The organism is Sphingobium sp. IP1 (genome assembly GCF_002708645.1).
Taxonomy (GTDB): Bacteria; Pseudomonadota; Alphaproteobacteria; order Sphingomonadales; family Sphingomonadaceae; genus Sphingobium; species Sphingobium yanoikuyae.
On sequence record NZ_NOIW01000035.1, the window covers coordinates 1 to 48,991 of the forward strand.

At 65.2% G+C, this 48,991-nt stretch carries 52 protein-coding genes, 1 tRNA gene and 1 pseudogene; 28 read left to right on the plus strand and 26 right to left on the minus strand.

Annotation, left to right across the window (positions count from 1 at the left end):
- The 7 genes and pseudogenes from CG471_RS13845 to CG471_RS13875 form a co-directional block, all read left to right on the plus strand.
- A pseudogene (locus CG471_RS13845) lies at positions 1-193 on the plus strand (DNA repair protein RecO); the annotation flags it as partial.
- Between the two features lie 120 nt (positions 194-313).
- The gene (gene leuB / locus CG471_RS13850) at positions 314-1,357 is read left to right on the plus strand and encodes a 3-isopropylmalate dehydrogenase (protein WP_099232209.1); all 1,044 of its coding nucleotides are present in this window, start codon (positions 314-316) and stop codon (positions 1,355-1,357) included.
- 85 nt (positions 1,358-1,442) lie between these two features.
- Positions 1,443-1,859 carry a hypothetical protein gene (locus CG471_RS13855; RefSeq protein ID WP_099232210.1) on the plus strand — a complete coding sequence of 139 codons (417 nt, stop codon included), beginning with the start codon at positions 1,443-1,445 and terminating at the stop codon, positions 1,857-1,859.
- Between the two features lie 184 nt (positions 1,860-2,043).
- The gene (locus CG471_RS13860; protein ID WP_037519622.1) at positions 2,044-3,042 is read left to right on the plus strand and encodes a threonine dehydratase; all 999 of its coding nucleotides are present in this window, start codon (positions 2,044-2,046) and stop codon (positions 3,040-3,042) included.
- Positions 3,039-4,247 (plus strand): PLP-dependent aspartate aminotransferase family protein, encoded by a 1,209-nt coding sequence (locus tag CG471_RS13865; protein ID WP_099232211.1) that lies wholly within the window; start codon positions 3,039-3,041, stop codon positions 4,245-4,247. Before CG471_RS13860 ends, CG471_RS13865 begins: the two co-directional genes overlap by 4 nt.
- Positions 4,248-4,279: 32 nt before the next feature.
- A complete protein-coding gene (gene apaG / locus CG471_RS13870) occupies positions 4,280-4,678 on the plus strand; it encodes a Co2+/Mg2+ efflux protein ApaG (protein ID WP_004207375.1) in 399 nt (132 codons plus the stop codon).
- Positions 4,675-5,466: a LysR family transcriptional regulator gene (locus tag CG471_RS13875; protein WP_099232212.1), complete on the plus strand. Its 792-nt coding sequence runs from the start codon at positions 4,675-4,677 to the stop codon at positions 5,464-5,466. The genes apaG and CG471_RS13875 overlap by 4 nt, the downstream gene beginning before the upstream one ends.
- 168 nt (positions 5,467-5,634) lie before the next feature.
- On the opposite strand, the gene CG471_RS13880 is transcribed toward CG471_RS13875, so the two are convergent.
- Both CG471_RS13880 and parE read right to left on the minus strand, forming a co-directional pair.
- A complete protein-coding gene (locus CG471_RS13880) occupies positions 5,635-6,909 on the minus strand; it encodes a serine hydrolase (RefSeq protein WP_099232213.1) in 1,275 nt (424 codons plus the stop codon).
- A complete protein-coding gene (parE, locus tag CG471_RS13885; RefSeq protein WP_099232214.1) occupies positions 6,906-8,885 on the minus strand; it encodes a DNA topoisomerase IV subunit B in 1,980 nt (659 codons plus the stop codon). Before parE ends, CG471_RS13880 begins: the two co-directional genes overlap by 4 nt.
- A 153-nt stretch (positions 8,886-9,038) precedes the next feature.
- On the opposite strand from parE, the gene CG471_RS13890 reads away from it, so the two are divergent.
- On the plus strand, positions 9,039-9,881 hold the full coding sequence (locus tag CG471_RS13890) for an outer membrane protein (RefSeq protein ID WP_099232215.1): 843 nt from the start codon (positions 9,039-9,041) through the stop codon (positions 9,879-9,881).
- Between the two features lie 115 nt (positions 9,882-9,996).
- A complete protein-coding gene (locus CG471_RS13895) occupies positions 9,997-11,175 on the plus strand; it encodes a M48 family metalloprotease (RefSeq protein WP_099232216.1) in 1,179 nt (392 codons plus the stop codon).
- 51 nt (positions 11,176-11,226) lie between these two features.
- Here CG471_RS13895 and CG471_RS13900 read toward each other — a convergent pair whose 3' ends face one another.
- Positions 11,227-11,916 carry a GcrA family cell cycle regulator gene (locus CG471_RS13900; RefSeq protein ID WP_099232217.1) on the minus strand — a complete coding sequence of 230 codons (690 nt, stop codon included), beginning with the start codon at positions 11,914-11,916 and terminating at the stop codon, positions 11,227-11,229.
- A 113-nt stretch (positions 11,917-12,029) separates the two neighbouring features.
- Between CG471_RS13900 and CG471_RS13905 the strand changes: the two genes are divergently transcribed.
- A complete protein-coding gene (locus CG471_RS13905) occupies positions 12,030-12,878 on the plus strand; it encodes an ABC transporter permease (RefSeq protein ID WP_010337736.1) in 849 nt (282 codons plus the stop codon).
- Between the two features lie 124 nt (positions 12,879-13,002).
- Here CG471_RS13905 and CG471_RS13910 read toward each other — a convergent pair whose 3' ends face one another.
- Positions 13,003-14,322: a UDP-glucose/GDP-mannose dehydrogenase family protein gene (locus CG471_RS13910; RefSeq protein ID WP_099232218.1), complete on the minus strand. Its 1,320-nt coding sequence runs from the start codon at positions 14,320-14,322 to the stop codon at positions 13,003-13,005.
- A gap of 157 nt (positions 14,323-14,479) precedes the next feature.
- Here CG471_RS13910 and wecB point away from each other — a divergent pair, with 157 nt between their 5' ends.
- From wecB to CG471_RS13930, 4 genes are all read left to right on the plus strand, one after another.
- Positions 14,480-15,616: a non-hydrolyzing UDP-N-acetylglucosamine 2-epimerase gene (gene wecB, locus CG471_RS13915; protein WP_099232219.1), complete on the plus strand. Its 1,137-nt coding sequence runs from the start codon at positions 14,480-14,482 to the stop codon at positions 15,614-15,616.
- Between the two features lie 71 nt (positions 15,617-15,687).
- A complete protein-coding gene (gene wecC, locus CG471_RS13920) occupies positions 15,688-16,983 on the plus strand; it encodes a UDP-N-acetyl-D-mannosamine dehydrogenase (protein WP_099232220.1) in 1,296 nt (431 codons plus the stop codon).
- A 117-nt stretch (positions 16,984-17,100) separates the two neighbouring features.
- Positions 17,101-17,829 carry a polysaccharide biosynthesis/export family protein gene (locus CG471_RS13925; protein ID WP_099232221.1) on the plus strand — a complete coding sequence of 243 codons (729 nt, stop codon included), beginning with the start codon at positions 17,101-17,103 and terminating at the stop codon, positions 17,827-17,829.
- Positions 17,829-19,973 carry a polysaccharide biosynthesis tyrosine autokinase gene (locus CG471_RS13930; RefSeq protein ID WP_037506583.1) on the plus strand — a complete coding sequence of 715 codons (2,145 nt, stop codon included), beginning with the start codon at positions 17,829-17,831 and terminating at the stop codon, positions 19,971-19,973. The genes CG471_RS13925 and CG471_RS13930 overlap by 1 nt, the downstream gene beginning before the upstream one ends.
- Positions 19,974-19,984: 11 nt before the next feature.
- Here CG471_RS13930 and CG471_RS13935 read toward each other — a convergent pair whose 3' ends face one another.
- From CG471_RS13935 to purS, 3 genes are all read right to left on the minus strand, one after another.
- The gene (locus CG471_RS13935; protein ID WP_099232222.1) at positions 19,985-20,515 is read right to left on the minus strand and encodes a hypothetical protein; all 531 of its coding nucleotides are present in this window, start codon (positions 20,513-20,515) and stop codon (positions 19,985-19,987) included.
- A 149-nt stretch (positions 20,516-20,664) separates the two neighbouring features.
- Positions 20,665-21,339 (minus strand): phosphoribosylformylglycinamidine synthase subunit PurQ, encoded by a 675-nt coding sequence (purQ, locus tag CG471_RS13940; protein WP_004207359.1) that lies wholly within the window; start codon positions 21,337-21,339, stop codon positions 20,665-20,667.
- Between the two features lie 3 nt (positions 21,340-21,342).
- Positions 21,343-21,576 (minus strand): phosphoribosylformylglycinamidine synthase subunit PurS, encoded by a 234-nt coding sequence (gene purS / locus CG471_RS13945; protein ID WP_004207358.1) that lies wholly within the window; start codon positions 21,574-21,576, stop codon positions 21,343-21,345.
- 153 nt (positions 21,577-21,729) lie between these two features.
- On the opposite strand from purS, the gene CG471_RS30680 reads away from it, so the two are divergent.
- Positions 21,730-21,882 (plus strand): hypothetical protein, encoded by a 153-nt coding sequence (locus tag CG471_RS30680; RefSeq protein ID WP_004207357.1) that lies wholly within the window; start codon positions 21,730-21,732, stop codon positions 21,880-21,882.
- Between the two features lie 3 nt (positions 21,883-21,885).
- Here CG471_RS30680 and CG471_RS13950 read toward each other — a convergent pair whose 3' ends face one another.
- Positions 21,886-22,650 (minus strand): helix-turn-helix domain-containing protein, encoded by a 765-nt coding sequence (locus CG471_RS13950; protein WP_099232223.1) that lies wholly within the window; start codon positions 22,648-22,650, stop codon positions 21,886-21,888.
- Positions 22,651-22,742: 92 nt separating this feature from the next.
- On the opposite strand from CG471_RS13950, the gene CG471_RS13955 reads away from it, so the two are divergent.
- Positions 22,743-23,972 (plus strand): MFS transporter, encoded by a 1,230-nt coding sequence (locus CG471_RS13955; protein WP_218964258.1) that lies wholly within the window; start codon positions 22,743-22,745, stop codon positions 23,970-23,972.
- A gap of 71 nt (positions 23,973-24,043) precedes the next feature.
- Positions 24,044-24,796, plus strand: coding sequence for a sulfite exporter TauE/SafE family protein (locus CG471_RS13960; protein WP_099232225.1), 753 nt, complete (start codon positions 24,044-24,046; stop codon positions 24,794-24,796).
- Between the two features lie 42 nt (positions 24,797-24,838).
- On the opposite strand, the gene purC is transcribed toward CG471_RS13960, so the two are convergent.
- From purC to CG471_RS30685, 7 genes are all read right to left on the minus strand, one after another.
- Positions 24,839-25,621, minus strand: coding sequence for a phosphoribosylaminoimidazolesuccinocarboxamide synthase (gene purC / locus CG471_RS13965; RefSeq protein WP_004207352.1), 783 nt, complete (start codon positions 25,619-25,621; stop codon positions 24,839-24,841).
- Between the two features lie 238 nt (positions 25,622-25,859).
- The gene (locus tag CG471_RS13970; RefSeq protein ID WP_099232236.1) at positions 25,860-27,134 is read right to left on the minus strand and encodes an aminotransferase class V-fold PLP-dependent enzyme; all 1,275 of its coding nucleotides are present in this window, start codon (positions 27,132-27,134) and stop codon (positions 25,860-25,862) included.
- 92 nt (positions 27,135-27,226) lie between these two features.
- Positions 27,227-27,361 carry a hypothetical protein gene (locus tag CG471_RS31340; protein ID WP_004207350.1) on the minus strand — a complete coding sequence of 45 codons (135 nt, stop codon included), beginning with the start codon at positions 27,359-27,361 and terminating at the stop codon, positions 27,227-27,229.
- A 35-nt stretch (positions 27,362-27,396) separates the two neighbouring features.
- Positions 27,397-28,803, minus strand: coding sequence for an alpha,alpha-trehalose-phosphate synthase (UDP-forming) (gene otsA / locus CG471_RS13975; protein WP_004207349.1), 1,407 nt, complete (start codon positions 28,801-28,803; stop codon positions 27,397-27,399).
- Positions 28,800-30,569, minus strand: a complete 1,770-nt coding sequence (locus tag CG471_RS13980; protein ID WP_257211540.1) for a glycoside hydrolase family 15 protein — start codon at positions 30,567-30,569, stop codon at positions 28,800-28,802. The genes otsA and CG471_RS13980 overlap by 4 nt, the downstream gene beginning before the upstream one ends.
- Before the next feature lie 98 nt (positions 30,570-30,667).
- Positions 30,668-31,432: a trehalose-phosphatase gene (gene otsB, locus CG471_RS13985; protein ID WP_099232226.1), complete on the minus strand. Its 765-nt coding sequence runs from the start codon at positions 31,430-31,432 to the stop codon at positions 30,668-30,670.
- A 61-nt stretch (positions 31,433-31,493) separates the two neighbouring features.
- The gene (locus CG471_RS30685; RefSeq protein WP_004207346.1) at positions 31,494-31,664 is read right to left on the minus strand and encodes a hypothetical protein; all 171 of its coding nucleotides are present in this window, start codon (positions 31,662-31,664) and stop codon (positions 31,494-31,496) included.
- Between the two features lie 131 nt (positions 31,665-31,795).
- Here CG471_RS30685 and CG471_RS13990 point away from each other — a divergent pair, with 131 nt between their 5' ends.
- From CG471_RS13990 to CG471_RS14010, 5 genes are all read left to right on the plus strand, one after another.
- Positions 31,796-32,716, plus strand: a complete 921-nt coding sequence (locus CG471_RS13990) for a LysR substrate-binding domain-containing protein (protein WP_180275707.1) — start codon at positions 31,796-31,798, stop codon at positions 32,714-32,716.
- A 47-nt stretch (positions 32,717-32,763) separates the two neighbouring features.
- The gene (locus tag CG471_RS13995; RefSeq protein WP_097383428.1) at positions 32,764-33,006 is read left to right on the plus strand and encodes a type II toxin-antitoxin system CcdA family antitoxin; all 243 of its coding nucleotides are present in this window, start codon (positions 32,764-32,766) and stop codon (positions 33,004-33,006) included.
- Positions 33,006-33,302, plus strand: coding sequence for a CcdB family protein (locus CG471_RS14000; RefSeq protein ID WP_048939137.1), 297 nt, complete (start codon positions 33,006-33,008; stop codon positions 33,300-33,302). Before CG471_RS13995 ends, CG471_RS14000 begins: the two co-directional genes overlap by 1 nt.
- Before the next feature lie 45 nt (positions 33,303-33,347).
- On the plus strand, positions 33,348-35,675 hold the full coding sequence (parC, locus tag CG471_RS14005; protein WP_099232227.1) for a DNA topoisomerase IV subunit A: 2,328 nt from the start codon (positions 33,348-33,350) through the stop codon (positions 35,673-35,675).
- 68 nt (positions 35,676-35,743) lie between these two features.
- Positions 35,744-37,498, plus strand: coding sequence for a bifunctional diguanylate cyclase/phosphodiesterase (locus tag CG471_RS14010; RefSeq protein WP_099232228.1), 1,755 nt, complete (start codon positions 35,744-35,746; stop codon positions 37,496-37,498).
- Here the strand turns inward: CG471_RS14010 and CG471_RS14015 are convergent.
- Genes CG471_RS14015 through CG471_RS14030 form a run of 4 tightly spaced genes read right to left on the minus strand, consistent with a single transcriptional unit; the run spans position 37,462 to position 40,398 of the window.
- Positions 37,462-38,673, minus strand: a complete 1,212-nt coding sequence (locus tag CG471_RS14015) for a CCA tRNA nucleotidyltransferase (RefSeq protein ID WP_099232229.1) — start codon at positions 38,671-38,673, stop codon at positions 37,462-37,464. The two genes, CG471_RS14010 and CG471_RS14015, sit on opposite strands and share 37 nt — an antisense overlap.
- The gene (locus CG471_RS14020; protein WP_004207340.1) at positions 38,654-39,265 is read right to left on the minus strand and encodes a CoA pyrophosphatase; all 612 of its coding nucleotides are present in this window, start codon (positions 39,263-39,265) and stop codon (positions 38,654-38,656) included. The genes CG471_RS14015 and CG471_RS14020 overlap by 20 nt, the downstream gene beginning before the upstream one ends.
- Positions 39,262-39,828 (minus strand): DUF1285 domain-containing protein, encoded by a 567-nt coding sequence (locus tag CG471_RS14025; RefSeq protein ID WP_099232230.1) that lies wholly within the window; start codon positions 39,826-39,828, stop codon positions 39,262-39,264. The genes CG471_RS14020 and CG471_RS14025 overlap by 4 nt, the downstream gene beginning before the upstream one ends.
- Before the next feature lie 51 nt (positions 39,829-39,879).
- Complete coding sequence (locus CG471_RS14030; RefSeq protein ID WP_099232238.1) at positions 39,880-40,398, minus strand: GNAT family N-acetyltransferase; 519 nt, start codon at positions 40,396-40,398, stop codon at positions 39,880-39,882.
- Positions 40,399-40,523: 125 nt separating this feature from the next.
- Here CG471_RS14030 and CG471_RS14035 point away from each other — a divergent pair, with 125 nt between their 5' ends.
- On the plus strand, positions 40,524-40,907 hold the full coding sequence (locus tag CG471_RS14035) for a dihydroneopterin aldolase (RefSeq protein ID WP_004207337.1): 384 nt from the start codon (positions 40,524-40,526) through the stop codon (positions 40,905-40,907).
- A gap of 60 nt (positions 40,908-40,967) precedes the next feature.
- On the opposite strand, the gene CG471_RS14040 is transcribed toward CG471_RS14035, so the two are convergent.
- Positions 40,968-41,915 carry an isopenicillin N synthase family oxygenase gene (locus CG471_RS14040; RefSeq protein ID WP_004207336.1) on the minus strand — a complete coding sequence of 316 codons (948 nt, stop codon included), beginning with the start codon at positions 41,913-41,915 and terminating at the stop codon, positions 40,968-40,970.
- A 99-nt stretch (positions 41,916-42,014) separates the two neighbouring features.
- On the opposite strand from CG471_RS14040, the gene CG471_RS14045 reads away from it, so the two are divergent.
- Positions 42,015-42,422 carry an EVE domain-containing protein gene (locus CG471_RS14045; RefSeq protein WP_004207335.1) on the plus strand — a complete coding sequence of 136 codons (408 nt, stop codon included), beginning with the start codon at positions 42,015-42,017 and terminating at the stop codon, positions 42,420-42,422.
- Positions 42,423-42,571: 149 nt separating this feature from the next.
- The gene (locus CG471_RS14050; RefSeq protein WP_099232231.1) at positions 42,572-42,853 is read left to right on the plus strand and encodes a hypothetical protein; all 282 of its coding nucleotides are present in this window, start codon (positions 42,572-42,574) and stop codon (positions 42,851-42,853) included.
- A 77-nt stretch (positions 42,854-42,930) separates the two neighbouring features.
- Here the strand turns inward: CG471_RS14050 and CG471_RS14055 are convergent, their stop codons facing one another.
- Positions 42,931-43,233, minus strand: a complete 303-nt coding sequence (locus CG471_RS14055) for a glycine zipper 2TM domain-containing protein (RefSeq protein WP_004207333.1) — start codon at positions 43,231-43,233, stop codon at positions 42,931-42,933.
- A 121-nt stretch (positions 43,234-43,354) separates the two neighbouring features.
- Between CG471_RS14055 and CG471_RS14060 the strand changes: the two genes are divergently transcribed.
- Positions 43,355-43,792 (plus strand): cupin domain-containing protein, encoded by a 438-nt coding sequence (locus CG471_RS14060; protein WP_004207332.1) that lies wholly within the window; start codon positions 43,355-43,357, stop codon positions 43,790-43,792.
- Positions 43,793-43,965: 173 nt separating this feature from the next.
- On the opposite strand, the gene CG471_RS30205 is transcribed toward CG471_RS14060, so the two are convergent.
- The 5 genes from CG471_RS30205 to CG471_RS14080 all read right to left on the minus strand — a co-directional run bounded on the left by CG471_RS30205 (position 43,966) and on the right by CG471_RS14080 (position 47,782).
- Positions 43,966-44,154, minus strand: coding sequence for a hypothetical protein (locus CG471_RS30205; RefSeq protein WP_143560207.1), 189 nt, complete (start codon positions 44,152-44,154; stop codon positions 43,966-43,968).
- A gap of 153 nt (positions 44,155-44,307) precedes the next feature.
- Positions 44,308-44,379: transfer RNA gene (locus CG471_RS14065), tRNA-Thr, on the minus strand.
- 28 nt (positions 44,380-44,407) lie between these two features.
- Entirely contained in the window at positions 44,408-45,265 is an 858-nt protein-coding gene (locus tag CG471_RS14070; RefSeq protein ID WP_099232232.1) for a hypothetical protein, read from the minus strand.
- Positions 45,262-46,575 carry a replication-associated recombination protein A gene (locus CG471_RS14075; protein WP_099232233.1) on the minus strand — a complete coding sequence of 438 codons (1,314 nt, stop codon included), beginning with the start codon at positions 46,573-46,575 and terminating at the stop codon, positions 45,262-45,264. Before CG471_RS14075 ends, CG471_RS14070 begins: the two co-directional genes overlap by 4 nt.
- 28 nt (positions 46,576-46,603) lie before the next feature.
- Entirely contained in the window at positions 46,604-47,782 is a 1,179-nt protein-coding gene (locus CG471_RS14080) for a glycosyltransferase family 1 protein (RefSeq protein ID WP_099232234.1), read from the minus strand.
- 123 nt (positions 47,783-47,905) lie between these two features.
- Between CG471_RS14080 and CG471_RS14085 the strand changes: the two genes are divergently transcribed.
- Both CG471_RS14085 and CG471_RS14090 read left to right on the plus strand, forming a co-directional pair.
- Positions 47,906-48,124, plus strand: coding sequence for a DUF2945 domain-containing protein (locus tag CG471_RS14085; protein ID WP_080726947.1), 219 nt, complete (start codon positions 47,906-47,908; stop codon positions 48,122-48,124).
- A gap of 72 nt (positions 48,125-48,196) precedes the next feature.
- Positions 48,197-48,850 carry an MOSC domain-containing protein gene (locus CG471_RS14090; RefSeq protein WP_099232235.1) on the plus strand — a complete coding sequence of 218 codons (654 nt, stop codon included), beginning with the start codon at positions 48,197-48,199 and terminating at the stop codon, positions 48,848-48,850.
- The last annotated feature ends 141 nt before the right edge of the window (positions 48,851-48,991 follow it).

Below are 48,991 nucleotides of genomic sequence, written 5' to 3' on the forward strand. Positions count from 1 at the left end.
GGGCTATGAGGCGCGCCTGCTGCCGCTGCCGCCTTTCCTTTTGCAGGGTGGGGCCGGAGACTGGCCGCAGATCATGGATGGATTGCGCCTGACCGGCTTCTTCCTGGAGCGGTCGGTGCTGACCGAAAGGCGGGCCGATGTGCTGGCCGCGCGCGAAAGACTGGTGGATCGGCTGAAAAGAGCGGTTGCGTAACGCGCGCAGTTTTTGCAAGGGCGGGCGCGCCGTTTCCGCATTCTCCGTTCGCCCGTCGGGCAACGGCGGCCATTTTCTTTCGCGGAACCGTGCCGGCAAAGATTTAGAAAGAGGTTTCCCATGTTGATCGCCCTGTTCCCTGGAGATGGTATCGGCCCCGAGATCGTCGCGCAGGCGAAGCGCGTGCTTGATGCGCTGGCGATCGACGGCCTCACCTATGAAGAGGGTCTGGTCGGCGGTTCAGCCTACAAGGCGGTCGGCCATCCGCTGCCGCCCGAGACGCTGGACATCGCCAAGCGCGCCGATGCCATCCTGTTCGGCGCGGTCGGCGATCCCGATTGCGACTCGCTGGAACGCCATCTGCGCCCGGAACAGGCGATCCTGGGCCTGCGCAAGGAACTGGGCCTGTTCTCGAACCTGCGCCCGGCCAAGGTCTTCCCCGAACTGGCGCATGAAAGCGCGCTGAAGCCCGAAGTGGCCGGCTCGATCGACCTGCTGATCGTACGCGAAACCAATGGCGACGTCTATTTCGGCGAGAAGGGCATGCGCAGCACCGCCGATGGCCTGCGCGAAGGCTATGACATCATGTCCTATAACGAAGCCGAAGTGCGCCGCATCGCCCATGCCGGCTTCCAGGCGGCGCGTGCCCGTCGCGGCAAGCTCTGCTCGGTCGACAAGGCCAATGTGCTGGAAACCAGCCAGTTGTGGCGCGACGTGGTGATCGAGGTGTCGGCCGAATATCCCGACGTCGCCCTGACCCACATGTATGTCGACAATGCCGCGATGCAGCTGGTCCGCAACCCCGGCCAGTTCGACGTGATCGTCACCGGCAACATGTTCGGCGATATCCTGTCGGATCAGGCGAGCATGTGCGTGGGCTCGATCGGCATGCTGGCATCGGCGACGCTCAACGGTAGCGGCCAGGGCCTCTATGAACCGATCCATGGGTCCGCGCCCGACATTGCCGGTCAGGGCAAGGCCAATCCGCTGGCGACCATCCTGTCGGCGGCGATGATGCTGCGTTACTCGCTGAACCTGCCCGAGCCGGCCGACCGGATCGAGGCGGCGGTTGCCAAGGCACTGGCCGACGGCGCCCGCTCGCCGGATCTGGGCGGCACGATGAACACGGTGGAGATGGGCGACGCGGTCCTCGCGGCGCTTTGATCCGACTTCGGTTCGTCGCATTTGCGTGACGCGAACGTAAAGTTTCTTCGTTTCCGGTCGATATGAGCGGTGAATGGGGACGCAAATGCCGACTGAACTGATTGAAGACCATCATGTCCTGCGGGGCATGATGCGGGATTTTGCCAGCATGATGGACGATGACGTCCGCGACATGGCACTTCTGACCCGCTGGCGCATCCGCTTCGCCCAGCTGTTCCGCGACCATATGGGGCGTGAGGACATGCTGGCGCGGGGCTTGCGCCAGGGGCCGCTGGCGATCGAGGCCGAGCCGGTCGTGCATCAGCATGGCCGCACCATGGTGGCGCTGTTCCTGCGCTACAGCGACCATATCAAGCAATGGACCCCGGCCCAGATCATGGCTGACTGGGATGGCTATCGCCGGGGCACCTTGGGGCTGCAGGACATGCTCTACGACCATATGGAGTGGGAAGAGGCGCATCTGCATCCGCTGATCGAGGGCAGGGTGCGAAGGGCCGCCTAGACCTTGATCGCTTCAGGCTGAATCTGCCTGAAGCGTGAATCAAGGTCTAGCATCCAAGAATAGAGCCCGATTCACGCTATCGGTGGAAGCGCGAGGCGCTTCCGCCTCAAACGATCAGGCTCTAGGGGGCCAATTCGCGCATATCGGTCCTGTCGGCTCTTCCACGCGCCAGCTAGGCAGCGGCATGGACGACTTTTCCCTGCCCAGCCTTCGTGCCGCCGCCGCCATGGTTCATGACCAGGTGCCGCCGACCCCGCAATATGCCTGGCCGCTGCTGGCCGGGCGGATCGGCGTTGAAACCTGGGTCAAGCATGAGAACCACACGCCGACCGGCGCTTTCAAGGTGCGCGGCGCCATCACCTATATCGACTGGCTGCGGCGCACCCATCCCGAGGTGACGGGCATCATCACCGCGACCCGCGGCAATCATGGCCAGGCGCAGGTGCGCGCGGCCCGCGCCGCCGGTCTGCAGGCGACGATCGTCGTTCCCCATGGCAATGCGCTGGAGAAGAATGCGGCGATGCGGGCATTCGGCGCGACCTTGATCGAACATGGCCATGATTTCGACAGCGCCAAGGCGGAGGCGGTGCGCCTGGCCGCCGAGCAGGGGCTGTTCATGGTCCCGGCCTATCATGCGCAACTGGTGCGCGGCGTCGCCAGCTATGGGCTGGAACTGTTCGATGCTGTGCCGGACCTCGACACCGTCTATGTTCCCGTCGGTTGCGGATCGGGCCTGTGCGCCACGATTGCGGCAAGGGATGCGCTGGGCCTCAAGACCAAGGTTGTCGGCGTCGTGTCCGCCCATGTCGATGCCGCCAAGCGCTCGTTCGAGGCAGGGCAATTGCTGACCAGTCCGACCGCCTATACCTTTGCCGATGGCGTTGCCGTTTGCACCCCGGTCCAGGCCGCACTCGACTATTTCGGGCCGCGCGCCGACCGTTTCGTCGGCGTCACCGATGAGGAGGTGGCGGACGCCATCCGTATCTACTGGCAGGACACCCATAATCTGGCCGAGGGCGCCGGTGCGGTGGCGCTGGCCGCGCTGATCCAGGAAAAGGAGCAGATGCGCGGCAAGAAGGTTGCGGTTATCCTCTCGGGCGGTAATGGCGACATGAGCCAGATGGCACAGATATTGGGCGGCGAAACGCCGCGCGTCACGACGGATATGCGGAAGGCGATATGAAGCGGAAGAGCGGGCAGAACCCTGAGATCACCAAGAACTGGAAGCCGGCGACGCTGGCCATCCGGGGCGGCACCGCGCGCACCGAATATGGCGAGACGTCTGAGGCGCTGTTCCTGTCCAGCGGCTATTGCTACGATCGGGCCGAAGACGCTGCCGCGCGCTTCGCCGGCGAACAGCAGGGTATGACCTATAGCCGGCTGCAGAACCCGACGGTCGAGATGCTGGAGCAGCGCATCGCCCTGCTGGAAGGCGCCGAAGCCTGCCGCGCGACCGCGACCGGAATGGCGGCGATGACCGCTGCCTTGCTATGCCAGCTGTCGGCCGGAGACCATGTCGTCGCGGCCAAGGCTGCCTTTGGTTCCTGCCGCTGGCTGGTCGACACGCTGCTGCCCAAGTTCGGCATCGCGACGACGACGATCGACGGCAGCGACGTTGCCGCCTGGGAAGCGGCGGCACAGCGCAATACCAAGGTCTTCTTCTTCGAGACGCCGGCCAACCCGACCATGGACGTGGTCGACATCGCCGCCGTCTGCGCGATCGCCAGGGCACGCGGCATCACCACCGTCGTCGACAACGCCTTCGCCTCGCCCGCGCTGCAGCGGCCGATGGAGTTCGGCGCCGATGTCGTCGCCTATAGCGCGACCAAGATGATGGATGGGCAGGGCCGCGTGCTGGCCGGCGCCATCTGTGGCAGCCGCGACTGGATCGACAATGTGCTGCTGCCCTTCCACCGCAACACCGGCCCGACGCTCAGTGCGTTCAACGCCTGGGTGGTGCTGAAGGGGCTGGAGACGCTGGAACTGCGCATCCGCCGCCAGAGCGAGAATGCGCTCAAGGTTGCCCAGTTCCTGGAAACCCGCCTGCCCAAGGTCAATTATCCGGGGCTGGAGAGCCATCCCCAGCATGCGCTGGCGATGCGGCAGATGGACGCGGCCGGGCCGATCTTTTCGCTCTATGTCGGCGGCGGCCGGGCCGAGGCGCATGGCCTGCTCAATGCGCTGGAACTGGTCGACATCAGCAACAATATCGGCGATTCGCGTTCGCTCATGACCCATCCGGCATCGACCACCCATTTCGGCATGGCCGAAGAGGCGCGACTGGAAGTCGGCATCACCGAGGATATGCTGCGCCTGAACGTCGGCCTCGAAGATCCCGACGATGTGATCGCGGACTTCGACCAGGCGCTCAAGACGATAGGGCGTTGACGGAACCGGGCAGGGAGGCGCATGCGGGAGATATGAACGCATTGTTCCCCCTGCACGCGACGACGCGGGACATCATCGTCCATGTCGCCGTGACTTTCCTGCCCGAACAGTCGGAGCCGGACCGGGGGCGCTGGTTCTGGGCCTATCATATCCGGATCGAAAATCAGGGCGAACAGCCGGTGCAACTGCTGAGCCGTCACTGGATCATCACCGATGGGCGGGGCATTCAGCAGGAATTGGAGGGTGAAGGCGTGATCGGGGAACAGCCGGTGGTGCAACCGGGCAAAAGCTATGACTATGTGTCGGGCTGCCCGCTCAACACGGCGACGGGGTCGATGCGCGGCGCCTATACGATGATCGGGTCCGATGGCGAGACGTTCGAGGTGACCATTCCCCATTTCGCGCTGATCGCGCCGGCGGTGGCCGAATGAAGCGGACCCATTTGCCGCTCAACGGCCTGCGCGTGCTGGATGCCGCGGCGCGACACCTGTCCTTCACCCGCGCCGCCGACGAACTGGCGGTGACGCCGGCGGCGGTCGGTCAGCAGATCCGCGCGCTGGAGGACATGCTGGGCGTGGTGCTGTTTCGCCGCACGCCCAAGGGGCTGGAACTGACGCCCGAGACCGAGGCGGGCCTTGAAGCGCTGCGTGCCGGTTTCCTGGAGTTCGAGGAAGCGGTGCGGGCGATGCAGGCGGGCCAGTCCAGTTCGTCGCTGACCATCGCCGCGCCGCGCGACATCACCGCCAAATGGCTGCAGCCGCGCCTGGCCGCCTATGCCGCGAGCCAGCCCGGCCTGACCTTCTCTCTGGTTGCCGCCGACGAGGCGCTGGACTTTACCGAGGCCAATCTGGATCTGGCGCTGCGCCTGACCGATGGCGCGGGCGAGCATGAGGGCATCAAGATCGGCGAAACCGCCTTCGTCACCGTGGAAGCGGCGGCGGGCGGGCCGGAGCAGCGGATCGAATGGCCCGGCTGCCCCTCGGGCGACCTGCCTGCCGCGATCCGGGTGGCGGATGCTGGGCTGGCGATCGAGGCAGCGGCGAACGGCTTTGGCCGGGCGAGCGTGCCGCTGCTGCTGGCGCAGGCGGATATCGAGAATAGACGGGTGCGCAAGGTGGGCGATGCCCTGCCGACGATGCTCAGCTACTGGCTGATCGCCCCGCTGCCGCAATGGCGCCAGAAGAAGGTCAAGGCGCTGGTCGAGGCGCTCACGGCCTGATCCGGCGGGGCCGGGAAAATAGGATTTCGCTCGCTTAACTTCGCATATTTCCCGCACATTTCGACATTAAATGTCCAACTGGTGATGGATTGTTGCGAGCGCCGTCCATGTCCCATCGGGCATGTATAGAGGATCGGCGGCGTGTAGGACAGGCACCGGACCGGGCGATCAGTCGGCGAGCAGGTTGAGCGCGCGCGTCATCAGCATGACGAAGCGACCTTCGTCGACGCGGGCGACCGGATCGTTCCAGGCGCCGCTGACCGCGTAATATTGGCCGTCCTGCGCCTGCACCAGGAAGTTCATGGCAATGACGCCGGGTTCGCTGCCGCCCTTATAGCCGAAATAGCGCCAGCGTTTCGCGTTGGCGGGGGCGATGCCCGGATTGACCGCCATGATCGACAGGGCGTCGCCACCGTTGCGGCGCAGCCAGTCGAGCTGGGCGATTTCCTCCTGCGGGCTGGCGAACCATTCGAGCGTGTCGATCGCCACCGGATTTTCCGACACGGTGCCGACATCGACATGAGCGGCGGTCAGCCGGGTGGCGGCATCCCGCAGCAGGGCGCGGCGATCGGCGATGGTCCCGGCCTCATAGCGGCGGCGCAATTCGGCATTGGCCGGCATCTTGAGGGCAAAGGCCTCGGCCGTGGTCAGCATCGGCAGGCTGCGGGGATCGGCGATACCGAAACGCTGGCGCATGGCGTCGACCTTATCGCGGCCCAGGCCCAGCAGCAACGTGTCCGACGCGCTATTGTCACTTTCGGCGATCATCGCGGTCGCCAGGCTGTGCAGCGTCATCGGCGCGCGATCGGGCCATGCCATCAGCCGGCCGGAAAAGCTTTTCGGACCGAGCGGCATGACATCGCTCCAGCGCCGCTCGCCGGCCTGCACCGCACGCGCCAGTTCGGCCAGCACAGTCAGCTTGAAGGAGGAGCCGGTCGCCATCGGCTGGTCGGGATGGTGCGACTGGAGCAGCACGGGGCCGGCATCGGTCAGCCGGGCGATGGCGAAGCTGCTGCGACCCGGCAGGGCGGCGATGTCGCGCAGCACTGCGGCCATGCTGTCATCGGCCTGGCGGCTGCCGATGATGCGCAGGCCGACGACGCGGTTGGGCGGATCGGGGGCGATCACCAGCGTGATGGCGACGATCGCCCGTTCGTAGCGGACCTCCATCTGCCCGGCGGTTGCGCTCTGCTGGGTGAGCGCGCCAAGCGCGACCGGCCGGCCATGTTGGCGGCGCAGGTCGGCGGCGAGCGCGCGCCAGCGGTCGACCGGGATGGCGTCGATGAAGACGGGGGAGAAGAAGTCCGATTCGTTGCCGGGGCCGGCGAGGATGGTCACCAGTTGCGCGGCGCGCGCGCGAAAGGCGGGGGCGGGATCAGCCATGGCGCGACCCGGCAGCAGCGCCATCCCGATGAGGACAAGCGCGGCCGCCAGCAGTCTCATGCGTCAATCGCTTCCTCATCGACCGCTGCCGCATTTTCCTGAATGAAGGCGAAGCGATGGGCCGGGTTGGTGCCCATCAGCCGTTCGACCAGATCGCGCACCTGCTGGCGATCCTCGATATCGTCGGGCAGGGTGATGCGGATGAGGCTGCGGGTCTTGGGATCCATGGTGGTTTCGCGCAGCTGCATCGGGTTCATTTCGCCCAGCCCCTTGAAGCGGCTGATCTCGACCTTCTTCCCCTTGAATTCCTTGGCTAGCATCGCCTCGCGCTGGGCATCGTCCATCGCATAGAGGCTCTTGCCGCCGGCGGTCAGGCGATAGAGCGGCGGCTGGGCCAGATAGAGATGGCCGCGCCGCACCAGCTCGGGCATTTCCTGGAAGAAGAAGGTCATCAGCAGGGTGGCGATATGGGCGCCGTCGACATCGGCGTCGGTCATGATGACGATGCGTTCGTAGCGCAGATTGTCCGGGTTGCAATCCTTGCGCGTGCCGCAGCCCAGCGCCAGGATCATGTCGGCAATTTCCTGGTTTGCCAATATCTTGGCAGTGTTTGCTGAGGCGACGTTGAGGATCTTGCCACGCAACGGGAGGATCGCCTGCGTCTTGCGGTCGCGCGCCTGCTTGGCCGATCCGCCAGCCGAGTCGCCTTCAACCAGAAAGATTTCAGCACCTTCCGGGTCATCGTTCGAACAATCTGTGAGCTTGCCGGGCAGGCGCAGCTTGCGCGCGCTGGTGGCGGTCTTGCGCTTGACCTCCTTTTCCTGCTTGCGCTTCAGGCGCTCGTCCATGCGGTCGATGACATAGGCGAGCAGCGCCTTGCCCCGGTCCATATGGTCGGTCAGGAAATGGTCGAAATGGTCGCGCACGGCATTTTCGACCAGGCGCGCGGCGTCGGGACTGGTGAGCCGATCCTTGGTCTGGCTCTGGAACTGGGGATCGCGGATGAAGACCGACAGCATGATTTCCGATGACGTCATGATGTCATCGGCGGTGATGTCCTTCGCCTTCCTCTGCCCCACCAGTTCGCCAAAGGCGCGGATGCCTTTCACCAGTGCGGCGCGCAGGCCGTTTTCATGGGTGCCGCCATCGGGGGTCGGGATGGTGTTGCAATACCAGCTATAGCTGCCGTCGGACCAGAGCGGCCAGGCGACAGCCCATTCGACCCGGCCGGCCTCGCCCGGAAAATCCTGATTGCCCGAAAAGAACTGCGTGGTGGCGCATTCGCGGTCGCCCAGTTGCTCCTTCAGATGGTCGGCCAGGCCGCCGGGGAACTGGAACACCGCTTCGGGCGGGGTGTCATCGCCGATCAGTTCGGGCGCGCATTTCCAGCGTATCTCGACCCCGGCGAACAGATAGGCCTTGGACCGGGCGAGGCGATAGAGCTTGGCCGGCTTGAACTTCTGCTCGCCGAAAATCTCGCTGTCGGGAATGAAGCTGACCGCGGTGCCGCGCCGGTTGGGGGCGGCGCCGACCTTTTCCAGGCCGCTGGTGGGCAGGCCCTGGCTGAAGCTCTGGCGGAACAGTTCCTTGTTGCGTGCGACCTCGACCACCGTCTTGATCGACAGGGCGTTGACGACGCTGATGCCCACGCCATGCAGGCCGCCCGAGGTTGCATAGGCCTTGCCCTCGAACTTGCCGCCCGAATGGAGCGTGGTGAGGATGACTTCCAGCGCCGACTTGCCGGGGAATTTCGGGTGGTCGTCCACCGGAATGCCGCGACCATTGTCGGTGATGGTCAGCTTGTTGCCCGGTTCCAGGCTGATCTCGATCCGCGTGGCATGACCGGCCACCGCTTCGTCCATGCTGTTGTCGAGCACTTCGGAGGCGAGATGGTGGAAGGCGCGCTCGTCGATGCCGCCAATATACATGCCCGGACGGCGCCGGACCGGCTCCAGCCCTTCGAGCACTTCGATGGTGGAGGCGTCATAGCCCGGCGAGGTGGTGGACTGGGCGGAGGCGAACAGGTCTTCGGACATTCCGCCAAGCTATAGGCAGCCGGGCGTCGGGTGCAAGCGCTGCGCGCACGCGATCGTCAGCAATCAATTGTTACAAGCCGTGGTGCAACAAACCGGCCGTCCGGTCCGTTGCCTCCATCAGGGTATATTCCCAAGGTCAGGCTGGAGAAATTCATGACATTCAAGCATTTTGCGCCGATCGGCGCCACGCTGGCGCTCGCCCTGGTGACGCCGGCAATGGCGCAGCAGGATAGCGGCAAGGTCGATTGGACCGGCCCCTATGTCGGCGGTTCCTTCGGCTATAACTGGTCGAAGGGTGATGGTGGCGAACATCTGCGCTTCGACACGGACGGGGACGGCAATTATGATAATGTCGTCACCACGGCGGCCGGGGCCAATGCCTTTTCGCCCGGCACCTGCGGCGGTTCGGCACGGGGCGCGACGCCGGCCAGCGGCTGCAATGGCGACAAGGATGCGATCGGCTGGATGGGCCATGTCGGCTATGACCGGCAGTTCGGCAATATCGTCGCGGGCATCGTCGGCGAAGCGGGCAAGGCCTATGTCAGCGACAGCGTGACCGAATATTCGACCACGCCGGCCAGCTATACCATGACCCGGCGGATCGGCTGGAACGCCAATCTGCGCGCGCGGCTGGGCTATACCACCGATGGCGGCGTCATGCCCTACATCACCGGCGGCCTGGCCTATGCCAAGGTGAAGAATCATTTCGACACCAGCAACACCGCCAACAGCTTCACCGAATATGACCGCAAGGAAGATGCCTGGGGCTACACCATGGGCGGCGGTGTCGAGGCCAAGGTTGCGCAGAATTTCTCGATCGGCGCCCGCTATCTTTGGACCCGTTACAATACCGGCGACTATCGCGTCGATGTGGGGCAGGGCAGCGCGCCCGCGACCAACCCCTTCATCATCACGCCATCCGGCGGCACCAGCATCAACCGTGGCGACAAGTTCGACAATCAGAGCCTGATGGCGACCGCCAGCTTCCGCTTCTGATCCGCCGCAATGAAGGGGCCGGGGCGATGCTCCGGCCCTTTCCTCTTGTGATCTTTACCTGATCCCGCGCCCGACATAGCTTCCCGCCGACAGGATATGGCGGGAGGTCGAGAATATGGCGGCAGGTTTCAACCCCGATGCGGCGACCGCCGCCTATCTGGCGACGCTGTCGCCGGCCCAGCATGAACGGGCGATGGCCTATACCCAGGGCGGGCATTGGCTGCTGCTTTGGGGCATGCTGGTGACACTGGTCGCCATGGCGCTGATCTGGCGCAGCGGCCTGCTGGTGCGGCTGGGGCGGCGGGTGCATGTGCGGCGCCCCAATCTGGCGGTGTTCCTGTCCGCCTTGCTCTTCTTCCTGCTCGACTGGCTGATCGAACTGCCCTGGTCCATCTATGTCAATTGGGGACGCGAGCGCAGCTATGGGCTGACCAGCCAGGGTTTTGGCGGCTGGCTGGGCGAGGATATATTGTCGAGTGCGATCAGCATCCCGTTGGTGGCGCTGCTGGCGGTCGCCATCTATGCGCTGATGCGCCGCACGCCGCGCTGGTGGTGGGCCTGGTCGGGGCTGGTGGTCGTGCTGGGCATCATCCTGATGGTGGTGATCGCGCCGGTCGCGATCGAGCCGCTGTTCAATAACTATACGCCAGCGCCCGCCGGGCCGACCCGCGATGCGGTGGTCGAACTGGCCCATCGTGCCGGCGTGCCGGGCGACAAAATCTATATTTATGACGGGTCGAAGCAGTCCGAACGCTATACCGCCAATGTCTCCGGCCTGTTCGGCACGGCGCGAGTGGCGATGAGCGACACCATGTTCAAGCGCGGCGCCGACCTGGCCGAGGTGCGCGGCGTGGTGGGCCATGAAATGGGCCATTATGCCGAACATCATGTGCTGTGGCTGGCCGGCGGCATGAGCCTGCTGGCGATGCTGCTCTTCTTCCTGGTCGACCGGCTCTATCCGGTGGCGGCGCGCTGGTTCGGCGCGGGCAGCGCGATCAGCGATCCGGCGCATATGCCAGTCGCCTGGGCGGTGGCGGCGGTGGTCGGGATATTCCTGGTGCCGCTGATGAACAGCATCAGCCGCTATGACGAGAATGCCGCCGACCGTTTCTCGCTCAAGGTCGCGCATGAGCCCGATGGCCTTGCCAAGGCGCTGGTCAAGACGATCGAATATCGCGCCTCATCGCCCTCGCGGCTGGAGGAAATCCTGTTCTACGACCATCCCAGCGTCGAACGGCGCATCCATGCCGCGATGGTCTGGAAGGCGGAAAATCCGCAACTGGTCGGTAAATAGGGGCAAAAGAAAAGGCCGCCCGGTGGGGCGGCCTTCCTTGTCTCGTTTCGCTCAGCGGACCCGCGGGCCGCCGAAGGGCAGCGGCGGGGGCGGGCGGCGCGTGCCGCGCGGCAGCTGTGCCTGATAGGCGCGGCCGCAATGTTCGACGCAATAGGGGAAGCCGGGGTTCACCGCTTCGCCGCAGAAATGGAAGTCCGGCTCGCCCGGATGGCCCATCGGCCACTTGCAGATCCGCTCGGTCAGGTCGAGCAGGCTCGTCTTGCCGGCAATTTCGGCGCTCGGCTTGGCGGGCACCAGACGGCGCGGCGGTGCCGGCGGGATCGGGGCCTGCTGGTCACCGGGGCCCTGGCGCAGGAAGCCGCCGGGGCCGACCGACACGATGCGCGGCTGCAGCGCGGCAGGCGCGTCGCTGGGGGCAGCGGCGGCAGCCGGTGCGGCAGGCGCAGCCGGTGCAGCGACCGGGGCCGGACGCGGCGGCGGCGGCGGGGCGGCCACGGGCGCGGCGGCGCGGGGCGCTTCGGCTTCCGGGGCAGGGGCTGCCGGCTTGCGGGCGGGCGCGGCCTTCTTGGGCGCCTCGTTGGCCTTCACCGGGGACGGGCGCGACTGCAGGCCAAGGCGATGCGCCTTGCCGATCACCGCGTTACGGCTGACGCCGCCCAGTTCGTCCGCGATCTGGCTCGCGGTCAGGCCCTTTTCCCACATCGCCTTGAGCTGGTCGATACGTTCGTCGGTCCAGGACAATGAAAACTCCTCACAATCTGTGCTATGCGCCCTATATGGGGCATGCAGGCGCGACTTCCAACCGCGCAGAACGCCCTTGCGGCATAACGGACCAGCCGATAGTCGATCCCATCATGAACGACCAGCCCAAAATTGCAGCCGCCCATCCCGCACCCGTTCCCTTCCATGAACCGGGGGAGTTGGTGATCCGCAACGTCAATTGGGCCGGCATGCGCGCGCTCTACCGCAAGGAGGTGCGGCGCTTCATGAAGGTGCAGCTCCAGACGATCTGGGCGCCGGCTGTCACCACGCTGATGTTCCTGGTGATTTTTACCATCGCGCTGGGCGGGGCGAACCGCCAGGTGCTGGGCGTGCCCTTTGCCGATTTCATCGCGCCCGGCCTGATGATGATGGGCATGATGAACAATGCCTTTGCCAACAGTAGCTTCTCGCTGCTGGCGGGCAAGATGCAGGGGACGCTGATCGACTATCTGATGCCGCCGCTGTCGGTGGGCGAATTGCTGCTGGCGTTGGTCGGCGCGGCGGTGACGCGTGCGGTGGCGGTCGGTCTGGCGCTGTGGGGGGCGATGGCGCTGTGGCCCGGCGTGCATGTGACGCCGACGCATCTGTGGGCGGTGATCTGGTTCGGCCTGATGGGCGCCAGTCTGACCGCCTTCATCGGCGTGATGACGTCGATCTGGGCGGAAAAATTCGATCATGCCGCCGCCATCACCAATTTCGTGATCGGACCGATGACGCTGTTGTCGGGCACCTTCTATTCGATCGACCGCCTGTCGCCGCTCTTCCGGGCGATCAGCCACGCCAACCCCTTCTTCTACGCCATTTCCGGTTTCCGCTATGGCTTCGTCGCGGCGGCGGATGGCAATGTGCTGGTCGGCAGCGTGGTGCTGCTGGCGCTCAATGCCGGGCTGGCGGTGCTCTGCTATGTGCTGCTGCGCAAGGGCTGGAAGCTCAAGGCCTGACGGCGTCAGGTGAGGGCGGCAAAGATCGGCACGGCCAGCATTGCGCCCAGGATCAGCATGGCCGCCAGCAGCCAGTGGCGCAGTCGGGGGAGGGCGCTGACGCCCTCCTCTTCCCATGGCCACATCAGGCGGCGCTGCCCTTTCCACCCACGCGGGTGACGGTGAAGCCGGCGGCTTCCGCTTCCGCGACCGGATAGATGTTGCGCAGGTCGACCAGCACCGGTGCGCTCATCGAACTGGCCAGGCGCTTGAGATCCAGCGCGCGGAAGGCGTCCCATTCGGTCACCAGCACCAGCGCGTCGGCGCCGGAAGCGGCCTCATAGGCCGAACCGACCATGGTGACGCCGGGCATCATGGGCGCGGCGACGTCCATGCCCTCGGGATCATAGGCGACGACCTTCGCGCCGGCATCCTCCAACGCCTGCACGATCGCCAGGCTGGGCGCGTCGCGCATGTCGTCGGTGTTGGGCTTGAAGGTGACGCCCAGCAAGGCGACGGTCTTGCCGCGCGCTTCGCCGCCCAGCGCCTTCACGATCTTGCGGCCCATGGCGCGCTTGCGCAGGTCGTTTACCTGCACCACGGTTTCGACGATGCGGATCGGCGCGTCATAATCCTGCCCGGTCTTGACCAGGGCCAGCGTATCCTTGGGGAAGCAGGAGCCGCCATAGCCCGGACCGGCATGAAGGAACTTGCTGCCGATCCGCTTGTCGAGGCCGATGCCGCGCGACACGTCCTGCACTTCGGCGCCGACCGCCTCGCACAGGTCCGCCATCTCGTTGATGAAGGTGATCTTGGTCGCCAGGAAGGCGTTGGCGGCATATTTGATCAGTTCGGCCGTGCGACGGCCGGTGAACATCAGCGGCGCCTGGTTCAGGTTCAGCGGGCGATAGACCTGGCTCATCACCGAAATGGCGCGTTCCGATCCGGTGGTGCCCACGACGACGCGGTCGGGGCGCTTGAAGTCGCCGATGGCGGCGCCTTCGCGCAGGAATTCGGGGTTCGACACGACCTGGATGTCGAGGTCCGGGCGCAGTTCGCGCGCGATCCGCTCGACCTCGTCGCCGGTGCCGACCGGCACGGTCGACTTGGTGACGATGACCGCCGGGCCATCGAGGGATTCGACGATCTCCTTGGCGGCGGCATAGACATAGCTGAGGTCGGCATGGCCATCGCCGCGCCGCGAGGGCGTGCCGACGGCGATGAAGATGGCGTCGGCGCCCTTCACGCCTTCGGGCAGGTCGGTGGTGAAGGTCAGGCGACCGGCGGCGGCGTTGGTGCCGACCAGCTGGTCGAGGCCGGGTTCGTAGATCGGCATCGTGCCGGCCTCGATCGCGGCGATCTTGCCCGCATCCTTGTCGACGCAGACGACATCATGGCCGAAATCCGCAAAGCAGGCCCCGGAGACGAGGCCGACATAGCCGGTGCCGATCATGGTGATTTTCATGAGTTGGTGGAACTCCAAACGGGAAGTGATTGGTTTGAGGCTCTAGCATAGTCATAACGCAATACAATTCGCGCCTTTGCGTAATTACCATGCTACCGTTTAGCGGCTGGTTACCCTTTTTTGCCAGGGAAGGCGCATCCGAACGAAAGGGCACAGAGTGAAAGTAGCGCTGGTATTTGGGACACGGCCGGAAGCGATCAAGCTGTTTCCGGTGATCCACGCGCTCAAGGCGCGTGCCGATATCGACACCCGCGTGATCGTGACGGCGCAGCATCGCGGCCTGCTGGACCAGGTGCTGCAGATTGCCGGCATCGTGCCCGACATCGATCTGGACGTCATGACGCCCAACCAGACGCTGGACGGGCTGACCGCCAAGCTGATCGTCGCGCTGGGCGAGGCGTTCGACGCGGAAAAGCCCGACCGGGTGGTGGTGCATGGTGATACGCTGACGACGATGGTCGCGAGCCTGGCGGCCTATTATCGCAAGATCCCGGTCGCCCATGTCGAGGCTGGCCTGCGCAGTGGCGACATCCATCATCCCTGGCCCGAGGAGGTCAATCGCCGCGTCGTGGCGTGCATTGCCGACATGAATTTCGCGCCGACCCAGGCGGCGGCCGACGCACTGCTGCGGGAAAATCGCGATGCGGCCGGCATTCATGTCACGGGGAATACCGTGATCGACGCGCTGCTGGCGACGGTCGATCGGGTCCATGACGAACCGGCGCTGGCCAGCGGCCTTGATGATCTGGCGGCGCGTTTCGCGGGCAAGCGGATCGTTGCCGTCACCAGCCACCGGCGCGAGAATTTCGGCGGCGGGATGGAGGCGATCGCCCGTTCCATCGCGGACATTGCCGCGCGGCCGGATGTCGCGGTGATCTTCCCCGTCCATCCCAATCCCAATGTCCGTCCGGTCATGGATGCGGTGCTGGGCGACCTGCCCAATGTCGCGATGATCGAACCGCTCGACTATCCGCATTTCGTCCGTCTGCTTGATCTGTGCCATCTGGTGCTGACCGACAGCGGCGGCGTGCAGGAAGAGGCGCCTTCGCTCGGCAAGCCGGTACTGGTGATGCGCGAGACGACCGAGCGGCCCGAGGGGGTGCAGGCGGGCACGGCAAAGCTGGTCGGCGCGGACCGGGAACGGATCGTACGCGAGGTGCTGGCGCTGCTCGACGATGATGCCGCCTATCAGGCGATGGCCCGTGCCCATAACCCGTTCGGCGACGGCAAGGCGGCCGAGCGGATTGCCGATATCATTGCAGGAACGGCCGGCGCGGCGCATCTTGCCGCCTGACATTACCCAAATCTTCAACATTTCCGGGCAATGTCGCTCCGAATTTTGGTGAATGAAGGATTATCTCCCCCATGCCCGTCGACAGCAAGCAGAAGGTTTCCGTCATTGGCCTGGGCTATATCGGCCTGCCGACTGCGGCGCTGATCGCGCGCGGCGGGGCGCAGGTCGTCGGTGTCGATGTCAGCGCCCATGTGGTCGAGACGGTCAATTCGGGCCGGGTCCATATTGAGGAAGTCGATCTGGACGGCCTGGTGCAGGGCGTGGTGGCACGCGGTAATCTGCGCGCATCGCTTAGCGTCGAGGCCAGCGACGTCTTCATCATCGCCGTGCCGACCCCGGTGGCCGAGGACCGCGCGCCCGACATCTCCTATGTGCTGCAGGCGGCGCGGACCGTCGCACCGGTGCTGAAGAACGGCGATACGGTGATCCTGGAATCCACCTCGCCGGTCGGCACGACCGAGGCGATGCGCGACCTGATCGCCGAACTGCGCCCCGACCTCAGGATGCCGGCGCCCGGCGTCGCGGGCGACATCGCCATCGCCTATTGCCCCGAGCGGGTGCTGCCCGGCCGTATTTTGGTCGAGCTGATCGACAATGATCGCTGCATCGGCGGCATCACGCCGCGTTGCGCGCGCAAGGCGCTGGGCTTCTATCGCCAGTTCGTGCGCGGCGCCTGCATCACCACCACGGCGCGCGCGGCCGAGATGGTGAAGCTGGTGGAAAACAGCTTCCGCGACGTCAACATCGCCTTCGCCAATGAATTGTCGGTGATCGCCGACCGCATGGACATCGACGTGTGGGAAGTGATCCGCCTGGCCAACCGTCATCCGCGCGTCAACATCCTCCAGCCGGGGCCGGGCGTCGGTGGCCATTGCATCGCCGTCGATCCCTGGTTCATCGTCCATGGCGACCCGGAAAATGCCCGCATCATCCGCACCGCGCGCGAGGTGAATGACGGCAAGACCGATTATGTCGTGGCCAAATCGTCGGACATGATCGACGCCTTTGCCGCCGAGGATGTCGCCTGCCTCGGCCTCGCCTTCAAGCCGAACATCGACGATTTCCGCGAAAGCCCGGCGGTCAAGGTCGCCAGCCGGCTCGCCCGCCGCTACGGCAAGCGGGTCAAGCTGGTCGAACCCTATGCGCAGGATCTGCCGATGGAGTTCGCCGGCACCGGCGCCGAACTGATCGATCTCGATACGGCTCTGGAACAATGCGGCGTGTTCATCATTCTTGTCGATCATGACATGTTCAAATCCGTTCCCGTCGACGAACGTGCCGGCAAGGCCGTCTATGACACGCGCGGCATCTGGCCCGACCAGCCGCGTCGTCAGCCCGCGCCGGCCGCGCAGCGCATCGCGGTCTGATCGTCGGCCGGGCGGTTCGTCCTGCCCCCCGCACGGTTGCCATGACGGTGCCGCGTCGCTAACCCCCGAGCCGAGCGGCCCTTTTGCGGGCCGCACCCGGTTCGCAATGGGGTGTTGATGCGCATGAAGCGCCAGATTTTGGGGCACTATGGCAAGGGCATGAGGGGCGGCGCCGTCGCGGCAGCGGCGATGCTGCTCGCCGGCTGCTCGACCGTGGAGGATGCTCCGCGCGGCGAAGCTGCCTATGCGTTGATGCCTGCGCCCGCCGCGGTGGGTCGCGACTATGTCATCAGCCCCGACGATGTGCTGCGCGTCCAGGTCTATCATGAGCCCGACCTGTCGCTGGAGGATGCGCGGGTCAGCGCGGCGGGCATGGTCCGCATGCCGCTGGTCGGCGATGTGTCGATTGGCGGGCTGACCGCCGGCGAGGCGTCGGACGTGATCGCCGGTAGGCTGGGCGAGCGCTATCTGGTGTCGCCGCAGGTGACGGTGTTCGTGAAGCAGGCGGTCGGTCGCCGCATCACCGTCGATGGCGAGGTGCGCGAGCCCGGCCTGTTCCCGATCGAAGGACGGATCGGCCTCATCCAGGCGGTAGCGCTGGCCCATGGCCCGACCCGGCTGGCGAGCCTGGGGCAGGTGGTGGTGGTCCGCACCGTCGAGGGGCAGCGCCAGGCCGCGACATTCGACCTGGGCGCCATTCGCAAGGGCGAAGCGCCCGATCCTGAAATATTGCCCGGCGATCTGGTGATCGTCGGCCTGTCGCGCGCCAAGGCTATCCTTGGCGGCGCGCTGATCGCCATTCCCGCCGTCGCGACCGGCTTCATCGCCATAGACGGAGGCAATTGATGGTGTCCCGGATCATCGAACTGGAACAGCGTCAGGCCGGCGAGGAAGATCGCACCACCCGCTTTGTCGAGAGCGCGCGCGGTACATGGACCGTGGTGCGGCGGCACCGCGTCATCCTGTTCGTCACCATGGCGCTCTGCGTGCTGGCGGGCGTCATCTATATCCTGCTATCGACGCCCGACTATCGCGCGACCGCCTCGGTCGAGGTGGAGGATGTGCCGGCGGGGGCTGCCGGCGCCGGCGCGATGCAGAAGCCGGTCAGCGCCGCCGACACCGAAAGCATGATGCAGACCGAGCTGGAAGTGCTGCGCAGCCGGGCACTGGCCGAGGATGTCGCGCGCGATCTGGCGCTGGTCGGCAGCCCGGTCTTCTTCCAGGGCATGGATGCGCGCCGGCCGGCACAGGGGCAGGGCAGCCTGACCCAGCGCCAGGTCGAACATGAGCAGGTCATCAAGCTGCTGCGCGACAATCTGCAGGTCGAACTGCCGGGCAAGTCGCGGGTATTACGCATCAGCTTCGTCAGCGCCGATCCGGCCTTGTCGGCGCGGGTGGCGAACAGCTATGCCGACAGCCTGATCCGGGCGGACCTGAAGCGCGGCTTTGAATCCGGCGTGCAGGCGCGTCGCTTCCTGCTGGGCGAGCTGGATGGCGCGCGCAAGGATCTGGAACGGGCCGAGCGCGATCTGGCGGTCTATGCCTCGCGCACTGGCGCGGTGCCGGCCGAGGCGGCTACGGACGAGGACAAGAAGAGCGACGGCAAGGATGCAAAGCCGGAGGCCGCGCCGGTGCCGGAAGGATCGACCGCGGCGCGTCTGGCGCAGCTCAACGCCTTCCGCGCGCAGGCGGTCGCCGACCGCATCGCCGCGCAGAAGCGCTGGGAAAGCGCGAAGGCGGCGAGCGCCGAGACGCTGCCCGAGGTGCTGGGCAACGGCGCCATGCAGCAGTTGATGGCGGAACGGGCGCAGGCGCGGGCGGCACTGGTCGAGGAGCGGCAGTTCCGCAAGGATGCCCATCCCGAAATGCGCGAGGCGCGGGCGCGGTTGGCGGCGCTCGACGACCAGGCCGAGAGCATGGCCAACACAATCCGCGCGTCGCTGCGCCAGGAATATGAGGTGGCGGCGCATGGCGAGAAGCAGATCGCTTCGGAAATCGCCGCGCTGGAAGGCGATGCACGGGTCGAGCGCGGCCGCGACATGCAGATGAGCATGATGAGCCGGTCGGTCGAGACCTATCGCCTGCTGCATGACAGCCTGTTGCAGCGTTATCGGGACATGGCGTCGCAAGCGGGCTTCCAGGCCGGCCGCATCCAGCCGCTCGACCGGGCGGCGGTGCCGACCACGCCCTTTGCCCCCCATGCCGGCCAGATCATGCTGGTCGCGCTGCTCGGCGGCATGCTGCTGGGCCTGCTGCTGATCGCGGCGCGGCACATGTTCGACGATGCGGTGACGTCGGCCGATACGCTGGCGGAGCGGGTCGACCTGCCGCTGTTGGGCGCAGTGCCGACCACCGGCGACCAGCCGAGTGCGCCCGACATCTTCGCGCCGATCGCGGCGTCGCTGCAACTGGCATCGGTTGCCGGCCTGCCGCGCTCCATCCTGGTTACCAGCGCGCAGGAGGAGGAAGGCAAGTCGCTGACCGTCAACGCGCTGGCCCGCGCGCTGGCGCGGCTGGACAAGAAGGTGCTAGTGATCGACGCCGACATGCGCCGGCCGGTGCAGCACAGCCTGTTCCGGGTGACCGCGACGCGCGGCATCAGCGAGGTGCTGACGGGCCAGGGCAAGGTCGAGGATCTGATCCTCGACAGCGGTGTCGCGGGCGTATCACTGCTGCCCTGTGGCGCGGTGCCGCCCAATCCGGCGGAACTGCTCTCCACCCCGGCGCTCGACGCGCTGCTGGGCGCGGTGCGCGACCGCTATGACACGGTGCTGATCGATGCGCCGCCGATCCTGGGCATGTCCGACGCGCAACTGCTCGCCGCCAAGGTGCAGGTCACGCTGCTGGTGGTCGAATGGGGCCGCAACCATCATGGCGGCCTGCGGGTGGCAGTGGAACGACTGCGCCGGGCCGGCGGCTCGATCGTCGGCGCCGTGCTGACCAAGGCGCATGGCCGGGCCTATGACTATGACTATCACCGGGGCGGCTAGAGCCTGATTGTTTAGGGCGCCTTGGCGGGCGCGCACGCAACCTTGTGGAGGCTGTAGCTGGCGAAGGGCTTTTCGGCATTTGCCTCATCCCGCGCGACGATGCTCCATGTCAGTTGCGTGCCTTTGATGCGCCAACGGTTGACGAAGGTCGCGTCGGGATAGGCATAGCCGATGTCGAAGCCATCGGGCTGGCTTTCGCCTTCGCCAAGGGCGGTGAAGGCGCCGCCGAAACTGTCGGCCCAGAAACCGATGATCGGATGGGATTTTTTGGTGCCGCCGAAGATCAGATGCGCGGCGTAGCGATCCCTGGGATCGGCCAGGGCGCTGCTTTCCACATCGAGTGCGAGCATGGCGTCAAGCGTGATGGGCTGACCGCGGATGGACACGCTGACCGGCTTGCCCATCACGTTGCCTTCGCCTTGCCAGCAGCCATTTAGCGCAAGGACCGCTTCGGGAACCGCGATCGTGCCGGATTCGGCGGCTTGAGCGGCCGTCGGCAATAGCAGCAAGGCCATCAGCTGCGCGCGCGATTTGCCGATCATTGATCCCCCTTGGTCAGTGTCCATCTGGTGTAGAACAAAGGGGGGGTGATGCAAGTCAGGACCGATGCCGGAATCGCCGCAGCCGGACGTAAAAAAAAGCCCGCCGCGCTGATGCGTGGCGGGCTTTTTTGCGATTTCGATCTGGTGGATCAGGCGCGGGCGAGCAGGCCTTCCACCAGGCCAGCGAACAGGCGCTGGCCGTCGGTGTTGCCATGGGCCGGTTCGATCACGCGCTCGGGGTGGGGCATCATGCCCAGCACATTGCCGGCTTCGTTGAGGACGCCAGCGATGTTGCGGGCCGAGCCGTTGATGTTCTGGGCGTAGCGCAGCGCGACGCGGCCTTCGCCTTCCAGCCGATCGAGCGTGGCGTCGTCGGCGAAATAATTGCCGTCATGATGGGCGACCGGGAAGCTGATCGCTTCGCCGGCGGCATAGCGGCTGGTGAAGGCGCTCTGGGCGTTCTCGACGGTCAGGGCGACGTCGCGGCAGACGAAATGGCCGCCGGCGTTGCGCAGCAGCGCGCCGGGCAGCAGACCGCTTTCGGTCAGTACCTGGAAGCCGTTGCAGATGCCCAGGACAAAGGCACCCCGGTCAGCGGCGCGGGCGACGGCCTGCATCACCGGCGAGCGGGCGGCCATCGCGCCGGAGCGCAGATAGTCGCCATAGGAAAAGCCGCCGGGCACGCCGATCAGGTCGATGTCGTCGGGCAGTTCGGTATCGCGATGCCACACCATGGTGGGCTTGGAACCGGTCGCAGCCTCGAACGCCACCGCCAGGTCGCGGTCGCAATTGCTGCCCGGAAAGACGATGACGGCGCTCTTCATGGCTCAGGCCACCTTTTCGATGCGGTAGTTTTCGATGACCGTGTTGGCCAGCAGCTTGCGGCACATGGCGTCGATATCTTCGTCGCTGGTGCCATCGGCCAGGTCCAGCTCGATGAGCTTGCCGGCGCGCACGTCGTTGACGCCGCCAAAGCCCAGGCCTTCGAGCGCGTGATGGATCGCACGGCCCTGCGGATCGAGGACGCCGCCCTTGAGAGTGACGAAGATGCGGGCTTTCATGAGGTGCAAACTCCTTGGCATGCCGCCCGCCGATGCGGGGGGATGAACTTTGCCGCTCCCCCTAGGCGCGGCGCGGCGCGCAGGCAAGAGATTATGACTTTCTTAGGAAGCTGAGGATAATCTGAGGCCGGAGTTTTTACAGGGATATGGGGCATGTCCGGTCTGGCACTGGCAATGTTTGTGGGGCTTTTTGCCTGGGGGCAGCAGATTGTGGGCTATGATGACCCGCATGGGCGGGTTCAGTTGGCTCTGTTCGCAACCTTCTGCTTCGGCCTGCTGGTGGGCTATCGCGCCAAGTCCGCCTGAGGATCAGGGGCGATAGCGGCTGGGCGAGACGCCCAGCGCCCGCTTGAACATGGTCGAGAAATTGGCCGGCCCGTCATAGCCCAGATCCAGCGCGATCGTCGTGATCGGTTCGCCCGCCGCCAGCCGGGGCAGGGCCGCCGACAGGCAGGCCTGTTGCCGCCATTGCGCGAAGCTCATCCCCGTTTCCTGCCGGAACAACCGGGTGAAGCGACGCCGGTTCATCGCCAGCGCGTCGGCCCATTGGTCGATCGTCACATGCGCATCGGGGCGTTCGACAAAGGCGTGGCAGCGCGCCGCAAGCGCGGCATGGCGCGGGAAGGGCACAGCAAGCGGGATCAGAGGCGCCCGCTCGATCTCCGCCACCAGCAACCGCATGACCAGGCCATCGCGCGCCGCTTCCGCATATTCGACCGGAACATGGGCGGCCTCCACCAGCAACTGGCGCAGCAGCGGCGACACGCCGAGCACCCGGCAGGACCGGGCCAGGCCGGGATGGACGGCCTGGTCGACCAGCACGCTACGCGTCTGCACCGCGCCGACCATCCGCACCGCATGGGGCGTGCCGCCAGGAATCCAGACGGCCCGTTCGGGCGGAGCGACCCAGGCGCCCTGCGGCGTGCTGACCGCGACCACGCCGGACGCGGCATAAAGCAATTGCCCGCGGCGATGCTGATGCTCGGCCAGTTCGAAGGAGGGCGGATAATCATTGCCGATGCCGACCACCGGCCGGGGCACATGCTCATGATCGTCCGGGTGCCGCTGATCCATGATTGTCCTGATCGCAAAAGAGATTGGCCCATATGCGGAAGCGGGACGAGAAGGGAAGCGCTAATCGGTCCGGCCTCAGAAAGGAACGGACAATGAAAGAGACGCGGATAGACAGGGTTGGGATAGAAAAGGCAGGCGCACAATTGGCAGCGGGCGGCACGGCATTTGGCGTGATCGTGGCGATCAGCTTCTGCCATCTGCTCAACGACATGATGCAGTCGCTGCTTCCCGCCATCTATCCGGGCCTCAAGAGCGAGCTACATCTGAGCTTCGGCCAGATCGGCATGGTGACCCTGGTCTATCAGATTACCGCGTCGATCCTGCAGCCGATGATCGGCCTCTATGCTGACAAGCGGCCGACGCCGATGGCGCTGCCGGGCGGCACGCTCTTCTCGCTGGCGGGCCTGACCGTGCTATCGATCGCGCACAGCTATGGACTGGTGCTGGTCGGCGCGGCGCTGCTGGGCGTCGGATCCTCGGTCTTCCACCCCGAATCCTCGCGGGTGGCGCGGATGGCGGCCGGCGGTCGCCATGGCCTGGCCCAGTCGCTGTTCCAGGTCGGTGGCAATGCGGGGCAGGCGCTGGGGCCGCTGGCGGCCGCGCTGGTCGTGGTGCGCTGGGGCCAGTCGAGCCTGGCCTTCTTTGCGCTGCTGGCGCTGCTGTCGGGCGCGGTGTTGTGGAATGTCGCCAACTGGTATCGCCATCATGGCCTCAGTCGGCTGCAGGTCGGTGGCGCTGGCGCGCTGCATATCGAACTGCCACGCGGGCAGGCGGCGCGGGGCATCGCCATCCTGCTGGCGCTGATCTTCTCCAAATATGTCTATCTCGCCAGCCTGACGAGTTATTACACCTTCTACCTGATCCAGCGGTTCGACCTGTCGGTGCAGAATGCGCAACTCCATCTGTTCGCCTTCCTGGCGGCGGTGGCAGTGGGTACGGTCGCGGGCGGGCCGCTGGGCGACCGGTTCGGGCGCAAATATGTGATCTGGTTCTCGATCCTGGGGGCGCTGCCCTTCACGCTGGCGCTGCCCTATGCCGGGCTGTTCTGGAGCGGGCCGCTGACCGTCATGATCGGCCTGATCCTCGCCTCCGCCTTCCCCGCGATCGTCGTGTTCGCGCAGGAACTGGTGCCGGGCAAGGTCGGCATGATCTCGGGCCTGTTCTTCGGCTTCTCCTTCGGCATGGGTGGGCTGGGCGCGGCCGGGCTGGGCTGGTTGGCCGACCATAGCAGTATCGAGATGGTGTTCCGTGTCTGCGCCTTCCTGCCGGCGATCGGCCTGCTCACCGCCTTCCTGCCCAATCTGGGACGCGAACGGAACTGAATGTCACGGGCGGGGCGGCTCAGGTCGCCCCGCTTATTCTCTTTGCCGGCAACTGCTTATAAGGCTGGGGCATGAGTCCCGACCTTCTCTATCTCGCCTGTGCCATCATCGCCGTCATCATATCGGGGCTCGCCAAGGGCGGCTTTGCCGGTGTCGGGGCGCTGGCCATGCCGATCATGGCGCTGGGCGTCGATCCGGTGCGCGGCGCGGCGATCCTGCTGCCGATCCTGATCCTGCAGGATGCGGTCAGCGTCTGGGCCTTCCGCCGCTGCTGGGACGGGCATATCCTGGCGGTGATGCTGCCCGGCATGGCGATCGGCGTCGGGCTGGGCTACTGGTTCGCGGCGCAAGTCTCCGAAACCGCGGTGCTGGGCGCGCTCGGCGCCATTTCCACCTTGTTCGGGTTGCAGCGGCTCTGGGTCGAGCGGGGCGGGGCGATCGTCCTGCCCTCGACCTCGCCGGGCTGGGTCGGCACGCTGTTCGGCGTCGCAAGCGGCTTCACCAGCCAGATCGCCCATGCCGGATCACCGCCCTTCCAGATGTGGGTGCTGCCCAAAAAGCTGCCGCGCGACATGCTGGTCGGCACCACGGCTGTCGCCTTCGCTGTCATGAATTGGATGAAGGTGCCGGCCTATGCTGCGCTGGGGCAGTTCACCCATGCCAATCTGATGGCGACGGCGCTGCTGGTGCCGGTGGCGGTGGTCTCGACCTTCGCCGGCGTCTGGCTGGTGCGGCGGGTGGACGCTGCGCGCTTCTATACGCTCATCTATGTGCTGATGGTGCTGCTGGGGCTCAAGCTGATGGCGGATGCGATCCTCGCCTGAGACCCAAAAAAAAGGCCGGCGCTGTGGCCGGCCTTTCTATCTTCAGTCCTTCTCGCGCTTCTTGCGATGCGTGTCGAGGTCGAGGACGGTGGTGTCCAGCCCTTCGGGCAGCAGGCCCAGACGGCGGGCCACTTCCTGATAGGCTTCGACTTCGCCGCCGAGGTCGCGACGGAAGCGATCCTTGTCCAGCTTCTCGTTGGTCGCCATGTCCCACAGGCGGCAACCATCGGGGCTGATTTCATCGGCCAGGATGATGCGGCTGTAGTCGCCGTCGTAGAGGCGGCCGAATTCCAGCTTGAAGTCGATGAGGCGGATGCCGATGCCGGCGAACAGGCCGCACATGAAGTCGTTGATGCGGATCGCCATGTCGGCAATGTCGTGCATCTCTTCCTGCGTGGCCCAGCCGAAGCAGGCGATATGTTCTTCGGAGATCAGCGGGTCGCCCAGCGCATCATCCTTGTAGCAATATTCGATCAACGTGCGGGGCAGCTGGGTGCCTTCCTCGATGCCGAGCTTCTTCGACAGCGAACCGGCGGCAACGTTGCGCACCACGACCTCGATCGGCACGATCTCGACCTGGCGGACGAGCTGTTCGCGCATGTTGAGGCGGCGGATGAAGTGGGTCGGCACGCCGATCTGGCCGAGCAGGGTGAAGATATGCTCGGAAATCCGGTTGTTGAGCACGCCCTTGCCCGAAATCGTGCCCTTCTTCTGGGCATTGAAGGCGGTCGCATCATCCTTGAAATATTGGATGATCGTGCCGGGCTCGGGGCCTTCGTAAAGGATCTTTGCCTTGCCTTCGTAGATCTGGCGGCGACGGGCCATGCGCGTTCCTGTCTTTTTCTTACAAAAGATTTTGCCCCGGCAAACGCGAATCGGAAAGGATCAGCGGGTGCCGGGGCTGCTTGGGCAGGCCCATAGAGCAATATAGGCGGGGGTGCAATTGTTCCTCCCCGCAAGCGGCGAGGGGGACCGCCGCGTAGCGGTGATGGAGGGGGTGCGCCACGACGCACCGCCCCTTCGTGATCGCTGCGCGATGCGACCTCCCCGCAAGCGGGGAGGATTACGCCCCCTTCATCTTCCGATATTCGTCGAACAGGCCAAGGAAGCGGTCGATGTCCGCCTTGCTGAGGAAATAGGGGGTGGCGAGGCGCAGCTTGCTGGGGTTGCCGCCGCGAATACGCACCTTGTGATTTTTCCAGAGCCAGTCCTGCAATTCCATCCGCTGCACGGGCGGCACGTTGACGGTCGCGATCGCGCAGCGCAGCGCCGGATCGGGTGAGGTCCAGTCCTGCGCGCCGCGCTTCATCATCTCGGCATGGATATAGTCGGCGAGCATGCGGTTGCGCGCCTCGATCCGGTCCATGCCGATGCTGTTGGCGAAGCCGATCGCGGCATTGAGGCCCATCAAGGTCGGGATGCAGGAGGAACCGATCTGCATGTAACGGTCCGCCATGCGGGCCGGGTCGTCATAGCCGCCGGTCGCGATCGTGTTCCAGACCCGGTCCATCACGCTTCTGTCGCGCAGGTAGAGGAAGCCGGTGCCCTTGGTCGCGAACAGCCATTTGTGCATCGACCCGGTATAGAGGTCGCAGCCGATATCGTTGAGGTCGACCTTCATCATGCCCGGCGCATGGGCACCGTCGAAGGCGGAGATGATCCCCTTCGACCGGGCGAGCGCGGCGATCTCCTTCGCCGGCAGCACCACGCCGGTCGAGGTGCTGATATGGCTGACGAAGATGATCCGGGTTTTCGGCGTGATCGCGTCGTTGATGCGGTTGAGGATCTCGGCCGCGTTCTTCGCCGGCTTGGGCATGGCGAATTTCTTGACCACCACGCCATAGCGGCGCGACCGCAGCATCCAGGGCATTTCGCCCGATCCATGTTCCTCGTCGGATATCAGCACCTCGTCGCCCGGCTTCATGTCGAAGCCATTGGCGATATAGCTGTTGGCCTCGGTGCAGTTGCGCAGGATCGCCATCTGCTCGACCTTCGCGCCCATGAAGTCGGCGAAGGGCTTGCGATACTGGTCCCAGGCGCCATAGCCCCAGATCGGATAATCCTCCGACCCTTCCTGGGTCATCTGCTCGGTCGTCTCGAACCCGTCGAAGATCGCCTTCAATACCGGGCGCGGCGAGGAGCCGACCGTGCCGACATTGAGGTTCACGACATCGGCCGGGATCAGGAACTGTTTGCGCAGCGCCGCCCAATAGGCGTCTTCATTCTTCGCATGGAGATCGGCGGGCGGCAGCGGCACGCTGGTCAGCGCTTGCGCCCCGATCGGCGCGGCGAGCGAGGCGGCAGCGGCGCTGCCCAGGAAGGAACGGCGATCGAGCATGGACATCCCCCATTTGGCGCTCCCGAAGCCGGAGCGGCATCATGTCTGCCGCTGGTTCAACGAGGCGCAAGGGGAAATCCGCAGGGGATGCGCTACAGCACGTCGCCGAACATGAACCAGATCAGCGCCAGCCAGGCAATCAGGCCGATGCTGCCAATGATCACGCCGGATTTGGCGCTGATGGCGGCCCACAGGCCGCGCGGTTCGTCATCATCTTCGCTATGCATGGCACCGGCCTAGCGGGACCGGTGCCTGATCTCAATCATTCGGTCGCCGGTTCCGGTTCGGCCTCCGGCTCTTCCTGGCGGGTGGCCGCCAACCGATCGGTGAAGGCGCTGCGCCACCAGCTGATATCCTGTTGCTCGACGCTGTCCATCATCGCCCGCCAGCGCCGCTTGCGCTCGTCGAGCGGCATGGCCAACGCCCGGTCGATCGCGTCGGACATCTCTTCGGGGCTATAGGGGTTGATGAGCAGCGCATCCTTGAGCTGCATCGCCGCGCCGGCGAAGCGGGACAGGATCAGGACGCCGGGATCGTCCGGGTTCTGGGCCGCGACATATTCCTTGGCGACCAGGTTCATGCCGTCGCGCAGCGGCGTCACCAGCCCGATTCGGGCGGAGCGATAGATGCCGGCCAGCTTGTCGCGCGGATAGCCCTGGTTGACGTATCGGATCGGGGTCCAGTCGACATCGCTATATTCGCCGTTGATCCGCCCGGCGAGCGAGTCCAGCGTGGCGCGGATCTGCTGATAGCTTTCCACCTCGCCGCGCGAGGGCGGGGCGATCTGCGCCAGTACGACCCGGCGATGATGTTCGGCATGATCCTTCAGGAAGCGGGCATAGCCGTTGAACCGTTCTTCCAGACCCTTGCTATAGTCGAGCCGGTCGACGCCGACGATCAGCGAGCGATCCTGCAGCGAGGCGCGAACCTGGCGGTGCATCTCCACCGCCGCGTCGCTGGCGGCGGCCTGCTTGAATTCCTCGGCATTGATGCCGATCGGGCAGGCGACGGCCTGGATGGTGCGACCGCCGACGGTGACGAAATCGCCATCCACGGTGCCGCCCATCTCGCGCTCGACATAATGGCGGAAGGATTCCAGCCATTCCTCGGTATGGAAGCCGATGACGTCATAGGCGAAGAGGGTGCTCACGAGCTTGGTATGGTGGGGCAGGGATACCAGCAGGCGGGTCGGCGGCCAGGGAATGTGCAGGAAGAAGCCCATCCGGTTCTGATGGCCCCGGTCGCGCAGCATCTGGCCCAGCGGGATCATGTGATAATCCTGCACCCAGATAATGTCTTCCGGTTCGATCAGTGGGCTGGCGGTGTCGGCGAAGCGCTGGTTGACGCGATTGTATCCGCCCTCGAAATCGCGGGCATATTCGGCCAGGTCGATGCGATAATGGAACAGCGGCCACAGCGTCTTGTTGGCATAGCCATTATAATATTCGTCGACATCCTGTTCTTCCAGGTCGATCGTCGCGGTCTTCACCCCGTCATCGTCGGCAAAGCCGATATGGCCGGTGAAATTGTCGGTCGTGCCGCCCGACCAGCCGACCCAGATGCCGCGGCTTTCGCGCAGCGCCTGGGCCAGCGCCACGGCCAGCCCGCCCTGATTGGCGGCGCCATTGGGGCGACTGACCCGGTTGGAAATGACTATCAGGCGGCTCATCGCATCACGCTCCACGGTTTGCTCAGCAAGACGGCGCAGTTGATGATGCCGACCAACGAATAGGTTTGCGGGTAATTGCCCCAGAGTTCCCCATTATGGGGATCGATATCTTCGGACAGCAGGCCGGCGGCGGTGCGGCGGGACAGCATCTCCTCGAACAGTTCGCGAGCCTCCTCGGTCCGGCCGGTGCGATGCAGCGCCTCGATCAGCCAGAAGGTGCAGACATTGAAGGCGGTGACCGGCTCACCGAAATCGTCCGGCGCGCTGTAGCGCAGCATGTCGTTGCCGCGACGCAGATCCTTTTCCAGTGCTTCGAGCGTGCCGGTGAACATCGGATCATCAGCGGTCAGGAAGCGCAGGTCGAGCAGTTGCAGCAAAGACGCGTCGCGCGCGTCATCCTCGAAATTGGCGGAGATCGCCTTGCTGTCGGCGCGCCAGGCGGATTCGATGATACGGGCGCGCATGGTTTCGGCGCGATTTTCCCAATGGGCGGCGCGCAGCGGCAGGTCGAGCGCGGTGGCGGCATGCGCCAGTCGATCGCAGGCGGCCCAGCACATCACCGCGCTGTAGCTGTGAACATGGGCGCGGGTGCGCAATTCCCACAGGCCTGCGTCCGGCTGGTCATAAACCTGCCAGGCGCGTTCGCCCACCGCCTCCAGTGCCTCGAAATCGGCATGGCCGGCCATGCGTAGCAACCGTCGGTCGATGAAGCCCTGGACCGAGGACAGGACGATCTGGCCATAGGCGTCATGCTGGATCTGTTCATAGGCGGCATTGCCGACCCGTACCGGCCCCATGCCGCGATAGCCGGGCAGATGCGCGGCCTCCCATTCATGCAGCGTTGCATTGCCGCGCACGTCGTAGAGCGGCTGGATATGGCCGCCCTTGGCGCCGTCGACGATGTTGCGCAGATAGACGAGATAGGTTTCCAGCACGTCGAGGGCGCCGAGCCGGTTCAGTGCCTCGACCGTATAATAGGCGTCGCGCACCCAGCAGTAGCGATAGTCCCAGTTGCGGCCGCTGTCGGCATGTTCGGGGATGGAGGTAGTGAGCGCGGCGACGATCGCGCCGGTTTCCTCATGCTGGCAGAGCTTGAGCGTGATGGCGGAACGGATCACCGCCTCCTGCCATTCGGGCGGGATGGCAAGGCCGCGCACCCAGAGCTGCCATTCGAGGATGGTGTCGTCCAGCATCCGCTCGATCGCCGGGCGCAGCGCGTCGGAAAACCCCTCGTCCGGCCCCATGAAGAAATGCATGTCCGATTCCAGCCGGAACCAGCTTTCCTGTGCGATCAGGCCGATCGGCGCGTTGGTCGATATCCGCATCGCCATGTAGGACAGGACCATGCGGATATGGTTGGAGCCGTAGGTGACCGGGACATTTTCCTTGCCCCAGCTGGTCGTGGGGCGCAGGCGAACGCGGATGCGCGGGCTGCCGGCGGCGGGGCGGACGATGCGGGCGAAGGCGACCGGGCGATACATGCGGCCCTTATGCTTGTGGCGCGGGCAGAAATCGAAAATCTCGATCGCATTGCCCTGGCCGTCGCTCTGGCGGGTGACCAGGATCGGCGTGTTGCGGATATAATGCTGCTCGACCGCGACGCAATTTTCCAGCTCGATCGCCCAGAAGCCGCGCGCTTCCTTGCTGTCCCAATGCTTGTTGTCGAGCAGGGCTGAGAAGACGGGGTCGCCGTCGACCCGTGGCACGCAGGCCCAGACCATGCGCCCGGCGCGGTCGATCAGGGCGGATGCCTGGCAGTTTCCGATCGGCCAGAGGTCGAGATCGCGCTCGTTTCCGGCCAGGATATGGTCGCTGGTATCGATGATGTTCGGCCCCCTTCGTTCATGCGAATGGTGGCCGCCGGTCAGATGATCGCGGCGACCCCCTGCGCCAGATAATGCCTGACGGCGGCAACCTGTTCCAAGCCGAAGGCCGCGTGCGTGTGCCGCGCGGGCCCGACCAATATGCCATGGCCGCCCAATTGCGCGGCGGCGGCGAAACCTTCCTCGTCCGTGACATCGTCGCCGATGAAGATCGGCGTGCCGCCGGCCATCGGCGCCTGCTGCATCAGGCGGGTGACGGCGCTGCCCTTGTCGGCGCCGCCGGGGCGCAGTTCGAACAGCATCTTGCCCGCCTGCACGGCCAGGCCATGTTCTTCTGCAAGCTGATGGGCAAGCAGGCCGGCGGCCTCGCCACAATCAGGGGCGCCACGGAAATGGAGGCCGACGCTGATCGACTTGCGTTCGACCAGAACGCCCGGACGGGTGTCGGCAAAGATGTGGAAGGCCCGTTCGACCGCATCGATGGCGGGCAGGCGGGGCGGCGCATCCGGCACTTCGCCGGGCGCGGCAAATTCAAGGCCATGGGTGCCGGCGAGCAGGAAATCCTGAAAGCCGAAATCGCGCAGCGTGGCGATCGACCGGCCGCTGACGATGGCGAGGCGCCCGTCCAGCTTGCGCCGCAGCGCCGCCAGCAGGGCGAGCAGATCATCATCGACATGCACCCCGTCGGGCGTATCCGCGATCGGCGCCAATGTCCCGTCGAAATCGAGGAACAGGGCGGCGCCGGTCAGCAGCGCGGGCGGGGGAGCGGGAAGATCGGGCAGAGGGGGAAGAGCGGTTTCGGGCACGGCCTAAAGGTGGCGCCTGTACCGGAAACCGCAACCCCTGTTTTGCCCCTTGCCGGGATTTTCACGATTGGCAGGGGCGCTTGCATTGGCGTTCATCGGCCCAGGGCGCGCTCCATTCGATGCGGTGAAGCACCCGAAATGCCTGCATCACGCGATGCAGGAAATGGTCGGCGCTCTTGCTGATTTCTTCATGGCTGTCGTTCCACAGCCGGGCGTCATATTGATCGCGCATCACTGTTCCTTCCGTCCATGATCATCGCCGGGCGCGGAGGGCCGCCGGCACCGCTGTCTCTGCCCGAACGGCACCCTTGGCGCCAACAAAAGCATGGACAGCATAGATAAGCCTAGCTTATCGAATGGCGCATGTCGCCGCTGCCGCCCCTGTCCGCCATTCGTGTGTTCGAGGCCGCCGCGCGGCTGGAGAATTTCACGGCCGCCGCGCAGGAGCTGGGGATGACCCAGGCGGCGGTCAGCTATCAGGTGAAATTGCTGGAGGAGCGGCTGGGCATCAGCCTGTTCCAGCGGACCGGGCGCAAGGTGGCGCTGACCGAGAAGGGGCGCGAGATCGCACCGATCCTGACCCGCGCCTTCGACCAGATGCGGCAGGGCTTTGCCGCACTGACCCAGGATCATTCGGCGGTGCTGAGCATAAGCTGCACCAACAGTTTCGCGCATCTCTGGCTGGCGCCGCGCATCGGCGCCTTCCAGATGCGCCACCCGAACCTCGCCGTGCGGATCATGGCGGATGACGCGGTGGTCGATCTGGCGCGCGACGGCATCGATCTGGCGGTGCGCGGCGGCAAGGGGGAATGGCCGGGGCTGGAGGCGAAGCTGCTGACCCATAATCGGCTGGTGCCGATGTGCAGTCCGGCCTGGCGCGACCGGCACGGGCCGATCGCCGATGGGCAGGCGCTCCACGCCCTGCCGCGCCTGTCGCCCGACGACATGTGGTGGCATGAATGGTTCGCGGCGATGGGCGTGGAGGCCGACCCGGCCGATGGCCCGCCCGGCATCGCGCTCGACAGCCAGGTGATGGAGGGCCGCGCCGCGATCGCCGGGCAGGGGGTCGCCATCCTCAACCATTTCCTCTGGAAGGCGGAGGTGGAGGCCGGGCAACTGGTGGAGGCGGTGCCCTCCTATGTCCGCGAGATTGCCAGCTACTGGCTGGTCTATCCGCCCCACGCCCGCAACACGCCCAAGATCAAGGCTTTTCGCGACTGGATCAGCGCCGAGTTTGCTGCCGCCATCGCCGCCGACCCGGAGGCGCGTTTCTTGCCGCGTTGAGCGTTCATGCGTATATCTATGCGCATGTTGTATGCAGGGGTGCCGGTATGACCAAGCAGGAACGGATCGGAACGCGCAAGGCGACCAATCTTTCGCTCGACAGTGCCTTGGTGGAGGAAGCCAAGGCTCTTGGCATCAACCTGTCGCGTGCTTGCGAAGATGCCTTGCGGCAGGAGATCGCGGCAGAACGTGGTCGGCTATGGCAGGCGGAGAATGCCGAGGGGATCGCGGCGTCGAACGCCTATGTCGAGAAATACGGAATGCCGCTCGAAAAATATCGGATGTTCTGATGGCGCGCTTTCACGCGCACCGATTGCCCGACGGCGCCTATGTGCTGGACTGTCAGGCAGAATTATTATCGCATCTGACCACCCGCTTCGTCGTGCCGCTGGTGCCGATCGCGCAGGTCGGGACGCCGATGGCGCGGCTCAATCCGCGCTTCGATGTCGAGGGGCAGGAACTGGTGATGATGACGCAATTTTCCGCAGCGGTGTCGGCGCGTTTCATCGGCAAGCCGCTATTGTCGCTGGAGCAGCATCATTATGTCATCACCACCGCGCTGGACATGCTCGTAAGCGGCTATTGAGCAAATCCGTTTCCGTTTTGCCCCCGTCCTGCTAAGCCACTCCCGATGACCGATTTTCGCGACCCGTTCGACGCTATCAAGGACCATCCTTTCGACGCGGCGCTCTCGCAGCGCTATCTGGTCTATGCGCTCTCCACCATCACCGCGCGTTCGCTGCCGGACCTGCGCGACGGGCTGAAGCCGGTGCATCGGCGCCTGCTCTGGGCGATGCGCCTGTTGCGGATGGAGCCGGGCGGCGCGAACCCGGACGTACTGGTCGCCAATCCGGCGCGCAACACCACCAGCTACAAGAAATGCGCCCGTGTCGTCGGCGACGTCATCGGTAAATATCATCCGCATGGCGACGCCTCGGTCTATGACGCAATGGTGCGCCTGGCGCAGGATTTCTCGCTGCGCACGCCGCTGGTCGATGGCCAGGGCAATTTCGGCAATATCGACGGCGATAATGCGGCGGCCATGCGCTATACCGAGGCGCGGCTGACCCAGGCGGCGGCCGACCTGATGGCGGGCCTTGACGAAGGCACGGTCGATTTCCGTCCGACCTACAATGGCGAGGATGAGGAGCCGGAGGTTTTTCCCGGCCTCTTCCCCAATTTGCTGGCCAACGGCGCCAGCGGCATCGCCGTCGGCATGGCGACCAGCATCCCGCCGCACAATGTCGGCGAACTGCTGGATGCCGCCACCCTGCTGATCGACAGCCCGGAGGCGGACGACGCCGCGCTGATGGAGATCGTCAAGGGACCGGACTTCCCGACCGGCGGCGTGTTGGTCGATAATCAGGCGATCATTTCCGAAGCCTATCGCACCGGGCGCGGCTCCTTCCGCACCCGTGCCCGTTTCTCCACCGGCCGCAACGAGGACGGCAGCTGGGAAGCGGAAGGGATCGAGAAGCTGGCCGGGGGCACCTGGCAGCTGGTGATTTCCGAAATCCCCTATCAGGTGCAGAAGTCCAAGCTGATCGAGCAGATTGCGGCGCTGATCAACGACAAGAAGCTGCCGATCCTGGAGGATGTGCGCGACGAGAGCGACGAGGCGATCCGTATCGTCATCGTCCCCAAGAGCCGCAACGTCCCGGTCGATGTGCTTAAGGACAGCCTGTTCCGGCTGACCGATCTGGAAAATCGTTTTCCGCTCAACCTCAACGTGCTCGACGCTAGCCACACGCCGCGCGTGCTGGGGCTGCGCGCGGTGCTGGTCGAATGGCTCAAGCATCAGATCGAGGTGCTGGTCCGCCGGGCGCAGCACCGGCTGGAGAAGATTGCCGCGCGGCTGGAGCTGCTCGACGGCTATATCATCGCCTATCTCAACCTCGACCGGGTGATCGAGATCATCCGCACCGAGGATGAGCCCAAGGATGTGATGATGGCCGAATTCAGCCTGACCGACCGTCAGGCCGAGGCGATCCTCAACATGCGGCTGCGCAGCTTGCGCAAGCTGGAGGAAATGGAGCTGCGGCGCGAACATGCCGAGCTGGTCAAGGAACAGGCGGAGCTGGAAAAGCTGGTCGAAAGCCCGGCCAAGCAGCGTACCCGCCTGAAGCGCGACATTGCCGACCTGCGCAAGCGCTATGGCCCCGATACGGTGATCGGCCGGCGGCGCACGTTGGTCGAGGAAGCCGGCCCGGCGCGCGAGATCCCGCTGGAGGCGATGATCGAGCGCGAGCCGGTGACGGTGATCCTGTCCGAACGCGGATGGATTCGCGCGATGAGCGGGCATCGTGATCTGGCCGCGGCCGATACGCTGAAGTTCAAGGAAGGTGACGGCCCGCAATTCGCCTTCCACGCCTATACCACCGACAAGCTGCTGATGGCGACGTCGAGCGGGCGCATCTATACGCTGGGAGCGGACAAGCTGCCGGGTGGGCGCGGCTTTGGCGATCCGGTGCGGATGATGGTCGACATGGACGATCAGGGCGGCATCGTCGCGCTGATGCCGGCCAGGACGGGTGGGCAGTTGCTGCTGGCCTCCTCCGACGGGCGCGGCTTCCTGGCTGATGTGGCGGATATCCTGGCGGAGACGCGCAAGGGCAAGCAGGTGGTCAATGTCCGCACGGGCGCGAAGCTTGCCGTGGTGCATGCAGTCGATCCGGAGGCGGACAGCATTGCCGTCATCGGCGAGAACCGGAAGCTGCTGGTCTATTCGATCATCGAAATGCCCAAGATGGCGCGCGGGCAGGGGGTGCAGATGCAGCGCTATCGCGACGGCGGCCTGTCCGACGCGATCGCCTTCCGCCTGAGCGACGGGATCAGCTGGGCGATGGGCGGCGAGACGGGCCGGACCCGGACCGAAGCCGACATGACGCCATGGCGGGTCGCCCGCGGCGCCGCCGGTCGCATGCCACCGACAGGCTTCCCGCGCGACAACAAGTTTTGACGCAAATTCAGCACCATCGGCAGATGTTCGTTTCCCGAATATTTACCCTTGGCGGATAAGGCAGAGGCATGAAAGCCATGTCGGTGCGTAGCTGGCCCCCTGAACAGACCAGTGGCCTCCCCTTGCCCGGGGGTGATGACGCGCATCTGCCGCACATGATCGGAGCGAGCGAATGGCTCACCGCCCTGTCGCAGGCGGCGGCGATTTTATCATGTGAAAACAATGCGATAAACATTGTCGAGGCGAATGAGCCGTTCCTCAAGGCGTTCCGGGAACATCGCGAACGGACGGCCGCAACGGCCCAGGCATCGGCCGAATGGCGCGCGCGCGTCACCGGTTTCGCCCAGTCGGATCGCGATTCGGAAAGTTTCGAAATCCGCCGCGACGGCAAGCTTGGCCCGGAATATTTTCTCTGCACGCTCGGACGGCTGCGGGCCACCGGCGCGCGCACCGAACAATTTCTCTTCACCGCGATCGATCGCACGAGCGAGCGGACGATGGAGAAGAATTTGCGGCGCGAGCTGCTTTCGGACGGCCTGACCGCACTGCCCAACCGCACCGGTTTCGGCGAGGAGATCGATGATCGGCTCGCCAATGGCAGCTGGCCGGACAATGCCCAGTTCGGCATCATCGCGATCGATCTCAGCCGGTTCAGCCGGGTGAATGAATCGCTGGGTCCGATGGCCGGTGACGAACTGCTGATCACGGTCGCCAAGCGGCTCAAATCCTGCCTGCGTCAGGGCGATGTGCTGGCCCGCATCGGCGGCAACGACTTTGCCATTTTTGCTCGCTTGAACAATGGCTTGTCTGACTCTCTTCAGATCGTTCAGAGGATCAGGGAGGCGCTGAGCTCGCCGATCCGGCTGTCCGACCTGCAGATCCGCGTCGATTGCGCCATCGGCTGCGCCCTGTCGACGCATCTGGAGGATGATCCGGATGATGTCGTCCGCAAGGCGCAGGCGGCGGTCAAGATCGCCAAGCGCACCGGCAAGGTCGAGATTTATCGCAATGGCGTGCTCAAGGAAGCGCAGCGCCGCTTCTCGATCGAGAGCCGGTTGCGTGATGCACTCGCCCACGGCGGCCTGACCCTGGCCTATCAGCCGCTGATCCATCTCCAGACCGGCGAGATTACCGGTTTCGAGGCGCTGGCGCGTTGGGATGACCCGGAACTGGGCCATGTCTCGCCGGTGGAGTTCGTGCCGGTCGCGGAAGAGAGCGGTCTCATCACCCCGCTCGGCCGCTGGGCCGCCTATGAAGCGGCGCAGGCGCTGAGCCGCTGGGACGCGAAATTCGGCCAGGCCCTGCCGGTCGGCGTCAACGTCAACCTGTCGCCGATCCAGATGGCGCGCGACGATGTCGCATCGATGTTCGAGGAAGCGCTGCGCTATTCGGGCATTGGCGGCCATCGCCTGACCGCCGAACTGACCGAAAGCGCGATCATTGCCGATCCGGACAAGGCGCGCAAATTGCTGTTCGCGCTCAAGGATTTGCAGATGCCGATCGCGATGGACGATTTCGGCACCGGTTTCTCCAACCTGGCGAGCCTGCACAGCCTGCCGATCGACATCCTAAAAATCGATCGAAGTTTCGTGTCCAACATGCTGGAAGATCACGATAAAGCCGTGATCGTCCGCACCATATTGTCACTGGCGGAATCGCTCAACCTGCGGGTCACGGCCGAGGGTATCGAAACCCAGGAACTGGCCGACATGCTGCAGAAGATGGGTTGCTGGCAGGGGCAGGGCTATTATTTCGCCCGCCCGATGAGTGAAGCCGATGCCTTCGACTATTGGCGCGTGCGCTGGAATTTCGAGACGATCTGATCGGCGATTTCGCCGACCCGGTCGGCGTCGGGGAAATCCTCCGCCACCCATGATTTCTGCACTTCCTGCAAGGCACGGGCGACGTCCGGGCCGGGCTGAAGGCCGCGCGCGATCAGTGCGCCGCCGCCGATCGGCAGGCTGGGCGGAGTCCAGCCGTCGAGCGGGGCCAGTGCCGACAATGGGGCGGCGGGATCGAGCAGGATGCGGTCGATCGCGCCTTCCACGCCGACCCGGTGCGCCAGCGCGCGCGGCCCTTCGGGTGCGGAGCCTGTTTCGAGCGCGATGATCAGCCGCTTGCGTGCCTTGTTGGAGAGTTTCAGCCGTGCGCCGATCTGGTCCGCCAGCGCCGCGTCGGCCGGCACCAGCGCGGCCAGCCGGCGCAGCGCCGATGGCGCGATGCTCGCCTCATCCTCCCGTGCGATCAGTTTCGCCAGCCGGTCGATGCCTTCGTGCGTGATTTCGGGCAGCACCGGCAGCCAGATCCCGCCGTCCACCATCAGCCGCAGCGCCGGCACGGGATCGCGCACCACCAGCAATTTGAGCAGTTCGTCGGCGATCCGCTCGCGCGACAGGGCCATCAGGCTGTTGGCCGCGGCGACGCAGGCATCATAAGCCGATGCGTCAACTTCGTTGTCACCATAACGGGCCAGGAAACGGAAATAGCGCAGGATGCGCAGATGATCCTCGGCGATCCGCGCGCTGGCATCGCCGATGAAGCGCAGGTGCCGTGCATCGAGATCGGCCACGCCGCCGAAATAGTCGCTGATCGCGCCGGTCAGGGGATCGGCATAGAGGGCGTTGAAGGTGAAGTCGCGCCGGGCGGCATCCTGCTGCCAGTCATCGGTATAGGCGATGGTGGCGCGGCGGCCGTCGGTGCTGACGTCGCGGCGCAGCGTGGTGATCTCGACCGGGCCGTCGGGCAGCACGGCGGTGATCGTGCCATGCTCGATCCCTGTCGGCACCGCCTTGATCCCGGCCGCCTTCAGCCGATCGACCACATCCTGCGGCATCAGGCTGGTGGCGATGTCGAGATCATTGACCGGCAGGCCAAGCAGCCCGTCGCGCACCGCGCCACCGACATAGCGGGCACGGCCCTGGTCGGCGTCGAGTGCGGCGAGAAGGCCGGAAAGGCCGGAACGGTGGCGCCACGGGGCGTCAGGAAGAATGCGGGTCATGACCGAGCCTGCGGGAAAGATTGGCGAGGATGGCAGCGGTCACGCCCCAGATGCGGCGGCCCTGCCAGTCGATTTCATAATATTGCCGCTCGATGCCTTCGAACATCAGGCTGCGGCGCACCCGATTGGCCGGATCGAGCGCATAGTCAAGCGGCAGTTCGAACCAGTCGGCCACTTCGCCCGGTTGGGCGCGCAGCGGCAGGTCGGGCGGGATGACACCCAGGACCGGCACGATGTCGAAGCCGGTGAAGGTATGATAGCGGTCCGACGTGCCGATGATGTCGACCCGGTCGGAGGGCAGGGCGATTTCCTCGCGGGCTTCGCGCAGCGCGCCGGCAATCTCGTCGGCATCGTCTGGATCGACCCGGCCGCCGGGAAAGGCGACTTGCCCCGCATGCTTGCGCAGCTTTTCCGAACGCTGGGTCAGGATAAGGCCGGGATTGGCCCGGTCGGTGATCGCGACCAGCACGGCGGCGGGAGCCAGCGCCATGTCGCCGACGATGCGCGGATCGCGGGTTTCGGACGGAAGCAACTGGATGTCGCGGCTATGCCCGTCGATCAGTGCGGCGCGTAGCCGCTCGGCCAGCGTCATGCCGCGCCGTCCAGCGGAAAGAAGCGGCCTTCGCTCCACAGGCCGACCCGCTCGCCTTCTTCATCCAGGGCCAGGTTCATCAGTTCATAATAGACGCTGCGCACGATGAGAGCGTCGAGCCCGGCACGGACATGGAGATAGGGATGGGGGCCATCATCCTTCTCGCGCAGGGTCAGCGCATGGTCGGGGCCGGCCGGCACCAGTTCGCCGGTGTTGAGCCGGAAGGCGAGGTTCCGGCTGGCGCCTTCGCCCTCACTCTTGAGTTCGACCGCAACGAAGGGAGCATCCTCGACCGCGATGCTCAGCTTCTCGACCGGGGTGACGAGCACATAGGAGCCGTCGCCTTCAAGCCGCAATATGGTGGAAAAGAGCCGCACCATCGCTTCGCGCCCGATCGGCGATCCCTGATGGAACCAGGTGCCGTCGCGCGCGATCCGCATCTCGCTGTCGCCGCAATGGTCGGGATTCCATTTCTCGACCGGCGGCAGCCGCTTTTCGGCGGCAAGGCGGGCAATGTCGGCGAGCGACAGGTCGGTAAGGTCGGGCAGGGGCTCCATCGGCATGGAAAGCAGATAGGAGCGGCCGGCCCGCTTGGCAAAGGTCTTTCGGTCGGGTCAGGCGGTAACGGTGATTCGCGGCGACAGCATGCCGGTTCCGCCGACCGGGCGGCCATCGACCGACAAGGCGAGCAGGCGCCGGGGCTCGAACGGGCCGGGGCAATCCCAGCCGGCGGTGCCGTCGGCGGTGAAGCCCCAGAAGCGGCCATAATATTCCGGATCGCCGATCATCATCAGCGGTTCGCAGGCCTGGGCGCGGGCGGCGGCGACCACTGCATCCATCATCGCGCGGCCGTGGCCGCCCTTCTGATGCGCCGGCGAAACCGCGACCGGGCCGACCATGATCAGCGGCAATTGGGTGCCATCCTCGTGGGTTAGCGCCACCGGCCAGCTTTGCAGCGATCCGATCAGGTCGCCCTTTTCGTCCAGCACCGCAAAGGAGAGGGCAGGCAGCCAGGGCATGCCATCGCGGATCAGATAGGCGGTGCGGCCGTGCCGGTCGGGACCGAAGGCGGCGTCCAGCAGGCCCTCGATCGCGTCGGCGGGCTGGCTGTCGAGGGGAAGAATTGCTGACATGTCTTGCCGATCCGCCATCAATGGCGCATGGACCGCGCCGGAAGCGGCGGGCCTATAGCGTCCATGCCGCAAAAGGAAAGATCAAACTGGACCCGCGCCCTTCGCGCGACCGGACATGGCGAGCTATGGACAGCATTTTTGACGATTATCTGACGCTGGAGGTCAACAACCTGCACGTCGACGTATTGACCGGCATCTATTCGGAAGAGACGCATCTGCCCCAGCCGCTGCGCATCTCGATCCGGGCCAAGCTGCGGATTGCGGACCATTATGATCCCGATACGCCGCTCAGCGAATCGAAAAATTACATGGACCTCAAGCATGCCGCGTCGACCGCGCTGCCGGAGGGGCTGCACTTCACCCTGATCGAGGGCGTGGCCGACCATATCATCGAGACCATCTTCCTGCAGGACGACAAGGTCCGCCATGTCGAGGTGAAGATCGTCAAGCTGGCGCTGAGCGAGCGGGGCGAGGAAATCGGCATTACCCTGGGCCGCGGCCGGAAATAAGCGCCGCTTGCGCCAAGAATGAAAGGCCCGCCTCTGCCCAATGCAGCGGCGGGCCTTTTCTTATGCCTTCTTGATCAGGCCGATCTCGATCAGCCGCTCGGTCAGATAGTCATGCGCACTGATCGGCTCTTCGCGGCGCGGATTGTCCGGCGTCACGCATTGCGGCAGCGCGTCGATCATGAAGTCGGGGCGCAGATGCAGGAAGAAGGGCATGGAATAGCGCGAATGGCCGCGCCGTTCCGGCGGTGGATTGACGACGCGGTGGCTGGTCGAGGGTAGCACATGGTTGGTCAGCCGCTGCAGCATGTCGCCGACATTGATGGCGAGTGCGCCCGGCGGGGGCACCACCGGCAGCCAGTTGCCGTCGCGATCCTTCAGTTCCAGCCCGCCTTCTTCGGCGCCCAGCAGCAGGGTGATGAGGTTTATATCCTCATGCGCGCCGGCGCGGATGCCCGGCGCCTCGGGTGACACCGGCGGATAATGGAGCAGGCGCAGGATCGAGTTGCCATCCTTGATCGGGCCGTCGAACCAGCGTTCGGGCAGGCCGAGATAGAGGGCGATCGCCGACAGCAGTTCCGCGCCGACCCGGTCGAACTCGGCATAGAGCGGCGCGAACACGTCGCGGAACGCCGGCATCTCGGTCGGCCAGACATTGGGCGGCATGGTTTCGGCAAGCGGATCGCCGGGCGCCAGGTCGCGGCCGACATGCCAGAATTCCTTGAGGTCATTCTCGCTCGCGCCCTTGGCGATTTCCACGCCAAAGGCGGTGTAGCCACGCTGGCCGCCATTGAACTTGGCATCATAGGCGCGCTTCATTTCGACCGGCTGGGCGAAGAATTCGCGGGCCAGCGCCCATCCCTTGTCGACCAGCGCCTGGTCCATGCCATGGTCCTTGACCATGGCGAACCCGAAGCGTTGGAAGGAACCGCCGAAGGCGGCGGCGAAATCGCCCTTGCTCATCTCTGCCATGGACAGGACGGGCACCTGGTCCAGCACGGATTGCGACACGTATATTCTCCAGATCGATTTGGCTTGCGGATGATATAGCGATCAGCCGCCATGGTTCCCATCCTTGATCGTCCTTGGCGCCTGATGCAAGGATGCGGCATGAACTACTGGCTGATGAAATCGGAACCCGACGTCTTTTCCTATGCCGACCTGGTCAAGAAGGGGAAGGCGGAATGGGACGGGGTGCGCAACCACGCGGCCCAACTGCACATGAAGGCGATGCGCAAGGGCGACCTGGCTTTCTTCTACCACAGCAATATCGGGGTCGAGGCGGTCGGCATCATGGAGATTGTCGAGGAAGCGGCGCCCGACAGCACCGACGAGACCGGCAAGTGGATCGCGGTCCATGTTGCGCCGCACAAGAAACTGGATCGCCCGGTGACGTTGAAGACGATGAAGGCGGACCCGGCATTGGCCGACATGGTGATGTTGCGGCAATCGCGTCTTTCCGTCGCGCCGCTGACGCCGCAGCAGTTCGAGCATATCGTCGCCTTGTCAAAGGCTTAGAAAAACGAGGGCGCCTCGATTGCGTTTCGCGCAACTGGAACGCCTTTTTTTGCGATTGTATGAGTTTTTGCGCTGCAACATATGGGTGGCAACAGAACAGAATGTCCAAGAGGTGTTTGAGGGCATTCACAAGGAGTACACCCATGCGAATGCTGTCCAAGTTTGTTGTCGCCGGCGCCCTGAGCGCCATCGTTGCCCCCGCCAATGCGCAGGACGCCGCCAAGCAGCGCTTCACCCACGAAGGCTACACCTACGTCTATGACGTCAAGGATACCAAGACCGGCAAGGTGATCTCGGGTCGTCGTTACCCCGACGCCGTCGCCTTCAACCTGCAGGTCAAGGGTGACAAGGTTTCGGGCGTTTCGGGCGGCCAGTCGGTTTCGTTCAAGGTCGATGACGCGCGCGGCGCGGCTGCCGGCGCTGCCAACTAAGCAGCCTGGCCTCGGCCATCAAAAAGGGCGGCTTCCCAATGGGAAGCCGCCCTTTTTCGTGGCCCTTGCCGAGGGGATCAGCGGCAGCGGCGCTTGCTGTCGATTTCCTTGCCGAGCAGTGCGCCACCGGCCGCGCCCAGGATGGTGCCGGTCGCACGGTCGCCACGGGTGTCGATTGCTCGGCCGACCAGCGCACCGCCGACGCCGCCGATGATCAGGCCGGTCGTGCCGTCCGACTTGCGGCAATAGGTGCGCCCGTCGCGCCCGCGCCATTCCTTGTAGCGATAATGTTTGCGGGCCTGTGCGCCGTCCGTGGGAACGGCCATCGACACGGGAATGGCCAGCGACAGGGCGGCCATGGCCATCAGGGCGTTACGCATAATATCTCCTCCGAATTGCGTTGTCAGCCGATTGAACCCCTGCCTATTGACCTAGGTTGCATGAACCTCTGACAACGGCATAAGTTTTTGTTTCAGCGGAAATTAAATTTGAGGTGAAGCGATGAACGCAGGCGACGGGCAGGATGCTGCCGCACTGATCCGGGCGCTCGACCTCGCCCCGCATCCCGAAGGCGGCTGGTATCGCGAAACCTGGCGGGCAGAGGCGGCTGCGGGCCAGAGAGCGGCCGGTACGGCGATCCTGTTCCTTCTGGAGGCGCATCAGCGATCGCACTGGCATCGGGTCGATGCCGACGAGATGTGGTTCTGGCATGCGGGGGCACCGATCATCCTGGGCATCGCTCCGCCGCAGGGGCCTGCAGTCGATCATCACCTCGGCCCGGATATCGCCGCGGGACAGATGCCGCAGCGCCTGGTCCCGGCGCATCATTGGCAGGCGGCGCGGCCGGTTGGCGGATGGGCGCTCGTCAGCTGCACGGTCACGCCGGGCTTCGACTTTGCCGGATTCACGCTGGCACCGCCCGATTGGGCGCCCGCCTGAAGCGCGCGGATTTCCGCCGATTTTCAGACTTATCCAAAGTTATCCACAGATTTGTGGTGCGGCCTGTCTTCAAACTGTCGGAATCCGCTTTGCCCGACTCGCGGATCGTGACAGCATCCTCTTATCGGGACAGTCGGCAAGGAGCGATCCAAAGCCGGAAAATCCAAGAGAAATCAAGGATTTTTTGCCCTGATGGTCCGTTGGGAGCTGCCGTGCGCGAGGATGGCAGGGACGATCGGATCCAAGCCTTTCAGGATGATGCCGGGTACGCGCGAAAGTGAACGTCGGGCTTCGGATGAAAGGTCAGCATGGGTGAACAGACCTTCGGGCTCGTTCTCCCGCGCGAAGATGCGGAAACGCATCACATCGCCGGACCGGAAGGCGCAGCCCGCAAGGACATGTGGCCGAAAGGACCGACGTTAGTGGGGGCCGGCAGCAATGTCGGCCCTCATTTTGTTTCCGGGATACCCCGTGGCATCCATTGCGCATAAACGCGATTTTCAAGAGTCCGTCGGTGCCGGCTGAGGGGATCGAACCCCCGACCTTCGGTTTACAAAACCGCTGCACTACCGCTGTGCTAAGCCGGCGCACCCGACGGGTCGGACGCCCTTACTATCAGATCACGCCGAACGTCCAGCCCTCTGTGCGCGCAATTTCGTCGGACATCGCTGCGGGTGCCCAAAGTGCCGGATTTTGAGCCCTTTCGCGCATCCAGGCAGCGGTCAGCAAGGCATCGGCCTGATGGTCGGCGGCGAGCGGACCGAAGTAGGGGGCGGTTGCGAACATGGTCAGCGCGTCATTGAGGGCGGCGAGATCGCGCATCTTGGTCCGGCCCTTGGGCCGCCCGGCGGCGCGCGCTGCGATGCTGGTATAGATTTCGACGACCAGCGATCCGGTGGCAGGCAGCGGATCGAAGGGCCAGACCGGCACATGCGGGCGGATCTGGTGGAGCAGGCGCATGCCGGCAAAGCTGGCCTTGGCCACCTGCGCCGCGCCGATCGCGTCATAGATGGTCGACGGCTTGCCGCCGCCCCCGGCATTATAATGGTCTTCGCAGGCGCGGTTGTGCAGAAACTCGGCCTTCATCCCGTCGGCCTTGCCGAAATAGAAATGACGACGATGGGTGGTTTCCAGCAGGCTGGCGGCACCCAGATCGGGATCGGCGCAGACCGCATCGACATAGGCCCAGAAAGCCGGTGCGTCGGTTGGCGTCGGATCGCCAGGCAGATAGGCGCCGCGTGCGACGAATGGTGGGGCGAAGCTGAAGTCGAAGCCGAACAGGGTCGGTGCCTCGCACGCCGTTGCGATCAGCCAGTCGGCGACCGCCTGGCGCGACCAGATTCCGCCCGGCGCCTCGACCAGTTCCGGCGCATCCTGACCGATGCCGCAGATGGCGACCGCTATTCCCTTGTGCCGCGTGCCCTTGGCGCCCGACCAGTCGATCGCGGCGAAGCGCGCGAACCGGGGCGTCACGCCGCGCCGCGTTCGGCGCGCAGTTTGTTCCAATAGGCAATGCGCTCGGCAATCCGCGCCTCGAACCCGCGTTCGGTCGGCGTATAGAAGGTTTGCGGGCTCATCTCCGCCGGCCAGTAATTGGCGCCGGAAAAGCCGCCCTCGGCATCATGGTCATATTGGTAATTCTTGCCATAGCCGACCTGCTTCATCAGCTTGGTGGGTGCATTGACGATGTTCATCGGCGGCATCAGGGACCCGGTTTCGCGCGCGGTGCGGAAGGCCGTCTTCATCGCCATATAGCCGGCGTTCGACTTGGGCGAGGTAGCGCAATAGATGCAGGCTTGGACGATCGCCAGTTCGCCTTCGGGCGAGCCCAGAAATTCATAGGCATCCTTGGCGGCAAGGCACTGCACCACTGCCTGCGGGTCGGCCAGGCCGATATCTTCAGTCGCGAAGCGGACGAGCCGGCGCAGCACATAGAGCGGTTCCTCGCCCGCGGTCAGCATGCGGGCGAGATAATAGAGCGCCGCCTGCGGATCGGAGCCACGCAGCGATTTATGGAGGGCGGAAATGAGGTTGTAATGGCCTTCGCGATCCTTGTCATAGACCGCGACGCGGCGGTGGAGCAGGGCGGAGAGGCCCGCCGGATCGAGCGGCACAGGAATGTCGATCGAATAGAGGGTTTCGACCTGATTGAGCAGGAAGCGGCCGTCGCCGTCCGCGCTGGCCAGCAGCGCTTCACGCGCGGCCATGTCCAGCGGCAACGGGCGGCCGATCAGCGCTTCGGCCCGGTCCAGCAATTGTTCGAGCGCCGCGGCGTCGAGCCGGCGCAGGATCAACACCTGCGCGCGGGACAGGAGCGCGGCGTTCAGTTCGAAGCTGGGATTCTCCGTGGTCGCGCCAACCAGCGTGACCGTGCCATCCTCGACGAAGGGCAGGAAACTGTCCTGCTGGGCGCGGTTGAAACGGTGGATCTCGTCCACGAAGAGCAAGGTCTTTTCACCACGACGGCCATGGTCCTTTGCGGCGGCAAACACCTTCTTGAGGTCGGCGACACCGGAAAAGACAGCCGAGATAGGCTCGAACCGCATGCCGACGGCATCGGCGAGCAGCCGCGATATGGTGGTCTTTCCGGTCCCGGGCGGCCCCCAGAAGAGGATGGATGACAGGCGACCAGCGGCCACCATGCGGCCAATCGCGCCGTCTGGGCCGGTCAGATGCTCCTGGCCGACCACGTCGGCGAGCACTGCCGGGCGCAAGCGATCGGCCAGCGGGGCATGGTCGATGCCGGCGGGAAGGACATCGTCGGAAGAGAAAAGATCAGCCATCGTCCCCGATATAGGTCGGCCGGGCCGATCAGGGAACAGGGCTGGAACGGATCTTGGCACCCTGGGCGCGCTGACGGATGATCCGCAAATAGGTATCGACCAGCGCCTGGTTCACCTGGTCCCAGCCGAAATGTTCAGCCTGCGCCTCGGCGGCGGCGCCTGCGCTGGCGCGGGCGGCGGCGTCGGTGCAGTAGATTTGCAGCGCATCGGCGAACTTGCCGATCGCGCCGGGGCGGATCAGCCGGCCGGTAATGCCTTCCTGCACCAGGTTTTCGCTGCCGGTGGCGCGGGCGGCGACGGTCGGCAGGCGGCAGGCCATCGCCTCCAGCGTGACATTGCCGAACGTCTCGGTGACCGACGGGTTGAACAGCATGTCCATGCTGGCGACGGCGCGGCCCAGGTCGGCCCCGCCCTGGAAGCCGGTGAAGACGGCATCGGGCAAGCGGTTCTGGAACCATTCGCGGGCCGGCCCTTCGCCGACCACCAGCACCTTGTGCGGCACCTTGCGTGCGGTCAGCTGGTCGATCGTGTCGGAAAAGACGTCCAGCCCCTTTTCCATCACCTGACGGCCGATGAAGCCGATCACCGGCACATCGTCGGCAAAGCCGAGCGAGCGGCGCCAGTCGAGATCGCGGCGCTGAGGGGTGAAAATCTCGCGGTCGATGCCACGGGTCCAGATGCCGACATCATAGCTCATCCGCTGTTCGCGCAGCAACTGGGCCATCGATTCCGACGGGGCGACGATGGCGTCGCAGCGGCGGTAGAAGCGGCGCAAAATGCCCTCGATCGCCGGTTCCAGGAAGGCGAGGCCATAATAGCGCGGATAGGTTTCGAACCGGGTATGGACCGAAGCGACGGCGGGCAGGTCATGAGCGCGCGCCCAGGTCAGTGCCCGATGGCCGAGCGGATCGGGGCTCGACAGATGGATCATGTTGGGCGCGAACGCCTTCAGGTCACGGCGCAGCGCGCGCGACAGGCGGGTAGGGATGCGATACTCCGGGCGGCCGGGCACGGGGATGGACGGCGCGCTGACCAGGTCGCCGGTCGGCGGAAAGGCGGGCGTATCGGTGGTCGGGGCATAGACGCGCACCTGCGCACCCTGACGCAGCAGATAGCCGACGAAGCGATTGAGCGCCTGGTTCGCGCCATCACGCACATAGTTATAATTGCCGCTGAACAGCGCGACACGAAGTCCGGTAACATCCATCGCGGCCCCTTAGACCAGACCGGCGAAAAACCCAAGGAACCAGAGCGGGTCTCGGGAATTTTGCTGAGGCTGACCGGGAAAGCCGGCCGGCATGATTGCCCCCGAAGGAGAGGATGTCTGCTGATGGCCGAGAGATTCCGCAAGGGAACACGGGTCAGGTGGAATTGGGGGCAGGGTGTCGGCCGGGGACGCATAGCCGAACGGTTCGAGCGGCATGTGGAGCGGATGATCGCCGGCTCGCTGATCCGTCGTAACGGATCACCGCGCGATCCCGCCTATCTGGTCCATACCGACAAGGGCGACCTGGTGCTCAAGCTGGGATCGGAACTGAGCGCCGCGTGACAGGCGATCGGGCAGGGCAAGCTGGCCGCAACTGGCCATCGTCATCGCGCTGCAACCATGGCATGGAGCGGCATGACCCAGCCTTTCATGACCATCGATGCGCTGCTGATCGGCATGCCCCGGCCCTTTCGTGATGACGAGCATAGTGCCATCGGCAAGCTGCCGGTCGCTGGCCCGATCCGCATCAACTGGCTGGGGTTCGCGGGCGACGGGGTGGCCGATACCGTTCATCATGGCGGCTGGGACAAGGCGATCCATCTCTATCCGCAGGACCATTATGGCTGGTGGCGCGATCGCAAGCCCGATCATCCACTGCTCGACGCGCCCGGCGCCTTTGGCGAGAACATCGCCAGTCGCGGCATGACCGAAAGCGACATCTGCCTGGGCGACCGGTTCTGCCTGGGCAGTGCGGTGGTGGAGGTGAGCCATGGCCGCCAGCCCTGCTGGAAACTCGACCATCGTTTCGGGGCCCGCGACGTGATGGCGACGATCGTCAAGACCGCGCGTTGTGGCATCTATTTCCGGGTAATCCGCGAAGGCGAGGCGGAGGCCGGCACACAGATGACATTGCTGGAGCGGCCCTTGCCCGACTGGAGCATCGAACGGGTGTTCCGCCTGCTGATCGGCGGCGGGCACAAGGGCGATCCCGATGCGGTGCGCGCGCTGGCCGAGATGCCGCAGCTGGCCGAAGCCTGGCGCGAACGGGCGCGCAAGCTGGCGGCGTGACGGCTGAGGCTGACTAGGCCGTAAACTCATAAAAAGCCTTGAGGATTGGCGATTGGCGTGATTCAGAGGCCTCCAGAGTTGGAGGGCTTGATGGCACGGCGGCGGTACGAACTGACAGATCGGGAATGGGCGATTATCGAG

Bases quoted from the DNA above. Each gene is read 5' to 3' on its own strand.
- CG471_RS14060 (WP_004207332.1), top strand. From the start codon at position 43,355: ATGAACGCAGGCGACGGGCAGGATGCTGCCGCACTGATCCGGGCGCTC.
- CG471_RS14015 (WP_099232229.1), bottom strand. From the start codon at position 38,673: ATGACCCGCATTCTTCCTGACGCCCCGTGGCGCCACCGTTCCGGCCTT.
- CG471_RS13910 (WP_099232218.1), bottom strand. From the start codon at position 14,322: ATGAAAATCACCATGATCGGCACCGGCTATGTCGGCCTCGTCTCCGGG.
- CG471_RS30205 (WP_143560207.1), bottom strand. From the start codon at position 44,154: ATGCGTTTCCGCATCTTCGCGCGGGAGAACGAGCCCGAAGGTCTGTTC.
- CG471_RS13905 (WP_010337736.1), top strand. From the start codon at position 12,030: ATGAACGACCAGCCCAAAATTGCAGCCGCCCATCCCGCACCCGTTCCC.
- CG471_RS13855 (WP_099232210.1), top strand. From the start codon at position 1,443: ATGCCGACTGAACTGATTGAAGACCATCATGTCCTGCGGGGCATGATG.
- CG471_RS13925 (WP_099232221.1), top strand. From the start codon at position 17,101: ATGCGCATGAAGCGCCAGATTTTGGGGCACTATGGCAAGGGCATGAGG.
- purC (WP_004207352.1), bottom strand. From the start codon at position 25,621: ATGGCCCGTCGCCGCCAGATCTACGAAGGCAAGGCAAAGATCCTTTAC.
- CG471_RS14080 (WP_099232234.1), bottom strand. From the start codon at position 47,782: ATGGATGTTACCGGACTTCGTGTCGCGCTGTTCAGCGGCAATTATAAC.
- CG471_RS14085 (WP_080726947.1), top strand. From the start codon at position 47,906: ATGGCCGAGAGATTCCGCAAGGGAACACGGGTCAGGTGGAATTGGGGG.
- CG471_RS30680 (WP_004207357.1), top strand. From the start codon at position 21,730: ATGTCCGGTCTGGCACTGGCAATGTTTGTGGGGCTTTTTGCCTGGGGG.
- CG471_RS13875 (WP_099232212.1), top strand. From the start codon at position 4,675: ATGAAGCGGACCCATTTGCCGCTCAACGGCCTGCGCGTGCTGGATGCC.
- CG471_RS13860 (WP_037519622.1), top strand. From the start codon at position 2,044: ATGGACGACTTTTCCCTGCCCAGCCTTCGTGCCGCCGCCGCCATGGTT.
- CG471_RS13960 (WP_099232225.1), top strand. From the start codon at position 24,044: ATGAGTCCCGACCTTCTCTATCTCGCCTGTGCCATCATCGCCGTCATC.
- CG471_RS13930 (WP_037506583.1), top strand. From the start codon at position 17,829: ATGGTGTCCCGGATCATCGAACTGGAACAGCGTCAGGCCGGCGAGGAA.
- otsA (WP_004207349.1), bottom strand. From the start codon at position 28,803: ATGAGCCGCCTGATAGTCATTTCCAACCGGGTCAGTCGCCCCAATGGC.
- CG471_RS14020 (WP_004207340.1), bottom strand. From the start codon at position 39,265: ATGACGCTGGCCGAGCGGCTACGCGCCGCACTGATCGACGGGCATAGC.
- CG471_RS14025 (WP_099232230.1), bottom strand. From the start codon at position 39,828: ATGCCGATGGAGCCCCTGCCCGACCTTACCGACCTGTCGCTCGCCGAC.
- CG471_RS14075 (WP_099232233.1), bottom strand. From the start codon at position 46,575: ATGGCTGATCTTTTCTCTTCCGACGATGTCCTTCCCGCCGGCATCGAC.
- CG471_RS13995 (WP_097383428.1), top strand. From the start codon at position 32,764: ATGACCAAGCAGGAACGGATCGGAACGCGCAAGGCGACCAATCTTTCG.
- CG471_RS14000 (WP_048939137.1), top strand. From the start codon at position 33,006: ATGGCGCGCTTTCACGCGCACCGATTGCCCGACGGCGCCTATGTGCTG.
- CG471_RS13970 (WP_099232236.1), bottom strand. From the start codon at position 27,134: ATGCTCGATCGCCGTTCCTTCCTGGGCAGCGCCGCTGCCGCCTCGCTC.
- CG471_RS13935 (WP_099232222.1), bottom strand. From the start codon at position 20,515: ATGATCGGCAAATCGCGCGCGCAGCTGATGGCCTTGCTGCTATTGCCG.
- CG471_RS31340 (WP_004207350.1), bottom strand. From the start codon at position 27,361: ATGCATAGCGAAGATGATGACGAACCGCGCGGCCTGTGGGCCGCCATC.
- CG471_RS13890 (WP_099232215.1), top strand. From the start codon at position 9,039: ATGACATTCAAGCATTTTGCGCCGATCGGCGCCACGCTGGCGCTCGCC.
- CG471_RS14030 (WP_099232238.1), bottom strand. From the start codon at position 40,398: ATGTCAGCAATTCTTCCCCTCGACAGCCAGCCCGCCGACGCGATCGAG.
- CG471_RS13955 (WP_218964258.1), top strand. From the start codon at position 22,743: ATGAAAGAGACGCGGATAGACAGGGTTGGGATAGAAAAGGCAGGCGCA.
- CG471_RS14010 (WP_099232228.1), top strand. From the start codon at position 35,744: ATGAAAGCCATGTCGGTGCGTAGCTGGCCCCCTGAACAGACCAGTGGC.
- leuB (WP_099232209.1), top strand. From the start codon at position 314: ATGTTGATCGCCCTGTTCCCTGGAGATGGTATCGGCCCCGAGATCGTC.
- parC (WP_099232227.1), top strand. From the start codon at position 33,348: ATGACCGATTTTCGCGACCCGTTCGACGCTATCAAGGACCATCCTTTC.
- CG471_RS13950 (WP_099232223.1), bottom strand. From the start codon at position 22,650: ATGGATCAGCGGCACCCGGACGATCATGAGCATGTGCCCCGGCCGGTG.
- CG471_RS13895 (WP_099232216.1), top strand. From the start codon at position 9,997: ATGGCGGCAGGTTTCAACCCCGATGCGGCGACCGCCGCCTATCTGGCG.
- CG471_RS14035 (WP_004207337.1), top strand. From the start codon at position 40,524: ATGGACAGCATTTTTGACGATTATCTGACGCTGGAGGTCAACAACCTG.
- parE (WP_099232214.1), bottom strand. From the start codon at position 8,885: ATGTCCGAAGACCTGTTCGCCTCCGCCCAGTCCACCACCTCGCCGGGC.
- wecC (WP_099232220.1), top strand. From the start codon at position 15,688: ATGCCCGTCGACAGCAAGCAGAAGGTTTCCGTCATTGGCCTGGGCTAT.
- purS (WP_004207358.1), bottom strand. From the start codon at position 21,576: ATGAAAGCCCGCATCTTCGTCACTCTCAAGGGCGGCGTCCTCGATCCG.
- CG471_RS13865 (WP_099232211.1), top strand. From the start codon at position 3,039: ATGAAGCGGAAGAGCGGGCAGAACCCTGAGATCACCAAGAACTGGAAG.
- CG471_RS14050 (WP_099232231.1), top strand. From the start codon at position 42,572: ATGCTGTCCAAGTTTGTTGTCGCCGGCGCCCTGAGCGCCATCGTTGCC.
- apaG (WP_004207375.1), top strand. From the start codon at position 4,280: ATGAACGCATTGTTCCCCCTGCACGCGACGACGCGGGACATCATCGTC.
- CG471_RS14090 (WP_099232235.1), top strand. From the start codon at position 48,197: ATGACCCAGCCTTTCATGACCATCGATGCGCTGCTGATCGGCATGCCC.
- CG471_RS13880 (WP_099232213.1), bottom strand. From the start codon at position 6,909: ATGAGACTGCTGGCGGCCGCGCTTGTCCTCATCGGGATGGCGCTGCTG.
- purQ (WP_004207359.1), bottom strand. From the start codon at position 21,339: ATGAAGAGCGCCGTCATCGTCTTTCCGGGCAGCAATTGCGACCGCGAC.
- CG471_RS30685 (WP_004207346.1), bottom strand. From the start codon at position 31,664: ATGCGCGATCAATATGACGCCCGGCTGTGGAACGACAGCCATGAAGAA.
- CG471_RS13990 (WP_180275707.1), top strand. From the start codon at position 31,796: ATGTCGCCGCTGCCGCCCCTGTCCGCCATTCGTGTGTTCGAGGCCGCC.
- CG471_RS14045 (WP_004207335.1), top strand. From the start codon at position 42,015: ATGAACTACTGGCTGATGAAATCGGAACCCGACGTCTTTTCCTATGCC.
- CG471_RS14055 (WP_004207333.1), bottom strand. From the start codon at position 43,233: ATGCGTAACGCCCTGATGGCCATGGCCGCCCTGTCGCTGGCCATTCCC.